The organism is Thioalkalivibrio sp. ALE30 (assembly GCF_000377465.1).
GTDB lineage: Bacteria > Pseudomonadota > Gammaproteobacteria > Ectothiorhodospirales > Ectothiorhodospiraceae > Thioalkalivibrio.
The window spans coordinates 1-56,023 of the sequence record NZ_KB898177.1 but is presented as its reverse complement, the minus strand read 5'-3'; the positions used below and the strand labels follow the sequence as shown (position 1 = coordinate 56,023).

Sequence of the window (56,023 nt, the reverse complement as noted above, 5' to 3'; positions counted from 1 at the left end):
GCCTGCGCGAGGACCTGTTCGCCCGCCGGCGTCACGGTGACCTCGCCCCGGCCGCGCTCGAACAGCGTGACCCCCAGCTCCTCCTCGAACTTGCGCACCGCGACCGACAGCGACGGCTGGCTGACATGACAGGCCTCGGCCGCATGCCCGAAGTGACGGGCATCGGCGACGGCCACCACATAACGCAGTTCGTTGAGCGTCACCCTGCGCCACCCGCGCTCGGGTCGTCGCGCTCCGGCCCCTGGAACTCCCGCCCGCCATCCGGCCAGTCGAGGGTCACACGCTTCAGTTGCCGGCCTTCCAGCGAGATCTCGCCGGGGTGGCGACCCGCCCCGTCGGCGGAGAATTCGAAGCGATAGCGCCGCTCCAGGGCCAGGCCGCGGTCGCCCCATGTGAGGCGCTGACCGATGCGCACGACGGTCGCATCCAGCAGCTGAACCCCCGCCCGCTCGCATGCCTGGCGCCCCACCCGACGGGCCCGTTCGTTGGCCCGCCAGGTGTCATTCACGTAGAACGCGACCAGTGCCAGGGCGAGGATTATGATCAAGCCGGTCATGGACCGGTATGATAAGCACATTCGTAGCCGAGTTCGCCCGGGCCGACCGGGCCGCATCCGGCTCACTCACTCCGCAATCGGCGTTGCCAGGGCTGCATGACTGCCACCTCCATCCCCTTTTCCGATCTCGCCCGGGGTCTGCGCGTGATCGGACAGCAAGAACTCCTGCCGCGCTTCGAAGCCGGCATCGACGTGGACTACAAGGCCGACGGCAGTGTAATCACCGAGGCCGACCACGCGGTGGACGCCCGGGTGCGCGAGCTGCTGCGCCAGCACGGGCAGCGCGAACCGGTGTTGAGCGAGGAGCAGGCGCGCGCGGAACAGGCACAGGTCCTGGAGACCGCCCCGGCCTTCTGGCTGGTGGACCCGCTCGACGGCACCTCCAATTTCGCCGGCGGCATGCCCTTCTTCGCCATCTCCATCGCCCGCATTGCAGGCGACCGGGTCACCCACGGGGCGACCTACGACCCGGTTCGCGACGAACTGTTCACCGCGACCGAGGACACCGCGCTGGAGCTCAACGCCGCCACCCCGCCGGCGGCCCGGCGACCACCGGTCCCGGAGCTGAAACGCGCCATCGCCCTGGTCGACTACAAGCGGCTGGACGCCCCACTGGCGCGCGAACTGGCCAGCCATGCCCCGTTCCGGTCGCAACGCAACCTCGGGGCCTGCGCCCTGGAGTGGGCCTGGCTGGCGGCCGGGCGCGCCGATCTGTACCTGCATGGCGGACAGGCCCCCTGGGACAGCGCGGCCGGCGGACTGATGCTCGCCCGCGCGGGCGGGGCCATGTGCGACCTCGGGGGCCGCCCGGTGTTCGGTCGCTCCCTGGCCAAGCGTTCCGCGGTAGCGGCCCGCTCCTCCGCCCTGCTCGCCGACTGGCGGGCCTGGCTGGCCCCCTGGCTCGCACCACGCGAGGATGCCTCGTGATCGGGCGGCGCAAGCGCGGTGTCAGCGCCCGCCTGAATGTCGGCGGGGCCGACTTCACGCCCCGCTATCTGCCGATCGCATGGAAGATCGTGGCGGCCATCGCCGGGCTTACGCTGGCCGGGATCGTGACCCTGTCGGCCGTGGTGCTGAACCAGGTCAGCAATGTGCTGGACAACCAGATTCGCGCCCAGGCCGAGATCACGGTGGCGCCGGTCGCGCGCACTTCGGCCGAGTTGATGCTGGCGGAGGACTACCTGACCCTGGAGACCCTGCTGAACTCGCTGGTGGAGGAGGGGCGGGTCGAATCCATCGCCGCCTACGCGATCGATCGCGGCCAGGTCGCGCGTGCCGGAACCCCGCCGGAGCAGTCTCTCACCGACGGCGTGTGGCCCCTGGCGCCCACGGTGGAACCGTACCGCCGCGAGGTCCTCTTCCAGGATGTGCAGGTGGGCTACATCGAGGCCTATATCGACACCTCGCCCATGCAGGAACTCATCCGCAACACCCTGAATGCCGGGATTGCCACGGCCATCGGGGTCTTCCTGCTGAGCCTGCTGCTGGCGATCGACATCAGCAAGCGCCTGGTGCGGCCGCTGGAACGCCTGGCCGAGAGCATGCGCTCGCGCTTCCGGCCGATGGACGCCGAGGGCAACCCCCTGCCCATGGTGCGCCAGGACGAGATCGCCCAGCTGACCGATGCCTTCAACGACATGGCGCGCGACCTGCTGCGCAAGGACCAGGTCGAGGCCGCCCTGCGCCGCTACGTATCGGACGCCATCGCCCAGGACATCCTGGAGAACCTGGACCGGGTCGAGCTGGGCGGGCGCGCGGTGGAGGGCTCGGTCCTGTTTGCCGACATCCAGGGCTATACGGCGCTGTCAGAGCGCTGCAGCCCGGAGGCCCTGGGCCGGATGCTCAACGAATTCTTCGGCCCGATGTCGGAATGCATTGCCCGTCACGGAGGCACGGTGGACAAGTACATGGGCGACTGTACCATGGCGGTCTTCGGCCTCGGGACGGACGCCGGCAACCACCGGTTGACCGCTGTGCAAACCGGCCTGGCCCTGCTGGAAACCGTCGCCTCGATCAATGCCGAGCGCGAACGTCGGGGCGAGCCCCGGGTGGAATTCCGTATCGGCCTGAACGCCGGCGAGATGCTGGCCGGCAACATGGGGGCCGAGGACCGCATGCAGTTCACCGTAGTCGGCGACACCGTCAACCTGGCCGCCCGCCTGGTCACGGTCGCGCCCCCCGGCGGGCTGGTCACGACCGCCGCATTCATGGAGCACGAGCAGGTGAAGGGACACTTCCGCACCGAAGACTGGGGCACCCACGAGCTGCACGGCGTCAGCGAGGCCGTTCCGGTCACCCGGGTCCTGGACCGCGCATGACCACACGCGGCGGCCTCCTCCCGCTCGCGGGCATCCTGCTGGCGGTCCTGCTGGTCCAGGGCTGCGCGGCCCTGGACCCCTTCGCCCCGCCGGAGCAGCGCATCGAGCGCGCGCTGGAGGCCGGCGACTACCAGCGCGCCCTGGAGCTGATCGAGCAGCACGAGCCGGAACCGCAAGCGGAATGGACCGAGCGCCGTGAGGAAATCGAGCGCGCGGCCGAGACCGCCGCGGCCGCGGCCATGGACGAGGCGCGCGCCGCCTCGGCCGAGGGCGCCGTGGCCCGCGCCCTGGAGATCCTCGAGGACGCCGAGCAGAAGCTGCCGCCCGCCAGCGAACGGCGCCAGTACATCGAGCAACTCGAGCGCCAGCGGCAAGTCGGCCTGCAGACCCTGGAACAACGCCACGACATCCTCGAGGCCCGCGCCCTGGTCCAGCAGCTGCGCCTGCTGGAGGTGATGCGTCCGCTGGTGCGGCGCAGCGAACAGCTGCCGGACGATCCCGACCGCCTGGCCCAGCGCCGCGACCCCCTGGCCCGGTCGCTGGACGGCTACGCCGCGGATACCGAGGGCGAGGAACGCCTGGAGCTGCTGCGCCTGGCCCAGAACCTGGCACCCGCCTCGGAACGCGCGCGGCGCATCGCGGAACTGGAGCAGGAACTGCGCGAGGCCGAGGCCCCCGCGGTCGAGGACGAGGTCCCGCGCTCCACCATCAACGCACGCCTGCGCCAGGCCCTGGAGGCCGACGACCTGGCCACGGCCGCGCGCTGGTGCCGCAGCGAGATCACCCCCGATGCCGACGCCTCCGGCCCGGACCAGGCCGCGCAGCGGGCGCACCGCGTGCTGTGCGAGGAATGGCGCGAACGCCGCGACGCACGCGCCGAGGAACTGCTGGAAGCGGGGCGCGGGCACTACTCCGCCGGGCGCATCGAAGAGGCCCTGGAGCACTGGCAGGAAGGGCTCGACCTGGCCCCCGACCACGCCGGACTGATCACCGCCCACGAGCGCGCCCTGCGGGTAATCGAGCGCCTGGAGAGCCTGCGCGTGCCGGAACCCCTGCCCGCGACCGACGAGGCGACCCCGCCCGCCGACGTGCCGCAAGCCGAACCCGAGGCCCCCTGACCACCTCCCCGCAACGCCCCCTTCCGGCGCTGCGGGCCGCACGCATTCGCCGTAGAATACGCCCGCCCACCGGAGCAAGAGCCCGCCACGCATGAATCCCGCCGTCCAGGAACTGATCGCCGACGAACCCCACCGCGTCCTGCAGCTGGGCGACACCGAGGTCGTGGTGCTGGGGACCGCGCACGTCTCGCGCGCCAGCGCCGACAAGGTGCGCGCGCTGGTGGACACCGGCGCCTTCGACAGCGTCGCCATCGAGCTGTGCGAGAGCCGCCAGCGAGCCATGCTGGATCCAGATGCCATCGGCCGCATGGACCTGTTCAGCGTGATGCGCAAGGGCCAGGCCCCGATGATCGCCGCCAGCCTGGCGCTGGGCGCCTACCAGCAACGCCTGGCCGACCAGTACGGCATCGAGCCGGGCGCCGAGATGCGCGCGGCGATGGACGGCGCCCTGGACCGCGGCCTGCCGCTGGCCCTGATCGACCGCGACATCGGCCTGACCCTGCGCCGCACCTACCGCGCCGTACGCTGGTGGGAGCGCATGGGGCTGATCGGCGGCCTGTTCGGCTCGGTGCTGTCGCGCGAGAAGATCGACGAATCGGAGATCGAGCGGCTCAAGGAAGGCGACATGCTGGAGTCCACGTTCAGCGAGTTTGCCGAGCAGTCCGAGGATCTCTACCGCACGCTGATCGAGGAGCGCGACCACTACATGGCCGCCCACCTGCGCCGGCTCGCGGCCAACCCGGACACCCGCCGCATCCTCGCGGTGGTCGGGGCCGGGCACCTGCCCGGGATTGCCGAACAGGCCGAGGATCACCTGACCCCGCCGGACGCGATCCTCGAGGCGCTCGACCAGGCCCCGCCCAAGGCGCGCTGGCCGAAGGTCATCCCGTGGGTGGTGATCGGGGTCATCCTGGCCGGCTTCGCCATCGGCTTCTCGCGCAACCCGGACATCGGGGTGCAGATGGTCACCGACTGGGTCCTGATCAATGGCGGCCTGGCGGCGATCGGCGCGATCGTAGCGCTGGCCCACCCACTGACCGTGCTCACCGCCGCCCTGGCCGCCCCGCTGACCTCGCTGAACCCCACCATCGGGGTGGGCTTTGTCGCGGCGGCGGCCGAGCTGTTCCTGCGCAAGCCCCGGGTCTCCGACTTCGCCAGCCTGCGCCAGGACACCACCACCCCGCGCGGCTGGTGGCGCAACCGCGTCTCGCGCGTGCTGCTGGTCTTCCTGCTGACCACCCTGGGCTCCGCCGCCGGCACCTACATCGGCGGCGCCCGCGTCTTCAGCCACCTCTTCGGCAGCTAACCCCCGGCCCCATGCGCTTCAGGAGTCCGCTACGAAGACACGAAGCAGGGCAAGGGCAAGAGCGATTTACAGGAAGAAGGGAAGACGGGAAGGGTTTTTGGGGTAGGGGATTGGCTGGAGACCGCGATTCCCAAACCGCCCGCCATGCTTCCTGCGTTTCAACCCAATCCCTCTTCCAATCTTCGCGTCTTCCTGTAGACCGCCCTTGCCCTTCTTGATGGTTGCAAGACCCGCTTATTCGGGGATGCGCAGGACGAGTTTGCCGCGGCGGCCGCCGGCCTCGATGCGGCGGTGGGCCTCGGCCGCCTCGGCCAGGGGCAGGGTGTCCTCGACGTTGACCTGCAACCGCCCGCTGGCCAGCCGGGCCAGGCCCTCGGCCACGAGGGTCCCCTGTTGCTTCAGGCGCCGGCGATCGTTCTCCAGCATCGGGGTCAGCATCAGCTCCAGGCTGATACTCGGGTTGCGCAGCCGCGCCGGGTTCCAGTCGACATCCGCCGGGGGTGCCAGCAGGGTCACCAGGTCGCCGCCATAGGCCACCTGGGCCAGGCCCTCGCGGAAGGTCTCGCCCCCCACGGTATCCAGCACGACATCGAAGCCCTGGCCATCGGTGTACCGGCGAATGGCCTCCCCGGCGTCCGGCTTGCGCAGATCGGCGACATCCACGCCCAGGGCCGTGACAATGGCGGCGGCCTCGTCGCGCCGCACCAGCCCCAGCACCCGAGCGCCAGCCGCACGCGCGATCTGCACCGCCATCTGGCCCACGCCACCGGCCGCCGCATGCACCAGCACACTCTGTCCGCGCTGCAGATCGGCTCGCTCGAACAGGGCCTCCCACGCGGTCAGCCAGGTCAGCGGCAGGGCCGCGGCCTGGATATCGGACACCGCCGAGGGTACCGGGACCACCGCGGCCTCCGGCACCACCACCTGCTCGGCGTAGGTACCCGGATCGGCGCCGACCCCGCCAAAACAGAAGGCCACACGTTGCCCCGGCCGCGTGTGGTGTACCGCGCTGCCGCATTCCTCGACGATGCCGACGCCATCGCAACCGGGGGTGTTGCGGGGGGCGCCGGGGACGATCATGCCGCCGCCGCGCACCTTGGTATCCACCGGATTGACGCCGGCGGCCAGCATCCGGACACGGACCTGGTCGGGGGCCGTCAACGCCGGTTCCGCCACCTCGTCCAGGCGCAGGACCTCGGCGGTGCCGGGTTCGTCAAACACCACTGCTCGCATGGAACCTCCCAGACAAATTCGAATGGTTGTGCCCGCGCGCCGGGACGACCCGGTCCCGCGCTACAGGCCGATACCGATCCCGATGCCGAAGCGCACACCGCCGGATGAGCGCGGCGGCTCGGGCTCCGGCCACAGATGCACCGAGTGGGCATCCAGCACCGGGAAGACGTAGTCCAGTTCACCGATCCGCCCTTCCTCGACGCCGGTAACCGTGCCTACGCCCGTGATGCGGCGACCGGCGCGATAGTCCACCGGGTCGGCAAAGCCGTCCACCCGCAGGCGGAAGCGTCCGGTGGTGGACTGCCGGGTCTGCGGCTCCTGGCGGCTCAGTGGGTAGCCAACCACCTCGACGAAGGTGGCCTCGGCGCGATTGTCCACCCGAGCGATGACGCCGCCCCAGACCTGCTCGTCGGCGGGCAGGCTGTCCGCCGTGACGGCCCGCGGTTCGACCTGCACGGACGGGTCGTCAGGCGCCTCCAGCGGCCCGGAGGCACAGGCGATCAGGAACAGGGGCAGCAGAAGGGCTGCCAGGGGAAATCGGAATCGGGACATACTCACCAGTACCACGGATGCGGGTGATAACGCCCGTAGACCCCGTAACGCGGGCCCCAGGGGCTGTAGAACGGATCGTAGAAGGGGTCGTAGAACGGGTCGCGATAATACCGCTCGGACGGCGGCGGCCGGCGTGGCCACAGGTACACCGCATCCGCCTGCAGGGTCACGAAGGTATAGGCGTAGTCACCGATACTGCCTTCCTCGATGCCCTGGATTACGCCGCGTACGGTGACCTCGCGGCCCTCGGCGTAGACCTGGGGGTCCAGGAACCCGCTGCTGACCGCGCGAAAGCGCCCCGGAGAGCGGTCAGCCTCCCGCGGGCGGCCCTGGCGATCCAGTTCGCGGGCGACCACCTCCAGCCGGGTGCCGCCGTCGGTGTTCTCGATGGCCGCGATCACTCCGCCCCAGACCACGACCTCGCCCTTCACCGCCTCGGGGTCGGCGAGCACCTGCTCGCGATCCGGTGCCGCGGCCGGCAACGGGGCCAGCGTCGCCGGCACCCCGGCGCAGCCCGCCAGCAGGAACAGCAAGCCGGCCGCGAACCACACGCGCAGACCCGGGTTGATACAGGCGGACATCGACATAGTGCTTCCGACCCCGGAGGCCGGCGCGGGTTCACACCACGCTCTCACGCGCGCGGCTCCGCGTCGTGCGCCGGATCGCAGAGGTCCTGCACCGCCAGCACCTCGTGCTGGGCCTCCTCCACGGCGGAGAGCAGGACCTCGGGGGCCAGGTGCAGGGCCTCCCAGACCGCCGGGTCCACCGGTGGGGCGTCGGCCCAGTCGCGCGAGTCGATCTCGGCCAGATGGGCGCCGGTATTGGCCAGGTGCACCAGCATCACGGCGGTGCGGTGGCGCTCCGGCGCCTGCATGGGCTGATGATGACCGGCCAGGCAATCGACCAGCAGCTCCGGCAGTCCCCAGTGCTCGGCCAGGGCCCCGCCCAGCTCCGCGTGATCAAACCCCAGCTGGGCACGTTCCGCACCCTGCGGGCTGAGCCCGTCGCCGACATCCAGGCTGGAGAGGAAGGCCCGATGGGCCGATTCCGGCGACTGCGAGAACAGCAGCAGCTTGCCCAGGTCATGCAGCAGACCGGCCAGGAAGATCCCGCTGGCCTGGCGTGGCAGCACCCGCATCGCCAGCTGACGCGCGATCACCGCGCAGTAGGCGGAATGCCGCCAGAAGACCTCCAGCGGCAGGCGCTCCTGATCGGGGATGCTGGCCGTCGCGCGGGTGATCGCACTGGCCACCACCAGGCGCTGCAGGGCATCGCGCCCCAGCATCGCGATCGCGCGGTCCACCGAGTCGATGGTGCGCGCGGGGGCGTAGGCGGGGCTATTGGCGATGCGCAGGACCAGGGCCACCAGGCCGGGGTCGCGGCTCAGGCTGTTCGCGATCTGGACCGCGGTCGCGTTGTCGTCCTCCAGAAGACGCGCGACCTCGAATACCACCTGCGGCATCGCCAGCAGCTTGTCGGCCGACTGGACCCGGGCCTCCAGGGAATCGTTGGCGGAACGCTCGGACATGGATGGATCCTCTTGCCGGAGCGAAGCGCCGATCGCTTCGCCCCACTCGTCCTGTTCCCGGGCCGGCGCGCTGACACGGCCCGGACGTCTCTACTGTAGCCGCTGTCCCGATCGTTGTAACCCGGCGGGGCAACGAACCATACTCGAGGGTCCGGGTCTATCGAGAGTCGATTCGACGATCAAGGAGGTGTTCGATGTTCGCCAAACCCGCTTTCGCGCCGCTCGCCGTCCTGCTGGCCGGACTCCTGCCCGGCCTCGCCTTCGCCGGCATCCAGACCGAAGAGGTCGCTTACGACCACGACGGTGACGAGATGACCGGCTACCTCGCCTACCCCGAAGGCGACGGCCCGCATCCGGCGGTCCTGGTCATCCACGAGTGGTGGGGCCACAACGACTACGCCCGCGACCGCGCCGAGCAACTCGCCCGCGAGGGCTACACAGCCTTCGCCCTGGACATGTACGGCAGCGGCAAGCTGGCCGACCACCCCTCCACCGCCGGCGAATTCGCCGGCGAGATCCGCGAGAACCGCGATCTGATGCTGGGCCGTTTCCAGGCCGCCTACGACTGGCTGCGCGCGCATGATGCGGCGGCCGATGCCGCACCCTCCGCGGTCGGCTACTGCTTCGGTGGCACTGTGGCCCTGGAGGCTGCACGCGCCGGGATGGACCTGAACATTGCGGCCAGCTTCCACGGCGGCCTGGGGACCGAGCACCCGGCCGAGGCCGGCAAGGTCACGGCGGAACTGCTCAGCTTCACCGGCACCGCGGATCCGATGATCCCGCCGGAACAGATCGCCGGCTTCCAGGACGAGATGCAGAATGCCGAGGCGCGCTACACCGTGGTGGAATTCTCCGGGGTGAAGCACAGCTTCACCAACCCCGGGGCCGACGCCATTGCCGAGGAATTCGGCATGCCGGTGGGCTATGACGCCCGCGCGGACCACGACTCCTGGAACCATCTGCTGGGCGTACTCCGCGACCGCCACCAGTAGGAAATGCTCCCGGCGGGCCCCGGGTCACCCGGGCCCGCCACCTCCCAACAACTCATCGAATCGCCGGGCCCTCCGGCGACGTCAGTATCCACGCAGGTAGATCGCCACACCCAGGGCGACCACAACCGCCAGCACTCCCACGAAGGCCACCCGGAACCAGCGCCGGCGCCCCAGGCGCTCGGAACGCCTGTGCGACGGGTCTGACGCTGGCGCGCGCAGGCGGTCCTCCGGCTCCGCCTTGACCGACCCCTCGGGATCGGCCGGGCGCTCGGGCTCTGCGGCCGCCGTGGTGCTGTGTCCGGTCAGGGCGTGTTCCAGATCGCGGATACGGCCACGCAGCTCCTGATTGCGCTGCTGAGACTCGGCCAGTTCCTGTTCGCGCGCTACCAGGCGCTCGCCCAGATCCGCCGCCGAGTCCCCGGTGTCCGCGCAGCGCTGCTCCGCCTCCGCCTGGGCCTTCTCCGCGGCGGCCGCCCGCTCGCACTGCTGATTGCGCTCGCGGCGCAGGCGATCGGCCTCGGCTCGCGCGTCCTGCAGCTCTTTCTGCACCGCGTCGCGCTGGCGCTCCAGCTCGACCAGGTCATGATCCAGGCGAACGTTCTCGCCCTCCAGTTCGCGCACCCGGCTGCGCAGTTGCTCGGTCGCCTCGCTGGCCGCCGCGGGTGCCCCGGCCTCCTCGGCCTCCAGCTCCTCGACCCGCGCGCGCAGCGTGGCCAGTTCGGCCTCGCGGGCCTCGGCCTGCTCGCCGGCGGCCGCGGCCTCCTCGTCGCGCGCCCGCGCCTCGGCCAGCGCCGTCTCGGTCTCCTCCAGCCGGGCCTGCAGGGTCTCGATCTCGCGCTCGCGTTCCTCGGCGCGCTGGAAGGCCGCCGTGGACTCATCGCGGGCCTCGCCCAGGGCATTGCGCAGGCGCTCCAGTTCCTTCTGCGCCTCGCGCTCGTTGGCGGACTGCTGGCGCAGCATCAGCTCGCGACGCAGGCGTTCGACCTCTTCGCGCAGCGCCGCGGCCTCGGCGGTATCGACTTCCGCGCCGGCGCTCGCGGGCTCCGGGGGCGGCGGCAGCAGTTCGGCCACCACCTCGCGCACACGGGTCGGCACGAACGGCTTCATCAGGACGGCGCTGGCGCCCAGCGAACGCCATTCGTCGCTGGCGGCCTCGTCGCTCTCCTGGCCGGTCACGATCGCCACCGGGAGATCGGCAGGGACATTCTCGATGCCATCGCGCACACGGAGCAGCAAATCCTGGCCGTCGATCCCCGGCATCGAGAGATCGGTCAGCACCAGGCCGATATCCGGATACTGCTGCAGCAGCTCCAGGGCCTGCTCGCCATCGGCGGCCTCGTAGACCGTGTGCTGGTCCTGCAGGATGCGCTGCAACGCGACCCGGATGACCTTGGAGTCATCCACCACGAGAATCGCGGTGCGTTTCGGATCCGGAATCTGCTCGCTCATGCTGTCCCCTGACTATCTGGCGCCCGCCTGGCGACGGCGCGAACCCCGGTCACCCGCCGCATTCTGGCCGTGTCCGGTCCTCCCTGTACGCACAAGACTAAGTTGCCGGGCGCGCCGATGCCAGTGGCCGCCAACGGGCAACCGGAACGCGTTCACGTTTTATCCGCGCGGGCTATACCGGCTTGGACTTCCACTTGACCGAGTAGAGATCCCGTCGGCGGTCGCGCAGGTTGCGCACCGAGCCGTGGTTGCGCAGCTCCTTCAGGTTGTCCAGGTCAAGATCGACGATCAGGGTCATCTCGGTGTTCGGGGTCGCCTCCGCCGCCACCGCATCATGCGGGAAGGCGAAGTCGGACGGGGTGAAGACCGCCGCCTGGGAATACTGCATGTCCATGTTCTCGACCTTGGGCAGGTTGCCCACCGAGCCGGACATCACCACGTAGCACTCGTTCTCGATGGCGCGTGCCTGGGCACAGCGCCGCACCCGAAGGTAGGCGTTCTTGGTGTCGGTCCAGTAGGGGACGAACAGGATCTGCAGGCCATGATCGGCCATCACCCGGGGCAGTTCGGGGAATTCCACGTCGTAGCAGATCAGGATGCCGATCTTGCCGAAGTCGGTATCGAAGACGTGTACCTCGTCGCCCCCCTGCAGGCCCCAGTAGGAGACCTCGTCGGGGGTCACGTGGACCTTGTACTGGCGGTCCCAGGTGCCGTCGCGGCGGCACAGGTAGGAGACATTGCGCAGCACATCCTCGGTGTATTCGGGCATCGACCCGGCCACGATATTGATGTTGTAGGCCAGCGCCAGGCGCACCATCTCCTCGCGCACCGCCTCGGTGTATTCGGCCAGACGGCGCACGGCCTCGGCCGGGTAGTCCTGATTGAACGCCCCCATCAGCGGGCCGTTGAAGAATTCCGGGAACAGCACGCAATCCGCGCGGTAGCCGGAGACCGCATCCACGAAGTACTCCACCTGCTGGAACAGGGCATCGAGATCCACCGTCGGGCGCATCTGCCACTGGACTACGCCGATGCGCACGTCCGAGCGGCTACCGCCGATCAGCTTCTCCTTCTCCTCGTAGTAGATGTTGAGCCACTCGATCAGGGTGGCGTAGGCCCCGGACTTCTCGTCGTCCGGCAGGTAGTTGGTGATGATCTTGCGGACGTGAAAGTCGTTCGCCAGCTGGAAGGTCAGGATCGGATCGGTGATCTCGTGGTTCTTCACCCGGCGCACGTACTGCTGCGGGGTCAGCTCGTCGCGGTACTGCTCGTAGCCGGGGATGCGCCCGCCGGCGACGATCGCCCGCAGGTTCAGCTTCTCGCACAGCTCCTTGCGCGCGTCGTACAGCCGCCGCCCCAGGCGCAGCCCGCGATAGTCCGGATGCACGAAGATATCCACGCCGTAGAGCGTGTCGCCGTCCGGGTCATGGGTGGTCAGGAAGCCGTTGCCGGTGATCTGCCAGTAGTTGTGGTGATCGCCGAAGCGCTTGTATTCGACGATCAGGCTGATCGCCGCGGCCACCACCTTGCCGTTGTCCTCGATGCAGATCTGGCCCTCGGGAAAACGCATCACCTGGGAGCGGAACTGTGCCTCGCTCCAGGCGCCGTCCAGGTCGTGGTAGACCCGCTCCATGATCTCGCGGATGTCCTCGTAGTCCTCGATCCGGGTCGGCCGCAGGGTGAGGTGGTGCTGGGGATTGGATTCGTTGTCCGCGTCGGTCGTCACGCTCGGGGCTCCGGGGGTTGAGAAGGAAACGCAGGATGCACGGTGCACCGGCCGGGATCAAAAGATCCAGGCCAGCATCAGCCAGAAGAAGACGAAGAACAGGAAAAAGCCGGGGATCATGAACTGCAGCTCCCCGATCAGGCCCTCGCCGGCGGCCAGGGCAAACACGATCGAGATCAGGACCGACACGATGGCCGCGACCAGCGCGGCGTTCTTCAGGCCCATACCGTCGTCGAAGGTCAGCGCCACCCAGTCCGACAGCCCCGGCAGGGAGACCGCCGCCGCCAGCACCAGCAGGGCCACCAGCAGGGCGACCAGCGCCGAGGTGCCCAGCAGGATGCGCAGCGCCAGGCGGCTGTCGGAGCGATCGCTCCGGCTCATGCCAGGGCCTCGCGGCGACCGCGCACGTACTCGCGCACGCGGTTGGGGTCGGGGATGCCGGTGACCCGGAACTCCGGGTTGTCGCCAGTGGTGTACACCGCGATTCGGCCCACCCGGAAGATGCGGTCGAAAAAGCTCTGGTCCACCTTCACCGTGCGGATCTGGCCGATATCCAGATCCACATGCGACTTCGACAATAGACCGCGCTCGAGATGCACCTGGTCGGCATCGATGCGCAGCCGAACCGAGCGGGTCTGCAGATACCACCACAGCAGGATCAGCAGGCCGAGTCCGAAAGCCGGGATCAGTACGAGGCTGAGGATGAAACCGAACGGGTGATTGCGGAACATCGCCGGTCGGGCGTCGATCGCGGGTTCACGGGCGGACATGCACGAACTCCGGTTGCGGGCGGACCCGAACAGTTTGGCGCGGCCACCCAGACAAAGCGAGCCCCGCACCGGGGATTCCCTGATGCGGGGCTCGCAGTTTGCCGGACCCGCCCGCTCGCACGGGTCGGCCCGGAGACGGGACCGGGGTGTTACGCGGTCCGGGCCTCGCGCTCGGCCTTGGCTTCCGCCTTGGCCTCGTCGCTGTCGTCATAGCCAATGTTCGGCGCGAGCCAGCGCTCGGCCTCCTCGAACGACATGCCCTTGCGCTTCGCGTAATCCTCGACCTGGTCGCGGTTGACCTTGCCGAGACCGAAGTAACGCGACTCCGGATGTGCGAAGTACCAGCCGGACACGGCCGAGACCGGCAGCATGGCGTAGCTCTCGGTGAGCGTCATGCCAGCGTTCTCTTCCGGCTGCAGGAGCTCCCACAGGGTGGACTTCTCGGTGTGCTCCGGGCACGCCGGGTAACCCGGGGCCGGGCGGATACCCTGGTACTTCTCCTCGATCAGGTCCTCGTTTTCGAGCGACTCGTCCGGGACATAGCCCCAGAATTCGCGGCGCACATGCTGATGCATGCACTCGGCGAAGGCCTCGGCCAGGCGGTCCGCCAGGCTCTTCACGAGGATCGAGTGGTAGTCGTCGTTGGCCTTCTCGAATTCCGCGGCCTTGGCGTCGACATCGCCACCGGCACTGACCGCGAAGGCCCCGATGTAGTCGGGACCGCCAGCCTCCTTCGGCATCACGAAATCGGCCAGCGAGTGGCTCGGCTGACCCCGGCGCTTCTCGGTCTGCTGACGCAGGTGATGCAGCTTCTTCAGCACCTTGGAGCGATTCTCGTCGGTATAGACCTCGATATCGTCATCATTGACGGTGTTCGCCGGGAAGAAGCCCACCACGCCCCGCAGGGTGACCCACTTCTCATCGATCATCCGCTGCAGCATCTCCTGGGCGTCCTTGAACAGCTTGCGCGCCTCTTCACCCACCTTCTCGTCATCCAGGATGCGCGGGTAGGCGGCGTGCAGCTGCCAGGAGTGGAAGAACGGCGTCCAGTCGATGTACTCGGCGACCTCGTTCAGATCGTAGTCGTCGAAGCGCAGCAGCACGGAGCCGTCGCCATGCGGGTGCAGCACGGTCGGCTCGCCCGGCAGCTTGTCGGTTTCCAGCGCCTTCGGCTTGGTCGGGGTATAGCTCGACCAGTCGATCTGCGGCTTGTTGGCGCGCGCCTTCTCCAGGGTGACCCACTGGGTCTTCTTCTTGCGCCCGGCGTTCTGCACGCGCAGCTTTTCGTACTCCTCGCGGATCTCGGCGGCGTACTTCTCGCGCAGTTCGGGGCTGATCAGGCTCTGGGCCACACCCACCGCACGCGAGGCGTCCTTCACCCAGACCACCGGGCCGGAGTAGTTCGGCTCGATCTTGACTGCGGTGTGGGCGCGCGAGGTGGTCGCGCCCCCGATCATCAGCGGCGTGGTCATGCCTTCGCGCTCGAGATCGGCGGCGAAGTTGGCCATCTCCTCCAGCGAGGGGGTAATCAGGCCGGACAGGCCGATGACGTCGACATCGTGCTCCTTGGCGGCCTTCAGGATCTCGGCGCCCGGCTGCATCACGCCGATGTCGATGACCTCGAAGTTGTTGCACTGCAGCACGACGCCGACGATGTTCTTGCCGATGTCGTGGACGTCGCCCTTCACCGTGGCCATCAGGATCTTGCCGTTGTTCTCGGTGCCGGTCTTCTCGGCCTCGATGTACGGGATCAGATGGGCCACGGCCTTCTTCATCACGCGGGCGGACTTGACCACCTGCGGCAGGAACATCTTGCCCTCGCCGAACAGGTCGCCGACCACGTTCATGCCGTCCATCAGCGGGCCTTCGATCACCTGGATCGGGCGGTCATAGGCCTGGCGCGCCTCTTCGGTATCCTCGACCACGTAGGTGTCGATGCCCTTGACCAGGGAGTGCTCGAGGCGCTTGGTGACTTCCCATTCGCGCCACTCGAGGTTCTCCTCCTTCTTGCCGCCGCCCTGGCCCTTGTACTCCTCGGACAGGTCAAGCAGTCGCTCGGTCGCGTCATCGCGACGGTTCAGGACCACATCCTCGACCGCTTCCTTCAGCTTCTCGTCGATGTCGTCGTAGACCGCGAGCTGGCCGGCGTTGACGATGCCCATGTCCATGCCCGCCTTGATGGCGTGGTACAGGAACACCGCGTGGATCGCCTCGCGCACCGGTTCGTTGCCGCGGAAGGAGAACGACACGTTGGACACGCCGCCGGAGACCAGCGCGTGCGGCAGGTCGTTCTTGATGCGGCGGGTGGCCTCGATGAAGTCCACGCCGTAGTTGTTGTGCTCTTCGATACCGGTCGCGACCGCGAAGATGTTCGGGTCGAAGATGATGTCTTCGGCCGGAAAACCGACCTTCTCGGTCAGCAGCTTGTAGGCGCGGGTGCAGATCTCGACACGGCGGTCCTCGTTGTCGGCCTGGCCGTCCTCGTCGAAGGCCATGACCACGATCGCGGCGCCGTAGCGGCGGCACAGCTGGGCCTGCTTGATGAAATTCTCCTCGCCCTCCTTCATGGAGATCGAGTTGACCACCGGCTTGCCCTGCACGCACTTCAGGCCGGCCTCGATGATCTCGAACTTGGAGGAGTCGATCATCACCGGCACGCGGGCGATATCCGGCTCGCCGGCGAGCAGATTCAGGAATCGGACCATCGCGTCCTGCGACTCCAGCATCCCCTCGTCCATGTTGATATCGATGATCTGGGCGCCGCCCTCGACCTGGTTCAGCGCGACTTCCAGCGCGACGTCGTATTCCTCGTTCTGGATCAGGCGCAGGAACTTGCGCGAGCCGGTCACGTTGGTGCGCTCGCCGACGTTCACGAACAGCGAGTCGTCAGTAATGTTGCAGGGCTCGAGGCCCGACAGGCGGCAGGCCGGGGCGATCTCCGGCACCTTGCGCGGCGGATGCTTCTCGACCGCCTCGCGCATCGCGCGGATGTGCTCCGGCAGCGTGCCGCAGCAGCCGCCGATGATGTTCAGCATGCCCTGTTCGGCCCACGGACCGACGTCCGCGGCCATCTGCTCCGGGGACTCGTCGTAGTCGCCAAACTCGTTCGGCAGACCGGCGTTGGGGTGCGCGGAGACGTGGGTGTCGGCGATACGCGACAGCTCTTCCACGTACTGGCGCATTTCCTTCGCGCCCAGCGCGCAGTTCAGGCCGATGGAGACCGGGTTCGCGTGACGCACCGAGTTCCAGAAGGCCTCGGTGGTCTGGCCGGACAGGGTGCGGCCGGAGGCATCGGTGATCGTCCCGGAGATCATGATCGGGAGGTCCTTGCCGAGCTCGTCTTCCAGCGTCTTCACCGCGAAGATCGCGGCCTTGGCGTTCAGGGTGTCGAACACCGTCTCGATCAGCAGCAGGTCCACGCCGCCCTCGACCAGGGCCTCGGCGGCCTCCTTGTAGGCCTCGACCAGGGTGTCGAAATCGACGTTGCGCGCGCCCGGGTCGTTCACGTCCGGCGAGATCGACGCGGTGCGGTTGGTCGGGCCGAGGATACCGGCGACAAAGCGCGGCTTGTCCGGGGTCTTCTCGGTCCAGGCATCGGCGGCCTTGCGCGCGAGCTTCGCGGATTCGCGGTTCAGCTCGGGGACCAGATCCTCCATGTGGTAGTCCGCCATCGCGATGCGGGTACCGTTGAAGGTGTTGGCCTCGATGATGTCGGCACCGGCCTCGAGGTAGTCGTTGTGGATCTGCTCGATGATGTCCGGACGGGTCAGGGACAGCAGGTCGTTGTTGCCCTTCAGGTCGGACTCCCAGTCCTTGAAGCGCTCGCCGCGGTAGTCGGCCTCCTCCAGCTTGTACAACTGGATGGTCGTGCCCATACCGCCGTCCAGGATCAGGATGCGCTCTTTCAGCGCGTTCTCGATATCTTTGCGTGTTGCCGTCATGTGCCGTACACCATTGGTTTCGAATGGGATAAGTGTACACGCCGGGGTTCCATCCCGGACGTGGAGCCCACCCTTCCGGCAGGCTCTTTCGTATCTCGTGGCGGTCTGGGATGCCCCTGTTTGCGCCCGTGCACGGAGATGTCACGATAGCGCCATGCAGGAACATCCGATCCGCTGGTTCATCACTGCCCCGCAGGCCTGCCCCTATCTGGACGACCGCGAGATGCAGAGCCTCCTGGTCGACCCCGCGGTCAGCCTGGGCGGCGCGCGTTTCGGCCAGCTACTGGCCGAGGGCTTTCGCCGCAGCGGTCAGTTTGTTTATCGGCATCACTGCCCCGAGTGCGCCGCCTGCGTACCGGTGCGCATCCCGGTGGCGAGTTTCCGCCCGAACCGGAGCCAGCGTCGCTGCCTGAACCGCAACCACGATCTCGCGGTTGCGATCCGGCGCCCGCCGGAGCAGCCGGGCACCGGGCCCGCCGCCGATCTCGACGAGCACATGCCGTTGTTCTCGCGCTACCAGACCGCCCGCCACGCGGGCGGGGGCATGGAGCAGATGGGGCGCGAGGAATACACGGGCATGCTGGCCCACCATAACGGCCCGGTGGATCTGATCGAATTCCGCCAGGCCGGCACGCTGGTCGCGGTAGCCGTCACCGACCGCACCCCGCAGGGGCTGTCGGCGATGTACAGCTTCTTCGATCCGGATCAGCCGCGCCGCGGCCTGGGCACCCTCGCGATCCTGACCCAGGTGGCGCATGCGCACCGCCTCGGTCTGCCCCATGTCTACCTCGGCTACTGGATCGACCAGGCGCCGAAGATGGAATACAAGACCCGCTTCCAGCCGCTCGAAGGCCGCATGGACGGGGTCTGGAGGCGACTGCCCGCCTGACGGCGGCCAGCCCCTCGGTCCCTGCTTCGCAAGCGCGACCTAGCGGGCCGGCTTGCGGAAGCGGAAGATGCCCCAGGTCAGGTAGCCCGAGTTGCCGCCATCGACCCAGTGCTGCAGGCCCTGCTTCATGCGGTCGATGTAGTCCTGCGAGATGTAGTGCTTCAGCTCGTCCTCGCGGGACTCGAGCTCCTGCTTCACGCGGCCGTAGTGGGTCGCGATCTGGCTGGAATGCTCCTCGAAACCGACCTCTTCCAGACCCGCTGCCTTGGCCGCCTCACGGTAAAACTCGGGGCTAGCCAGCGAATCCAGATGGATGCGGGCGAGGATCGGGTCCAGCACGCCGTCCGGGCAATCGTCGGTCTGCATCGGATCGGTGAAGATCAGCCAGCCACCCGGCTTCAGCACTCGAGCGGCCTCCTGAATCACCTTCTTCTTGTTTTCGTTCTCGCTATGCAGGAACGAGTCTTCGGACCAAACCACGTCATAGGACGCGTCCGGCTCGTCGACCTTCTCGAAGCTGCCGTCGACCACGGTGATCTTGTGGTCCAGGTGGCGCGCCTTGTTGATCTCGCGGTCGCGCTCGTTTTCCTTCTCGGACAGGTTCAGCGCGGTGACTTCGCAGCCGTAGTTCTCGACCAGGTAGCGCGCGACACCGCCGTAACCGGCGCCCATGTCGAGCACGCGCCATTCCGGCTGCGGCTCGCCGAGCAGGTCGGACATATGGGCGACCGTGCGCCGGCTGGCGTCGCCGATCGGCTCGTCCTTGTACTCGTACAGCCCGATATGGAGGTCTTCACCGCCCCACACCATCTTGTAGAAGGTGTCGGCGTCCTCGCTGTTGTAATAGTCGCGAGCCGTCTCGACGACGTCGGAGTAGTTCTCGCTCATCGTTCCTCGCCCTCGATATAACGCTTGTCGGCAACGTGGATGAAGAAGTCGGGATCGGTCTCGCGATAGGTCTCCTGGAAGTCCCCGTAGGTCTCGATCTTCTGGAAACCGACCTCGCGCATCAGGCGGCGCACATAGGCCTTGCGCAGCGGGAACATGTTCAGGAAGTACTCGGAGCCATCCGGGAAGCGATACTGGAAGCGGGCCAGGCCTTCGTCGACATGGGCCGGCTGCACCTGCACGTCGTCGCCGCAGTAGTAGTAGGTGTGCTTGGACGAGTAGCCGTGGTCCATGATGGTGTCGTAGTTGCGCTGGTCGAGGATCAGCACGCCATCATGGTTCAGGGCGGAGTAGAACTCGGCCAGGGCCTTGCGGCGGTCATGTTCGTTGAACAGGTGGGTGAACGAGTTGCCCAGACAGACCACGGCGTCGTAACGGCCGTAGATATCGCGGTTGAGCATGCGCCAGTCGGCCTGCACGGTGCGCAGGATGTGCCCGCGCTTGCGGCCGTTCTCGAAGGCCTTGACGAGCATCTCCGGGGCGCCGTCGGCGGTCACCACGTCAAAGCCCGCTTCGCGCAGCTGTACGGAGTGAAAACCGGTACCGGCGGCCACGTCCAGCACGCGCTTGGCGCCACGCTTCTTCAGTTCCTCGATAAAGAAGGTGCCTTCGCTCTTGGCGCGGTTGTCCCAGTCGATCAGGTCGTCCCACTTGTCGACGAAACCGGTGGTGTACTCGTTGAGGTAGTTCTCGGTATCGCGACGTTCGGTCGGCTTGTCACCGAAATCCTGATCATTCTTGATGTTCGCTGCCATGCTGGTTCCTCTTGGCTTTTGCTGCTGTCGTAAGCGTGAACGGACGGCCCGCGGCCGATCCGTCGGCACAACACCCCGCAAACGCAGAGAACCGCGACCCCCGCATGTCCCGGCGGTCTCGCCATTCGCCCGATCCGCCCAGGCCAGGCCTGGTGTTCGGGTAGCAATGCAACGGGCGCGTTGTTCGCAGCGCCCGCTACCGGCCTGGCCGGTTCATCCTGCACATCCGGAGGGCTCTTCATTACCCGGATGCCGAGCCGTGGTCTGGCGGGCCCATCCCGCCTGGCTCGGGGATCGTTTACGGCGCCTCGCGCTGCGTCTGAACGCGGGCGTTGTGTCCGAAATCGTTTTTATACCCTGAAGGTTTTGCGCAAAAATTACAAGTTGAGCCCCAGCCCTCCCGCTGTGCCGCGGCCGGGTCGAAGCCGCCTCCACGGGCGTCACGCGTTCGATATAATGGCGGTTTTTGCAGCGATCCCGAGGCCCCGCATGACCCCCAGCCGCCCCATCCAGCGCGCCCTTTTGTCGGTCTCCGAGAAGACCGGCGTCGTGGAGCTTGCCCGCGCCCTGCACGAGCGCGGCGTGGAGCTTCTGTCCACCGGCGGCACGGCCCGCCTGCTGGCCGAAAACAACCTTCCGGTGACCGAGGTTTCCGCGCACACGGGCTTCCCCGAGATCATGGATGGCCGGGTCAAGACCCTGCACCCGCGCATCCACGGGGGCCTGCTGGGGCGGCGCGACATCGACTCCGCGGTGATGGCCGAGCAGGACATCCCCCCGATCGACCTGCTGGTGGTGAACCTCTATCCCTTCGAGGCGACCGTGGCCCGACCCGGGTGCAGCCTGGAGGATGCCATCGAGAACATCGACATCGGCGGGCCCGCGATGCTGCGTGCGGCGGCCAAGAACTACCGTGACGTGGCGGTGGCCACCAGCCCCGACCAGTACGGCGAGATCGTCGCGGCCATCGGCGATCACGGGGAGGTCCCGCAGTCCCTGCGCTTCCGCCTGGCGGTGGCGGCCTTCGACCACGTCGCGCGCTACGACGCCGCGATCAGCAATTACCTGTCGGCCCTGGACGAGGACGGCGAGGCCGCGCCCTTCCCCGGGCAGCTGAACGCCACCTTCGAGCGCGTCGAGACCCTGCGCTACGGCGAGAACCCGCACCAGCGCGCCGCGTTCTACCGCGATCCGCAGCCCACACCCGGCACCCTGGCCAGTTACCGCCAGCACCAGGGCAAGTCGCTGTCCTACAACAACCTGGCGGACGCCGATGCCGCCTGGGAATGCGTGCGCCAGTTCGAGGCCGGAGCCTGCGTGATCGTCAAGCACGCCAACCCCTGCGGCGTGGCGGTCGCGCCGAGTCAGCTGATGGCCTACGAGCGCGCCTTCCAGACCGACCCGACATCGGCCTTCGGCGGCATCATCGCCTTCAACCGCCCGCTGGACGGCGACACAGCGCATGCGATTGTCAGCCGCCAGTTCGTCGAGGTCGTGATCGCCCCCGAGATCACGCCGGGCGCGCTGCGCGCGCTGGCCACCAAGAAGAACGTCCGGGTACTGGAGATCCCGCCGGCGGGCGTTGGCCCGGGCCTGGACTACAAGCGCATCGGCGGCGGGCTGCTGGTCCAGGATGCGGACCGCGGCAGCCTGGCCGATGTGGAACTGAAGACCGTGACCGCGCGCGCGCCGTCGGAACAGGAGATGAAGGACCTGTGCTTCGCCTGGCAGGTCGCCAAGTACGTCAAGTCCAACGCCATCGTCTACACCCGCGACCAGCAGACCATCGGGGTCGGGGCGGGCCAGATGAGCCGCGTATACTCCGCGCGCATCGCCGGCATCAAGGCCGCGGACGAAGGCCTGCAGGTCGCCGGCTCGGTGATGGCCTCGGATGCCTTCTTCCCGTTCCGCGACGGCATCGACGCCGCGGCCGAGGCCGGTATCACCGCGGTGATCCAGCCCGGCGGCTCGATGCGCGATCAGGAGGTGATCGACGCCGCCAACGAGCACGACATCGCCATGCTGTTCACCGGCATGCGCCACTTCCGCCACTGAGGTCCTGATGAACGTACTGGTAATCGGCAACGGCGGGCGCGAGCATGCGCTGGCCTGGAAGCTGGCGCAGTCGCCGCGCGTCGAGCGCGTCCTGGTGGCCCCCGGCAACGCGGGCACCGCGCGCGAGGCCAAGTGCGAGAACGTCGACGTCGGCGTCACCGACATCGACGCGCTGCTGGCCCTGGCCGAACGCGAGGCCATCGCGTTTACCGTGGTCGGCCCCGAGGCACCCCTGGTCGCCGGCGTGGTGGATGCCTTCCGCACCGCCGGCCGGCGCTGCTTCGGCCCCACGGCAAAGGCCGCGCAGCTCGAGGGCTCCAAGAGCTTCGCCAAGGACTTCATGCACCGCCACCACATCCCGACAGCCGCCTACGGCAGCTTCGAGGACGAACAGGCCGCGCTGGAGTTCATCGCCACCCACGGCGCGCCCATTGTGGTCAAGGCCGACGGCCTGGCCGCCGGCAAGGGCGTGATTCTCGCGCAGACCGAGGACGAGGCCCGCGCGGCGGTGCACGACATGCTGGCCGGCAACGCCTTCGGGGAAGCCGGCAACCGCGTGGTCATCGAGGAATTCCTGACCGGCGAGGAGGCCAGCTTCATCTGCATGGTGGACGGCGAGCACGTGCTGCCGCTGGCCTCCTCGCAGGACCACAAGGCGCGCGACAACGGCGACCAGGGCCCGAACACGGGCGGCATGGGGGCCTATTCACCCGCCCCGGTGGTGACCGATGCGCTGCATGCGCGCATCCTGCACGACGTCATCGAACCGACCGTGCAGGGCATGGCCGCCGACGGCGAACGCTACACCGGCTTTCTGTATGCCGGCGTGATGATCGACGCTGCGGGCAACCCGAAGGTCCTGGAGTTCAACTGCCGCTTCGGCGACCCCGAGACCCAGCCGATCCTCAGCCGCCTGGAATCGGACCTCAGCGAACTGGTCGAGGCGGCGCTGGACGGGCGTCTGGACGCGGTCGAGGCCCGCTGGGATGCGCGCGTAGCGCTGGGCGTGGTCCTGGCCGCCGGGGGCTATCCGGGGGACTACCGCAAGGGCGACGTCATCAGCGGCCTGGAGACCGTGGAGGCCGATCCCGACGCCCACGTGTTTCATGCCGGAACCGCCCGCGATGTCGAGGGTCGCATCGTGACCGCCGGCGGTCGCGTACTCTGCGTGGTCGGCCTCGGAGCCGACGTGAAGAGCGCGCAGAAAAAGGCCTACGCGGCCGTACACCAGATTCATTTCGACGATATATACTGCCGAACAGATATCGGCTATCGCGCCGTCGCCCGGGAAGGATAATTCCGGGCATCGGCGCTTCTACCCCCTTTCTGGAGATCCGCCCGATGGCCGCCCCCGAAGTGACCCACCTGCCCAACCTCCCCAACGATGTGGAGGGTCTGCGGCAGTCGATCCGCGATGCTGTGGTCCGCGTGGTCGGCGAGGACCCGCGCCAGGCCACCGAACGCGACTGGATGGAGGCCCTGGCCTTCGCCATCCGCGAACGCATGGTGGAGCGCCGCCTGCTGACTCGCCGGCAGTTCGCCGACGAGGACGTCAAGCGCGTCTACTACCTGTCGCTGGAATACCTGATCGGGCGCATGCTCGAGGCCAACCTGCGCAACATGGGCATCCTCGAGCCGGCCCGCCAGGCCATGGCCGATCTCGGCGTCGACCTCGACACCATTCTGGACCTCGAAGACGACGCGGCCCTCGGCAATGGCGGGCTGGGGCGCCTGGCCGCCTGCATCCTGGAGTCCCTGGCGACCCAGGGCTACCCCGGCTACGGCTACGGCATCCGCTACGAGTTCGGCATGTTCCGCCAGGAATTCGAGCCCTACCATCAGGTGGAACACCCGGACAACTGGCTGCGCTACGGCAACCCCTGGGAGTTCCCGCGCTCGGACCGCAAGTATCCGATCCACTTCTACGGCTACGTGGTCGAGCACCATCACCCCGATGGCTCCACCCGCTACACCTGGGAGGACGGCGAGGAAGTCCTGGCCATGGCCTACGACTACCCCACCGCGGGCTATGGCCGGCGCAACGTGAACAACCTGCGTCTTTGGGCGGCCAAGGCCACCCGCGACTTCGACCTGCGCTATTTCAATGAAGGCGACTACATCCGCGCGGTCGCGGACAAGGCGGAGTCGGAGACCATCTCGATGGTCCTGTACCCCAACGACGCCACCGCGATCGGCAAGGAACTGCGCCTGAAGCAGGAGTATTTCTTCGTCTCGGCCTCGCTGCAGGACATCATGGAGCGCCATCTGGCTCTGGACTACAGCCTCGACGCCCTGCCCGACAAGGTCGCGATCCAGCTGAACGACACCCACCCGGCGATCGCCGTCGCAGAGCTGATGCGCCTGCTGATGGACGAGCACGAGCTGCCCTGGGAACGCGCCTGGGAGCTGACCCGGCGCACCTTCGCCTACACCAATCACACCCTGATGCCCGAGGCCCTGGAGACCTGGCCGGTGGAGCTGATGGAACGCGTACTGCCACGCCATATGGGGATCATCTACCAGATCAACCATGGCTTCCTGGAGGAGGTACGCCACCGCTACCCGGGCGACAACGACCGCCTGGCGCGGCTGTCCATCATCGACGAGGAACACGGCCGTCGGGTCCGCATGGCCCACCTCGCGGTGGTGGGTTCGCACCGCGTCAACGGCGTGGCGGCGCTGCACACCCAGTTGCTGCAGGAGACCCTGTTCGAGGACTTCTACAACCTGTGGCCGGAGCGCTTCGTGAATGTCACCAACGGGGTGACCCCGCGCCTGTGGATGATCCAGTCCAACCCCGCGCTCACCGAACTGCTGGGCCAGCGCATCGGCGACGACTGGCAGTACGATCTGGATCGCCTGCGCGCGCTGGAACCCTACGCCCACGATGCCGACCTGCAGAAGGCCTTCATGGACGTGAAGCGCGCGAACAAGCAGCGCCTGGCGGACCTGGTGCGCGAGCGCACCGGCGTGGAGCTGAACCCGGACGTCATGTTCGACGTGCAGATCAAGCGCATCCACGAGTACAAGCGCCAGCTGCTGAAACTCCTGCACGTGGTGGACCTGTACCGCCGCATCCGCGCCGGCGAGGACATCCCGCCGCGCGTGGTGCTGTTCGGCGGCAAGGCCGCGCCGGGTTATGCCCGGGCCAAGGGCATCATCCAGGTGATCAACGAGGTCGCCGACATCGTCAACCATGACCCGGCCATCGGCGACCGCCTGAAGTGCGTGTTCTTCCCCAACTACGAGGTCAGTTCGGCGAGCATCATCATCCCGGCGGCGGATGTCTCCGAGCAGATCTCCACCGCCGGCTTCGAGGCTTCCGGGACCGGCAACATGAAGCTGGCGCTCAACGGCGCCCTGACCATCGGCACCCTGGACGGTGCCAACATCGAGATCCGGGACGCGGTGGGCGAGGACTCCATCTTCATCTTCGGCATGACCGCCGACGAGGTCGTCGAGCACCGCCGCCACGGCCCGTCCCCGGAGGCCATACTGGCCGGCCAGCCGGGCCTCGCCGCCGCAGTCGAGATGATCGAGTCCGGGTTCTTCACCTGCAACGACCCGGGCACCCACGCCGACCTCGGTCGCTACCTGCGCCAGGAAGATCCCTTCTTCGTGATCGCCGACTATGCGGCCTACGCCGAGGCCTGCGCGCGGGCGGACACCCTGTACGCCGACCGCGCCGCCTGGGCCGAGGCCGCCATCCTGAATGTCGCACGCATGGGGTATTTCTCGATCGACCGCACGGTGCGCGACTACGCCCGCGAGATCTGGGACATCACGCCGGAGCCGGTCGCCCCGTCGCGCACCAACGGCGCCGCCTGACGCGGCGGCGCGCGCTTAGAGTTTCCCTCAGGCCTCCGGCAATCCCAGGCGGCGCAGCCAGCCGTCGGGGTTGCCGGCGCACACCAGAAACTCGGGGTTCAACAGGCTCTCGCGCGTGTTGTAGCGAAGCTCCTGGCCCTGGAGGTCGGTCACCCGGCCGCCGGCCGCCCGCACCACCGCATGGGCCGCCGCGGTATCCCATTCGCTGGTGGGCCCCAGGCGCGGATAGATATCGGCGGCGCCCTCGGCCACCAGGCACAGCTTCATCGAGCTGCCCATGCTGACCAGCTCGTGCGGGCCCAGCCGGTCCAGCGCGAGCTTCAGGCGTTCCGCCCCGTGTGAACGGCTGCCCGCCACCACGGGATGATCCGTGCCGATGCGCTCGCTGGCGACCGCAATCGTGCGCGGGGCCTGGTCTTCGTCCCGCCGGATCGCCACCCCGTCGCGGTGCCCGGCATACAGCCGCTTGAGCACCGGACACCAGACCACGCCCAGGACCGGCTCGTGGTTGTGAATCAGCGCCACGTTCACGGTGAACTCGCCATTGCGCTTCACGAACTCGCGGGTCCCGTCGAGGGGATCGATCAACCAGTAGGTCGGCCACTGCCGACGCCGCGCGAAGGGCACGTCCTGCCCCTCCTCGGACAACACCGGCCAGTCCGGGTCGATATCCGACAGCCCGCCGACCAGGATACGGTGGGCGGCCAGATCCGCCTCGGTCAGCGGCGAGTGGTCGGCCTTCTCGGTGACCGCGAAACGGGTCTCGTAGAGCTCGAGAATGGCGTGGCCGGCCGCGTCGGCCAGGCTCGAAACCTCGTGCATCAGGGCAGTCAGGGCCGCATCCTTCGGCGGAGCATGCATGGGGAACTCCCGTTTTCCCGGAACATTCCCCCTAGCTTGGCAGGGTTGCGGCCCCGGGGGAACACCGGCACGCGCCAGGAGGCCTCTATCCGTCGAGGTAATCGCGCACCATGTACAGGGCGGCAATGGAACGCGCCTCGGTCAGGTCCTCGCGTGCAACCAGCTCCGTCAGGCGGTCCAGCGACCAGGGCACCACCTCGATCGCCTCCGGTTCGTCGCCCTCTGCGGTCTCGGGATAGAGATCCTCGGCCAGCACCAGATGCGTCTGGTGGGCCATGTAGCCGGGCGCCACGGTCAGCGCACCCAGGTGGGTCAGGCGGTGTCCGGCGTGCCCCACCTCCTCCATGATCTCCCGGTTGGCGGCGGCCAGGACATCCTCGCCCGCCTCGATGCGGCCCTTGGGCAGGCCCAGCTCGTAGCGGTGGGTGCCCGCGGCGTATTCGCGGATCAGGAGGATTGTCCGGTCGGCCTGCACCGGGGCGATGATCACCGCACCATGGCCGCGGCTGACCAGGCGCTCAAAGCAGGTGCGCGCGCCATTGCTGAACTCGAGGTCCAGCTCTTCCACCTCGAACAGGCGACTGCTGGCGACCGTGCGTCGCCCCTGGACATCCGGCTTGTCTCGGCTCATGCGCCCTCCCGGGCGGTCAGTGGCTGTTGCGCAGACGCACCAGGGTCCGCAGTTCGCCCTCGAACAGGGTGTCGAACATGAACCCGTGATCGGAGGTCACCACCTCGAACCCGTCCTGCTCGGCCGGCTCGGTCTCCGCCAGGCGCAGATCCAGATCACCCCAGCTCACGGCCATGGTGACGCGCATCGGGAAATAGCCGTCGAGGAAGCGGCGAACGAACGGGCCGTTCTCCAGGCGATAGACGCCGTCCCCCTCGTGCTCGACGATCTTCATGCGCGCGGTCACACAGACCTCGGCGTCCTTCTCCACCCCGCGCAGGTCCACACGATCGCCCTCGGCGCGCGCGGATTCGATGTTGCGGGTGGACTCGACCTGGAGTTCGTCGATGGTCGCCTCATTGTACACAATGACCATACGCCGAATGGCCGCCACATCGTTGTGACACTGGCGCAGATCGGCCCATCCGTCCTCCAGGGAGGAGGCCGTGATGCGGATCTGATTCTGGTGGTGATGCGGCGTCCGGTCCGGCTCCTCCAGCAGGAACGTCAGCTCCGGACTGGTCGTCTGGGTCTGGTCCGGGGAGACCGTCTCGCCCCACAGGGCATCATCCTCCAGCGGATCGTAGTCCGGATCATCCGGGTCCATCGCCAGGGTGGGGCCCGGCAGGGCCAGAAGCGCGACAAGAAGGGGCGCGGGCAGAAACCGAACCTGGGGTACCATGAGAGCCATAACCAATCCCCTCGATCATGTGGCCGTCTGCTGTGGACCCGCAAAACCCCGAAAAAAATCCGCACGCCCCCGCGCTCGCCGTGGACTGGAGTCGCATCGACACCGTGCTGTTCGACATGGACGGCACGCTGCTCGACCTGCACTTCGACAACCGCTTCTGGCGCGAGCTGATCCCGCGGGAGTACATCCGCTGCCAGCCGGACGACCCGGAATGCGCACGCCGCCGCCTAGAGGACGAGATGCAGCGGGTGCGCGGCAAGCTGGAATGGTACTGCGTGGATCACTGGACGCGCTTCACCGGGCTGGACATCCTGGGCCTGAAACGCGAACTGGCCCATCATATCGCCCTGAAACCGCATGCCAATGCGTTGCTGGCCGCCCTTGAACGTGCCGGCCGGCGGCGGGTGCTGGTGACCAATGCCCATCCGCAGGTCTACGCCTTCAAGCACCAGCTCACCCGCATCGGCGACCATCTGGACACCATCGTCTCCGCCCACGATCTGGATTGCGCGAAGGAAGAGGCCGCGTTCTGGGAGCGCCTGCAGCGGGTCGCCCCCCATGACCCGGAGCGCACCCTGCTGGTGGACGACAACCTGCTGGCGCTGGCGAGCGCCGCCGGGGCGGGCATCGCGGAGCTGCGCGGCATGCGCTACCCGGACGAGCGCGGCGACCCCATGCACTCGGAAGACTTCGTGCTGCTGGAGTCACTGGCCGATCTGATGTCCGGCCTGCCCGCCGCGAGAGACCGGGCCGGCGATCCGGCAGCTACTTGACCGGGGTCGGCAGGTTGCGGATCAGGTCCAGACGGATCTGCACCGACCGGCCTTCGCACTCGCCATCCAGCCAGTGAAAACCCTCCGCCTCGCGCACTTCGCGGGGCGTTACCTTGCCCCACCAGGCTTGACTGGAACCGGGCTCGGCCCAGTTCAGTTGCAGGGTTTCGCCGGTGAGGATGGCGATCTCCAGACGCTCGGAGACATGGCGGGGAATGGCGGCATCGGTCATCGGGGTGCTTCGCGGTAGTCGGTCGGGTCGGGGATGCCGGCCGCGGCGAACGCGGCGCGCCGGGCCTGGCACTGCGGGCAGCGCCCGCAGTGGCGCGATTGTGCCAGAAGGCAGCTCCAGGTGCGGCGCCAGTCGATCCCCAGCGGATCCGTCGTGGCGATGATTTCCGCCTTCGACTGCTCGATCAGCGGCGCCTCGACCTGCAGATGCGGGACCAGGGTCCCGGCCAGCGCCGAGACCTGCTGCACGAACCCGGGCTGCGAACCCGGCCCATGCCCCTGATCCTCGCGGTTCAGGGCCAAAAGGATACGCCCGGCACCGTGGTGTTCGGCCAGGTTGACCGCCAGCGCCAGCACCAGCAGATTGCGCTGGGGCAACGGCACATGCCCGACCCAGTCGTTGCGCCGGGTGAAGGCCGCGCGCAGGGACTGCAGGTCCAGCGCGACGGGCGTCGCGCCGTAGACCCCGGCCAGATGCTCCACCGCCGCCCATTCGCGGGCCGCATTGCGCTGGCCATAGTCGACCCAGACGGCGCGCAGCACCTGGCCGGCTGCATGGCACTGCGCCAGCAGGGCGCTGCTCTCGATGCCGCCGGAGAGCAGGAGGAGATCGGGGGATTCGGGCCGAACGGATTCCATTCGGGCACCATACCGCACAGCGCGAGTAGACGGAGACCACGCGGTGATTGAACAACTACGCAGCCACTGGCAGCGCCTGCTGGGCGCCGAACGCAGCGATCGCGCCGAGGGCGATCCCGAACAGCGCCTGCAGCGCGCCGCCGCGGCCCTGATCATGGAAGTCTGCCGCGCCGACTTCGAACTGCGCGCGGAGGAGCTCGAATCGGTACGTGGCAGCCTGATCGAGTTGTTCCGCCTGGACAACGATACCGCCGATGCGCTGCTGGAGATCGCGCAGGAGGAGAGCGACGCGCTGATCTCCATCCACCCGATGGTGCGCGAGGTCAATGCGGCCTTCGATGCCGAGCAGAAGGCCGACATCCTGCGCGCCCTGTGGCGCGCCGCCTGGGCCAACCGCGACCTGCACAAACGCCAGGAGGCGGTCATCCGGCACCTCGCGGACCTGCTCTATGTGCCCCACGCCACCTTCATCCGAACCAAGCACGAGGTGCTGGGCGATGCGGCCGATCCGGACTGACCGGGGCACGCACTGATGGGTGACCCGGGTACCCTGCTGGCCGCGCTGGCGGTGGGCATCCTCGGCGGCGTGCACTGCCTGGGGATGTGCGGCGGCATCGTCGGCGCGATCTCCATGGGCCACGGTCGCCGCGGGCCGGGGCTGGACCTGCTGCTCGCCTACAACCTCGGGCGCATGGCGAGCTATGTCGTTGCCGGGGCCCTGGCCGGGTGGCTGGGAGCCAGTCTGCTGGGCGGCCTGCCGGCCGGTCAGGCGATCCTGCAGGGCTTCGCCGCAGTCTTCCTGATCCTGCTCGGGTGCTATCTCGCCGGCTGGTGGCCGATCCTCGCGCGCCTGGAACAGGCCGGCGGGGTGCTGTGGCGGCGCATCGAACCGCTGGGGCGGCGCTTCCTGCCAGTGCGCCACGCCGGGCAGGCCCTGGTGGTCGGCGGACTGTGGGGCTGGCTGCCCTGCGGGCTGGTGTACAGCGTGCTGGCCTGGTCACTGGGTGCCGGCGGGGCCCTGGAGGGCGCCGCGCTGATGGGTGCCTTTGCCCTGGGCACGCTGCCCAATCTGCTGCTGATGGGGGTGTTCGCCGCACGCCTGGCGGCCTTCGTGCGCCGCCCCTGGGTCCGCCGGATCGCCGGCGGCGGGGTCGCGCTGTACGGGGTCTGGATGCTGCTGAGTGTGGCGATGTGATCCCCCGCCCGGGCGGGCGGGGGATCATTCGGAAGGCCCCGGGCGGGGCTCAGTCCACGAAAAAGTCGCGCGAGAAGCGCACCGGCAGCACGCGTTCGCTGCCCGCCGGGGCGACATCGATCGCGAAGTCGAGGGTCTCGCCGCTGCGAACCGTCACCTCCGACAGGAAGTAGATGGCATCACCATCCTGGATCTCGCGGAAACGCAGGTTGCGCATCTGGTCGTTCATGTTGGTGGCCGACCCGGTGACCTCGGCGGAGACCGCCTGCAGACCGTTATCGCCCCGCTCCATCACGCTGACGTTGACCATCGCCCGGTTGGAACTGCGCCGCACGTCATAGGCCCGCGCGACCTCCGGCGACAGGAAGGTGGTGTTGATCACGTTGTAGTGGACGACGTAATTGTCGAACTCCGCCTCGTTGGCGGATGCGATCGAGCTGCCGAGAGCGACCGCCGCCAAAGCGACGAGAAAGCCGGTAAAGACCCGATGCACTCTTGCCATGGCTGACTCCTTTGCCTGATGGGGAAAGCGGGGCCCTGCGGAGACAGGCTCTCAGGTACCCCTGTCTTCGAGTCTAGCCGCTTTTGCTGCGATTGAAACCGGGGGTGGCGGCGCGCGTGCCGACCCCCGCTCGGCGGATTCAGAAAGAGCGGACGATAATCAGCAGGATATAGAGCCCGACCAGGGCAATCATCGGCGAAAAATCGATCGCACCGGTGTTCGGCAGGGCCCGGCGCAGCGGGCCGAGGATGGGACGGTTCACCGCGCCGGCCAGGCGCATGATGGGGTTGTTGGCGGCGCCGCCGCCCCCGACCTGGATCCAGCTCATCACCACCTCGACGATCAGCGCGATGATGAAGACCCAGATCACGGTGGTCAGCAGCTCGCGGATCGCCACGGCCAGGATGAGCCCGAGCCCCACGTCCACGCCAACGATGAGCACGCGCAACCAGATCTCGATGAACTTGAGCACGATCATCAGCACGATCGCGGCGAGATCGACCCGTCCCACGGACGGAATCACCGGCCGCAGCACCCGCAGCGGCGGATCGGTCAGCATCACGATGGTCTGCGAGATCGGGTTGTAGTAGTCGGCCCGCACCAGGCCGAAGATCGTCCGCAGGATCAGCAGGATGATGTAGATCCCGAAGACAACGCTGACGAGGAAGATGGCGATCTCTTGTCCGGTTCCGGCGGCGGGCATGCGGGCTCCTTGCGGTGCAGCGAGTTGACCGCGCCCATTCTCCGGCAAGCCCGGCGGGATGCCAAGCTGTGACGCGTCCGGTGCGGCTTGCCGGCGCGGCTCAGCCGCCGCGGCGGGCATCCATGCAGTCGCGCACCCGGGTAGCGATCTCCTCGATCGACAGCTCGGTCACGTCCAGGTGCGGGATCCGCCAGGTATCGAAGAATTCCTGGATCGCCACGCATTCCGCCCGGCACTGCGCCAGACTCGCGTAGCGGCTGTCGGGACGGCGCCCCTCGCGAATCTGCGCCAGGCGCTGTGGCGTGATGGTCAGGCCCACCAGTCGACCGCCGAGCCCCCGCAGCCCTTCGGGCATGTGCGGGATATCGCCCTGGTGCAGGTCCTCCGGGACCAGCGGGTAGTTGGCGGCAAACAGGGCGTAGTTCATCGCCAGATAGAGACTGGTGGGTGTCTTGCCGGAACGCGAGGCCCCCAGCAGCACGACGTCGGCGACCGACAGATCCTGAGTGGCCAGGCCATCATCATGGGCCAGGGTGTAGTTCAGCGCCTCGATGCGGCGGTCGTAGCGGCTGACGTCGCCCATGCCATGGGCCCGTCCGGACACAGACTGCGACGCGACCCCCAGCAGGCCCTCCAGTCGCTCCACCTGCTCGCCGAAGACATCGATCACCGGCACCGGGCAATGGCGCAGGTCGGCCCGCAGGTCGGCATTCGCCAGGGTAGCGACCACCAGGGCCGGCTGCGGACCGGCCTCGGCCCGGGCGAACACGCCGGCCAGGCGGCCGGGGGTCTGCACGAATGGCAGTCGGTGCCAGGCCGGGTCGACATCCGGAAACTGGGTGAACAGCGAGCGCGCCAGCGTCTCCGCGGTGATCCCGGTCCCGTCCGAAACCAGGTAGACCTGCGGGCACTGGGCGGCGGCATCAGCCATTACCGGGCTCCCGCCCCTGTGCGAGCTGTTCCCAGGTGGACAACAGCGAATCGGGGTTCAGCGACAGCGACTCGATGCCCTCGTTCATCAGCCAGGCCGCCAGCTCCGGATAGTCGGACGGGGCCTGGCCGCAGATACCGACGTACTTGTCGGCGCGCCGGGCGGCCCGGATGGCCATACTCAGAAGCGCCTTCACCGCATCGTCGCGCTCGTCGAACGACTCCGCCACCAGTCCGGAGTCGCGGTCCACTCCCAGGGTCAGCTGGGTCAGATCGTTGGAGCCGATGGAGAAGCCGTCGAAATGCTCGAGAAAACGCGCCGCCAGCAGCGCGTTGGAGGGGATCTCGCACATCATCACGACCTTCAGGCCGTTCTCGCCGCGGCGCAGCCCCTCCTCGTCCAGCACCCGGATCACGTCCTCGGCCTCGGTCAGGGTGCGCACGAACGGGACCATGATCTGCACGTTGTCCAGTCCCATGTCGTCGCGCACCCGCCGCAGGGCCTCGCACTCCATCGCGAAGGCCGGGCGGAAGGTCTCCGAGCGGTAGCGCGAGGCCCCGCGAAAGCCGAGCATGGGGTTTTCTTCCTGCGGCTCGTAGCCGCGCCCCCCGATCAGGTGGGCGTACTCGTTGGACTTGAAGTCGGACAACCGCACGATCACCGGCTCCGGCGCGAAGGCCGCCGCCAGCGTCGCGATGCCCTCGGACAGCTTGCGCACAAAGAACTCGCGCGGGCCGTCATCGAACCCGCGCAGACGCTCGGCAATGCGCTCCTGGACCTCGGCATCCAGGCGGCCCGGGTCCTCGGCGTAGTCCAGCAGCGCCAGCGGGTGCACCCCGATGGTGCCGTTGATGATGAACTCCAGCCGCGCCAGGCCGATCCCGGCATGCGGAAGCTGCGAGAAGGCATAGGCACGACCCGGGTTGGCCACGTTCAGCATCAGTTTGACCGGCAGCTTCGGCAGTTCGCCGATGTCGGTCTTCTTCACCGTGTACTCGAGTGTGCCCGGATACACGTGACCATCATCCCCCTCGGCGCAGGAGACGGTCGCCTGCATCCCGTCGGAGAGCACCTCGGTCGCATTGCCGCAGCCCACTACCGCCGGGATGCCCATCTCGCGGGCGATGATCGCCGCGTGGCAGGTACGCCCGCCGCGGTTGGTGACGATCGCGGCGGAGCGCTTCATGATCGGTTCCCAGTCGGGATCGGTCATGTCCGCGACCAGGATGTCGCCCTCCTCCATGGTGTGCATGGCATCCGGGGAATCCAGCACGCGCACGACACCGGCCCCGATCTTCGCGCCGATCGCCCGGCCCGTAACCAGCGGCTCCGCCTCGTGCGGCGCCAGTTCGTAGCGCTCGCCCGCGCCCAGCTCGACGCGACTCTCCACGGTCTCCGGGCGCGCCTGCACGATAAACAGCTCGCCGGTCTCTCCGTCCTGCGCCCACTCGATGTCCATCGGCCGGCCGTAGTGCTGCTCGATCGCCACCGCAAAGCGCCCGAGCTGCTCGGCGTCGGCATCCGACAGGCAGAAGCGCTGGCGCAGGTCCTCCGGGGTGTCCTCGGTGCGCGTGCCATCCCCGGTCAGCACCATGCGCACCGCCTTGGTGCCGAGGGTGCGGCCGATGATGGCGCGCTTGCCGGCCGCCAGCGCCGGCTTGTAGACCTGATACTCGTCGGGATTCACCGCGCCCTGCACCACCGTCTCGCCGAGGCCCCAGGCCCCGGTAATGAACACCGCATCACGAAAGCCGCTCTCGGTATCCAGCGTGAAGATCACACCGCTGGCGCCGACGTCGGAGCGCACCATGCGCTGGATACCGGCCGACAGCGCGACCTCGTCATGGGCGAAACCGTTGTGCACGCGATAGGCAATGGCGCGGTCGTTGTACAGGCTGGCGAAGCACTCGCGCAGCCGCTGCAGCAGGGCATCGATGCCGCGCACATTGAGAAAGGTCTCCTGCTGTCCGGCGAACGAGGCCTCGGGCAGGTCCTCGGCGGTCGCCGAGGAGCGCACCGCTACCGGGACCTCGTCCCCCAGTTGCGCGTAGTGTTCGCGCACCGCCTGTTCCAGCTCGGCCGGCAGTTCGGCCTGCTCGATCCAGCCGCGCACCTCGCGCCCGGCGGCGCGCAGCGCCTCGATGTCGTCGATATCCAGATCCGCCAGGCGCGCCTTGATCCGTTCATCCAGGCTGTCCTTCGCCAGCAGGGCGCGATAGGCATCCGCGGTGGTGGCGAACCCGCCCGGCACGCGCACCCCGGCCGCGCCCAGCTGTCCGAGCAGCTCCCCCAGGGACGCATTCTTGCCGCCCACCTTCGCGACATCGTTCATGGTCAGGTCGGCGAGATCGACTACCCAGTGCATGGCGACTCCTGGACTGCGGTGACCGGCCGGCACGAAGACGGCCGCGGGTTTGTGAACCCTTTAACAGGGGTGAACCACTATGATCAGCTAGACTTCGATGTTTTGTAACCTTCAGGAGACTGCGTGACTGCCCCAGCCGCCCGTCGTTCCAGCTTAACCCACTCCATCCTGCCGACCATGCTGCTCGGCTTGGCGTTCCTCGCGCAATCCGCCGTGGCCCACGAATCGGGCCCGTCCATGGCCATCCTGGGCACGGTGGAGGACGTACAGATCGTCGAGGAAGACGTCGTACTGGAGGCACGCATGGACACGGGTGCGACCTCCTCCTCGCTGAACGCACTGAACAAGGAGCGCTTCGAAAAGGACGGCGAGGACTGGATCCGCTTCGAGATCATCGATCCGGAAGACGAGGACGCCCGCATCACCCTCGAGCGCCCGATCGAACGGATCGTCCGTATCCGGCGCCACAGCGGCGAGTCGCAGGAGCGCCCGGTCGTGCGCATGGAGTTCTGCATTGGCAACCAGCTCCTGACCGCCGACACCAGCCTGATCGACCGCACGGCACTGACCTATCAGGCCCTGATCGGTCGCAGCCACATGGCCGGCCATATCCTGGTCGATTCCGGCGAGAAACACCTGCGCGCGCCCGACTGCGCGGCGGATGACCAGTGAAGCGCTTTCACCTGCCGATCCTGATCGTGCTGCTGAGCGCGGTCGGGCTCGGGGTCTTCGCCTACAAGGTCAGCGCGCTGGGCATGCCCCTGCAGCCGGACGCCACCGCCGAGACCTGGCAGGTGGAGGCACGGGTGCGCTATCAGCCCACCGGCGGCGCAGCCACGGTGGAGCTGCGCATCCCGCATCGCCTGCCCAATTTCTCCATTCTGGACGAAGGCTTCGTCTCGCGCGGCTACGGCCTGAACTCCATTACCCAGGCCGAGGATCGCCTGGCCCAGTGGACCACCCGCCAGCCACGCGGTGAACAGGTTCTCTACTACCGCGCCACGCTCTATCGCGACGGCAACGACCGCTCCGAGTCGGAGTACCCCGGGCCGGTGGCCGTACCCGACTGGACCGAGCCCTTCCGTTCCGCCGCCGATGCCCTGATCGACGACGTACGCGGCCGTTCCTCGGATATCCAGAGCTTTGCCTCGGTGCTGGTCAATGACCTCGCCAACGCCGCCCCCGCATCCAACGCGGCGGTGTTCATCGAGAGCGACGACAACCGCACGCGCCGCACCGAGACCCTGATCGAACTGCTGGCCACCGCGCGGATCCCCGCGCGCCAGGTGACGGCCCTCCGGCTGGTCGATGGCCGCCGCGACATCGAGCCGCAGACCTGGCTGGAGGTCCACAACACCCGGCGCTGGGTCCCCATCGACCCGGAGACCGGCGAGATCGAGTATCCCGCGGACGTAGTCGTCTGGTCGCACGGCAGCGCCCCGCTGCTCGAGGTATCCAATGGCGAGGCCGCCGAGGTCCGGTTCGCGGTCTCGCGCGGGGTGCAGGATGCCCTGGCGACCATCCAGCGCTTCGGCGACACCCTGGACACCCGCATCCTCGACTTCTCCACCCTGAACCTGCCGCTGGGCACGCAGAACACCTACCGCGTGCTGCTGATGGTGCCTCTGGGTGCGATGATCATCGTGTTCCTGCGCAACGTGATCGGCATCCAGACCTTCGGCACCTTCATGCCGGTGCTGATCGCGCTGTCCTTCCGCGAAACCCAGCTGCTGGCGGGGATCATCCTGTTCACCCTGATCGTCGCACTGGGCCTGGCCGTGCGCTTCTACCTGGAGCACCTGCGGCTGCTCCTGGTGCCCCGTCTGGCCGCGGTCGTCAGCGTGGTCATCATGCTGATGCTCGGGATCAGCGTGCTGTCGCATCAACTGGGCTTCGAGCGGGCCCTGGCGCTGTCACTGTTCCCCATGGTCATCCTCGCCATGACCATCGAGCGCATGTCGGTCGTATGGGAGGAGCACGGGCCGGCCGACGCCATTACCCAGGGCATCGGCAGCCTGGTCGTGGCGGCCGCCGCCTACGGCCTGATGGCCAACCGGCAGCTGGAGCACCTGCTGTTCGTGTTCCCGGAACTGCTGCTGGTGCTGCTGGCCGTGACCCTGCTGCTCGGGCGTTACACCGGCTACCGCCTGACGGAACTGTTCCGCTTCGGCCGTATCCAGGACGCGATGCGGAGGCCCGACTGATGCCGGCCTGGTTCCCGCGCTTCGTGCGCCCGAAGCTGCTGAAGGAACAGGGCATCGTGGGCATGAACGCCCGCAATGCCCGCTACATCGCGGCCTGGAACTCCCGGCGCTTCTACCCGCGGGTGGACGACAAGCTGCAGACCAAAAAACTGGCGCTGGATGCCGGCCTGTCGGTGCCCGATCTCTACGGGGTCGTGCGCACCCACCGCCAGATCCGCGACGTACGCCGCCAGCTGCGGGACTACGAAGACGGCTTCGTGATCAAGCCAGCGCATGGCGCCGCGGGCGACGGCATCCTGGTGATCGAGGGCTGGCGCGGCGACCGGCCGCGCCGGGCGGGCGGCCGCGCCATAGAGCTGAGCGAGCTGGACGACCACATCTCCAACATCCTGTCAGGGATGTACAGCCTGGGCGGGCGCCCGGACGTCGCCATGATCGAACAGCGGGTGCGTTTTTCCTCGGTGTTCGACGCGGTCTCGCACCGGGGCGTGCCGGACATCCGCACGGTCGTCTATCGCGGCTACCCGGTCATGGCGATGATGCGCCTGCCGACCCAGGACTCCGACGGCAAGGCCAACCTGCACCAGGGCGCGGTCGGCACGGGCATCGACCTGGGCTCCGGCCGGACCATCGGCGGGGTGCGCTACAACAAGCCCTGCCGCGAACACCCTGACAGCGAGCAGAGCATCGTCGGTCTGCAGATTCCTGACTGGGGCCAGCTGATGGAGCTCGCCGCGGGCTGCTTCGAGCTGAGCCAGCTCGGCTACCTGGGAGTGGACGTGGTCATCGACGCCGACCGCGGACCGCTGATCCTGGAGCTCAATGCTCGCCCGGGGCTCGCCATCCAGATCGCCAATGGCGAGGGCCTGGACCACCGCATCACGGCCGTGGACGCGCACATGGTGGCGCGCGAGACCGAACCGGCGGCCGACCGCGCCCGCTGGTCCGCCGAGATCTTCGCCCGTCCCGACGCCACGCGCCCCGAACAGCCCGACCCGGAGCCCGCGGCCGATGCCGAACCCGCCTGATGCCCGGGGCGGTTACGGACGCGATGAGTGTTTGGGCTATGCTAGGCGCATGACTGCCGCCGCCGAGACCCAGACGCCGGACATCGAACAGGCCCTTGCCGACGCCGAACGCGTCTGTGCCCGCCAGGGTGCGCGCCTGACCGAGCAGCGCCGGCGCATCCTCGAACAGATCCTGCGCACCGAGGGCGTGATCAAGGCCTACGACCTGATCCACGCCCTGTCCTCCGACGATCACAGCATCAAGCCGCCGACGGTCTACCGCACCCTGGCCTTCCTGCTGGAGCAGGGGCTGATCCACCGCATCGAGAGCCTCAATGGATTCGTCGCCTGCTCGCATCCCGGGGAGCGCCACGAATCCGCGTTGATGATCTGCGACGGCTGCGGCCAGATCACCGAGTTCCACACCCCGGAACCGGCCAGCCGCGCACTGGAAGAGGAAGCCGAGGGACAGGACTTCGCCATCGAGTCGCGCATGGTGGAACTGCACGGCCAGTGCGGCGACTGCCGTCGGAGTCAGCAGGACCGCGCCTGACACCGCCCCACCCTCTCAGCCCGCTTGCCCCACCTTCCTGTGACCGCTGGCTCAGCCACCCTTGAAGCGTTCCCGCCGATCCTGCGAGCGGATACCCGACTGGTCGTGCTGGGTAGCTTTCCCGGCGTGGCGTCGCTGGAGGCCCGGGCCTACTACGCCCACCCGCGCAACCAGTTCTGGCCCATTGCCGGGCAGATCCTCGGCGAACCCTTCCCGGAGCTGGACTACCCGGAGCGCATCCAGCGCCTGCTCGACCACGGCGTGGGCCTCTGGGACGTCTACGGGGCCTGCTCGCGCGAGGGGAGCCTGGACAGCGCCATCCGCGAACCGGTCCCCAACGATCTGGCCCGCCTGACCCGCGAGGCCCCGGGCCTGCGCGTGATCATCCACAACGGCGCCGAGAGCGCGCGGCGCATCCGCGAGACCCGCGCCCTGGGCGTCGAGGCCCTGCGCCTGCCCTCCACCAGCCCCGCCAATGCCCGCCTGAGCCTGACCGAAAAGCTGGAGCCCTGGCGCGCGGCGTTCGCCCGCGCGGGCCTCCCCCGAGACCGATCCGCCACAAGCTGACTGGCTGGAACGGGGTTGAATCCAGGGTTGTTATTGTATAACGTTCATGCCTTGACGTTACGCTATAACAACTCACCTTCATCGGCGGACCCACTGATCCTGGCTGCAGTCTGCCGTGCAACAAGGAGCTCGACATGTCCCGCGCCCCATACGCCCGCCCCGTCCTTGCCGGACTCACCGCCCTGGCCCTCGCCGCCCCCGGGGCCGCTGCCGCGCAATGGAGCGCCCAGTCCGAAGACCGTTCCTGGGGGCTGGACGTCTCGCTGATACTGGAAGGCATCTACTACAACGAAATGACCCGAGGGAACCAAGACCCGGCGGGCTTCGACGACGGCCACGACCATGGCCATAGCCATGGCCACGATCATGGTCATGACCACGGCTTCGACGACGGATTCAACCTGGGCCATAGCGAATTGGTCTTCGAGGCCAACCTGGGCGACCTCTTCGACGGCGTACTGATGGTCGGCTTCGACGAGGATCATGTAGAGGTCGAAGAGGCCTATCTGACCACCCGTGCCCTGCCTGGCGGCTTCCAGATCAAGGCCGGTAAGTTCCTGTCCGACATCGGGTACATTAACAGCCGCCACGGCCACGACTGGGACTTCGTCGACCGTCCGCTGGTAAACGAGTACATCTTCGGCGACCACGGCCTCCAGGAAACCGGCGTCCAGGCCACCTGGGTCGCACCGACCGAGGCCTACACCCAACTCGGGGTGGAACTGCTGCAGGGCGAAACCAGCGGAATCGCCAACTACGAGGGTAGTCAGTCGGCGCTCAACGGTCAGGAACGCATTCTTCGGGACCGCTCCGGCCCGCGCCTGGTCACCGCCTTCGCCAAGTTCGGCCCGGATCTTGGCCCTGACCACGCCGCGCAGTTCGGCGTCTCCGGTGGCTACGCCCGCAGCTATCAGGTGACGGACGAGCACTCCACCCGCTTCGAGGACTGGGACGGCAGCGCCTGGTTCGCCGGCCTCGACGCCGTCTACAAGTACAGCGCCGGCCGCGCCTACGGCCATGGCGACTGGCGGCTGCAGGGCGAGTACTTCTACCGCGAAATCGACGTCGACCGCCGTGACGTGAACTTCGAGGCAGACGGCAATGGCCCCGTGGGTTTCGTGCGCAACGAGCAAAGCTTCAAGAACAAGCAGGACGGTATCTACGTCCAGGGCGTCTACGGCTTTGCCCCGCGCTGGGAGGCCGGTCTTCGCGCCGAGGCCCTTGGCCTGACCAACGACGTCGGCCGCGGCGACGGCGACTCCTTCGGTACCTCCTATCGCCACTCCGCCCAGGTCACTTTCCGCCCGGTGGAGCCGGTGTTCCTGCGCGCCCAGCTGTCGCAGAATGACTTCATCGATGACGACGGCCACCGCGACCGCGGGCTGGAGTTCATGCTGCAGCTGAACGTGGCCCTCGGCGCCCACGGCGCCCATCGCTTCTGATGCCCACTCGCGCGGGCCCGCCCGGGCCCGCTCGCTTCCGCCCGTGTCGGCCAATCCGGCCGGCATCGGTACCGTGCTAGCACACCATATCCCCCAAGGAGTCCCGCATGTTCTTTCGCAAGACTCGCACCCGCAGCACCCGGTGGCTGATTTCCATCGCCGCCCTTACCCTGACCGCGCTGGTCCTGGCGCCCGCCCAGGCCGCGGCCGGTCTTAACGTCGTCGCCACCACCTCCAGCCTCGGCGCCCTGGCCCGCGAAATTGGCGGCGACCAGGCCGAAGTCCGCGTACTCGCGCCACCGGACCGTGATGCACACTATCTCGATGCCCGCCCCAGCTTCATGGCGGCCCTGCGCCGAGCCGACATGCTGCTGGAGCTGGGCGCCGGCCTGGAAGAGGGCTGGCTGCCGGCCGCGCAGCGGGGTGCCAGCAACCGTGCCATCAATTCCGGGCAGCCGGGGCACTTCCGAGCTGCGGACATGATCGAGCTGCGCCGCTCCATCACCATGGATGGCCCGAACATGGGGCACGTGCATGAAGAGGGGAACCCGCACTTCAACGCCGACCCGCTGCGCATGGCCGAACTCGCCCTCGCGCTGGGCCAGCGCATGGGCGAACTGCGTCCGGACCATGCCGACAGCTTCATGGAGCGAGCGGAACGCACCGCCGACCGCCTGCGCGCGCACGCCGAGGCACTGGCCGAGCAGGTCATGCCGGAGCAGCGCATCGTGGTCTACCACGAGGACCTCGACTATCTGGAAGAGTGGCTGCCGGTCGAGATCGTCGGCTACCTGGAGCCGGCCCCGGGCATCCCGCCCACCGCGCGCCACCTGCGCAGCCTGGTCAGTGATCTCGAAGGCACCGAGGGCACCGTCCTGTACGCCGAATTCCAGCCGCCGCGCGGCGCCGAGTTCCTCGAACGCAACCTGGGCTGGCCGAGCCATGCGGTCCCTCTGGATCCGCCGGCCGACTCCAGCCTGGATGGGTACCTGGACCTGATGACCACCTGGGCGCGAACGCTGCCCCAACGCTAACCCGGGGCGAAACATCTTCCTCACGATCGGGCCCGGAAAATGCTTTCCGGGCCCGATATCATTCAGGCCCCTCCAACGATTTCGAGTCCGCATGCCCCCTCAAACCGCGCTGCACGCAGAGGCCGCGCACCTCGGCTTTGATCGTCCGGTGCTGGGCCCGCTGTCCCTCGACGTACCCACGGGGGCCCAATGGGCCCTGACCGGCCCCAATGGCATCGGCAAGTCGCTGCTGCTGAAGGCCGTAACCGGCCAGGCTCGGGTCCACTCAGGCACCCTGCGGCTTGGCCCCGCGACGCGTGTCAGCCTGCTGGCGCAGGACCACCCCCGGCGGGACCCCTGGCCCTTGTGCGGTCACGACTGGTTCAGGGCGATGGGCGCCACCCCGCCCGATCAACCCCGGGTGCAGGCCTTGCTGGATCGTCGCCTCGACCGCCTGAGTGGCGGCCAGTGGCAGTTGCTGCGCCTGGCCGCGGCCCTGCACAGCAGCGCCCACCGGCCACCGGGGGAACGCCTGGTCCTTCTGGACGAGCCCGCCAACCACCTCGACGCCGAGGTGCGCGGCGATGCGGTCGACCTGATTACCTCCCTCCCGGCTGCTACGACACTGGTGATGACCAGCCACGACGACGAGTTCCTGCAGGCCGTCGGGGTCGAGAACCATCCATTGACGGACTACCTCGATGCTCGGTGACCTGTTGTTCGAACCGTTTGTCTCCGGGCTGCTGATCACGGGCGTGCTGGCCCTGGCCGGGGCCGGCCTGTTCCTGCGCGGGTCGGTCTGGCAGGCGCTGGCACTCGGACAGTGGGCCGCCGTCGGGGGCGTCCTGGCGTCGGTCGTCCACTGGCCGGTGCTGCCTGTAGCCCTGGCACTCGGGGCCGGAGTCATGGCCCTGCTGCAACGCAGCTCTGACCGCGAGCGCCTGCCGCTGGCCGTTTTTCTGGCCGGACTGGCGGCAGTGACATTGCTGGCCGCCAATTTCGCGCAGGCCAGCCTCGCCGCGGCCGCCTGGGCCGAGGGCCAGCTGTACTTCGCCGGACCGCGCGAACTATGGGCAGTGGTCGCGCTCGGGCTCGCCAGCCTCGTGCTCGCGCCCGGGCTGTACCACGTCTGGCGATACGCACAGCTTGCCCCCGACGTCCCCGCCACGCTCAGCCCGCGCACGTGGCTACGCCTCACGGAGATCGCCTGGCTGGTGGCCGCAGTGGTGCTGGGCAGCATGGTGCTGGGCCTGCCCGCTGCCCTCGCCACGCTGCTCCTGCCCGCCTGGGGCGCCGCCTATCTCGCACGCAATCTGCGCGGATTGTTCCTGTGGGCCCAGGCCCTGGCCCTCGCGGGCTTCCTGATCGCCTGGAGCGTCAGCCTGCCGCTGGATCAGCCGTTTGCGCCAGTACTCGTCCTGGTCAATGTCGGCCTCGCCCTGGCGGCCCGACTGCTCGCAATGTCACGTCCCTGAACCGATCGAGAAGTCACCGCGGAGCAGAATCATGCCCCCGAAGCCAACCCCCCATGGTGCAACCCCATCCGGCGGGCCGAAGCGCCAGGGCACCCACTCGCCGATCTTCCAGGCGATCGAGAAGCTGCAGGGCGCCCGACCCTGGGGAAGTGTGCTCGATGCCGGAACCGGACGCGCATCCATCGAGTGGATCTGTGCGCTGGAGACCGAGCGCTGGACCGCCGTCACGGCCTCGCAAGAGATGGCGAACACGGTGAAGAAGGCGGCAGGAAAAGACCGACGACGCGAAGATCGCATCCTCGTCGGCAACTGGGTGTCGGACCAGCTGCTGTTCGGCGAGCGCTTCGACACCGTCCTGCTCGACTACTTCATCGGAGCAATCGAGGGCTTCTCGCCCTACTGGCAGGACCGCGCGCTGCATCGACTGCGGCCTCATGTGGGCGAGCGGCTGTATCTCGTCGGCGTGGAACCCTATGTACTGACCGAACCCAAGACCGAGTCTGACCGCATCGTGCGCGAAATCGGTCGCCTGCGGGATGCCTGCCTGCTGCTCGCGGGGAACCGCCCCTATCGCGAATACCCTTCGTCCTGGGTCATGCGCCATCTCGGAATCGCCGGCTTCCGGGTTCTGGATGTCCGCTATTTCCCGATTCACTACCGCGAGCGCTTCGTCAACGGCCAGCTCGACCTGTGCCTGCGCCAGCTGTCGCACTTCAATGACGATGGCCTGGCAAAGGCCATGCACCAGAAGATCGAGGCGCTGCGGGAAACCGCCCTGCCGCTGGCCCGAAGCAAGGAGGGCCTGCGGCACGGGGCGGATTACCTGATCACGGCCGAGCCGATGGCCGACCGGCATCGCAGCCTGCCCGACGCGGCAGGCACCTCTCAGTCAGTGCCGTCCGGGCCGTAGCACGGGCTACGCCATCGCCCCCCTGGGCCCGAGCAGGCCTCAGTCCGCTTGACAATGCACCGCAAGTGCGTATGATTCTCATTTAGATGCGCAGCCCGGACAGCTGTGTGTCGCCAGGACGAAAGGTGACTTCCTGCCTTTGGTCTCTCCAACCTCCGTAAGCATTGCCGCCGGATTGCGTATCCGGCGGCTTTTTTACGTGTCCACACGCTTGCCGAAGAGCGACCTGGCAGATGCCTGACCAACCCCACCGCCTTGTGGCGGTCCACGCTCCAACTGGCTGCTTCAGCGTTCCGCTGACGGCAGACGCACGACCCGCGCGACGGCGTCGTGTGCATGCAGGCTCTCGCGGTGGCGAACCTGGATGCGATAGCCGCGGGCGTAGTACTCCGGGCGCAGGGTGCTGTCCAGGCGCCGTACGGCATCTTCGCAGAACATCAGATTGCGGCCGTTGGCGAGCGCGAAGGCCTTCTCGTCGACGCGCTTTACCGCCGTTTGCAGGGCGGTGCCCAGCGCCTGTTCCACGCGATCAATCAGATCGGGCAGGGGCAGCGTCGATCCCAGCGGGTCCAGACCGACCGTGACGGTTGCCTCGCTTCGCTGGCTGTGGGGCGTCGCGACAATCCCCTCGGCCCGGCCCAGCCACTCGCGCACGGTTGCCGCATCCACGGCCGAGCGCGTGAAGTCGCGGTCGAACTGTTCCTGAATCGCCTGCCGCGCCAGGGCGGCGGAGCAGGGACAGGTGGAGGAATACCCCACCTGAACCTCCAGCTCCAGGGACACCGCCCCGGACTCGCTGCGTGCAGCGATCCGGAACGGGTAGCGCTTCCAGCCCGCAGCCGCACTGACCAGGGCCGGCCTTTCCAGCGGCAACTCCCCGGCCAGACGAACCTCGGCCACGCTGGACAGGCCATCGTGCGAAGCCAGAAACGCCTCGAGCACGCCCCACAGCCGCGCAACGTCCAGCTCGCGGGACTCCAGCTGTCGCAGGGCCCCGTAGAGCCGTGACATATGGATACCGCGCGCGCCCGCGTCGTCGAGGCTCACCCCCGCGCTTGCCCGGGCGATCACTGGCTGGCCGGTCAGATACAGCGGAAGGGTGATGTCTTCCATACCCACCCAGTCGAGCGCGGAGGCGTGCGTAGCAGCCGACGCGGCAATATCCGGTAGCGGATCGGTCGCGGAGGTTTCCGTATCCGGCGAGGCCGGAGACACACAGGTAGAGGACATAAGACACCTTTTTGCAGGCGGGTCGACCCCATCACAGGACGGTGGCCGATCCGTGTTGTCGGGGCGCAATCGAAACGTTATGGTATAACATCCTGATTGCAACCGACGGAACCCCATGACCCGCGACGAACTGCTGGCCATGCCTGCCGCGGCCTACATGAACGAGGCCCAGCTCGCGTACTTCCGCGAGCGCCTGCTCGAAATGCGCGACGAGATCCTGGCTGACATGGAGGGCGCCCGGGACGGATTGCGCGACAACGAACGCACCCCGGACGAGCTCGACCGGGCAGCAATGGAGGAGTCGCGCCTCCTGTCGATGCGGGTGCAGGAGCGCGAAGGCCGCCTGCTGCGAAAGATCGATGCGGCCCTGCATCGCATCGAAACCGGCGATTACGGCTACTGCGAGGTGAGCGGCGAACCGATCGGTCTGCCCCGCCTGCTGGCCCGCCCGACGGCGACCCTCTGCATCGAGGTCAAGGAACGCCAGGAAAAGGCCGAACACGTGTTCGTGCGCTGAGCCTGCCCAACCCTTCCATCCGGGCACATTCCGACGCCCGGGCATCCCGATTCCCTGGAGGTACCATGAAACGCCTGCCCGTCACCGTCCTCTCCGGCTTTCTCGGCGCCGGCAAGACCACACTGCTGAACAACATCCTGCACAACCAGTCGGGGCTGCGCGTCGCGGTCATCGTCAACGACATGAGCGAGGTCAACATCGACAGCGCCCTGGTGCGCGGCGGCCAGGATGCCGTCACACGTACCGATGCCCGCATGGTCGAGATGACCAACGGCTGCATCTGCTGCACGCTGCGGGACGACCTGCTGGTGGAGGTGCGCCGCCTCGCCGAATCCGGGCAGTACGACTACCTGGTCATCGAATCCACCGGCATTTCCGAGCCCATGCCGGTCGCGGCCACCTTCGCCTTCCGCGACGAAGACGGCCAGTCCCTGGACGATGTCGCCCGCCTCGACACGATGGTCACGGTGGTGGATGCAGGTGCCCTGCTGCAGGACTACGCGTCCAGCGATTTTCTGGGCGACCGCGGCGAATCCCTGGGGGAGGAAGACGACCGTACCGTCGTTGACCTGCTGGTGGATCAGATCGAGTTCGCGGACGTCATTGTCCTGAACAAGGTGGATCGCCCGTCGCCGGAACAACTGGATACCGTCCGCAGCGTCGTGCGCGCCCTTAACCGGGACGCCAGAATCATCGAAACCACACACGGCCAGGTCGCGCCGGAGTCCCTGCTGGGCACCGGACGCTTCGACTTCGACCGCGCGTCCCAGGCCGCCGGCTGGGCCCAGGAGATGATGGGTGGCCACACCCCGGAGACCGAGGAATACGGCATCTCCAGCATCGTATACCGCGTCAATCGGCCATTTCATCCGGAACGCTTTTTTGCCCTGCTGCACGAGGAATGGCCTGGCATCATCCGCAGCAAGGGCTGGTTCTGGCTGGCCTCGCGCCCCGACTGGGCCGGCACATTGTCTCAGGCCGGCGGGGCGCTGACCCACCACGCTGCCGGGTTCTGGTGGGCTGCCGTATCCCCGGAGCAGCGCCCCACCCACGAAGACTGGTGGGAGACGGCGATCGCGCCGGTCTGGGATGACCGATTCGGGGACCGACGCCAGGAGATTGTACTGATCGGCATCCACATGGACGCGGATGCGATGCGCAAACGTCTCGACGCCTGCCTGCTCACCGACGACGAGATGCTGGAAGGCCCGGAACGCTGGCTGAGCTACGCGGATCCCTTCCCGGTCTGGCGCCTGGGGTCCGAGACCGCCGAACCCGAGGTGGATGCCCCGGAAACCCGAGAGTCCCGCCCGGACGTAACCGCATGAACACTGCGCGAACGTCGCACCCGGTCGAGCGCGCGCCGTCAAGGCACCGCTTCGTCGACCGCGCCGCCGAGCTCAAGGGCATTCACCGCCACGATGTGAACGCGCTGATCTGGCGCCGAAGCCTGGATCCGCAACTCCGGGACCAGGCCCGGGCGCTGCTCTCCCGCGGCCCCGGGATGATTCTGGACATCCACTGCCGACCGGACCAGGTGCGCGAACGGTTGCACGGCGCCATCGACCGGGCACCGTTCAGGATTCATCGTCTGGCATACGATCTGGAGCGCCTGGCGCACAACTTTGCCGTCGTCGCGCATGCGATCAGTGTCCGCCTCCAGCTCGAAGTGCTGGCCCACCAGCCATGCCCGCTGTTTCACGTGGACAACAACGTGCTGCGGATGGTCTGCAGCTACACCGGCCCCGGAACCGAATATGCAGACGACCGTTTCCTGAACCGCGACCGGCTCCGTTGCGGCGACAACGAGGGCGTTCTTGCAGGCCATCCGCCCTTGGCACTTGAGAGCGGATCCGTGATCCTCATGAAAGGCGAACGTTCACCTACGTGCGGGGGGCTTGGAGCCGTCCATCGCTCGCCGCCGGTTGCGGGAGATCAACAGCGCCTGCTCGTACGACTCGACCACCCCTGACCCGCAAGCCCGTCGGACCCGGGACGGATCTGCTGCGCGTCTGGCAGAGTCAGTCCGTCAGGCTCCCCCGAGGAGACACTGACGGCCCTCGGTCCTCGGCCCCGGGCAGGGCCGGAGAAAGCGGACCGGCCCACAAAATCCACCGATCTTCATGATCGCTCGCATTCAATGCTTGACTCGCGCCTCTCCCTCGACGACTATGAATGCGAATGGTTCTCATTTCTTAGGAGGCACAATGTTCACGCTCGACGCATGGCTGGAAAACCCCGACCCCTCGCTCCGGATCATCGACGAGCCGTCTTGCCGAATCGTGGCCGAATGGCGCGGCCAGGAACTCCGCGATCTGCTGGATACCGGGATCATCGCCCCCACCGATTGCTGCGGACCGCAGGCCCGCGACCAGGCCCACGAAACGATCCGCGAGCTCATCCTGGAGGCCTGCCTCGAAGGTATCACCGTCCAGCGCAGACCACCGGCGCCTCGGCCGGACATGCCCGCGTCCATGAAACGGCCTGCGGACGGCGACGACCGTCCCAACCGCAATCCCCATCCGGAAGGGGCATCTTGCGAGCCCGCCACCGCTCGCAGCCGCTCTCGACGAATGACCTGTGCTCAGGGCCCCGGAGCGGCGCAGCCGACGAAAAAAACCCGTGACATTGCCAAGGGGCAGGTTCTCCACGTAGCGTTCCGGAAATGTCCACCCCTGCATTGACTTCGTGAACCGCGCCGAGCGGATCTTCCATCTGCACCGCCTGCTCCAGGCGCGCCAGCCGCCGTCGCTGGCGCACCTGATGGAGGCGCTCGAGGTCTCGCGCGCGACCATCAAGCGCGACCTCGAGTACATGCGCGACTTCATGCAGGCACCGATCGAGTACGACGCGGAGGCCAACGGCTACCGCTACGCACAGGATGTCCCGGCCTTCGAGCTGCCGGGGCTATGGTTCAACGAATCCGAATTGCTCGCGCTCCTGACCATGGAGCAGCTCCTGGAGGACGTGCAGCCGGGTCTGCTGGCGCCCACACTGGGGCCATTGAAGGAGCGTATCCGGGAGCTGCTCGCCAGCGGCGGGCACCAGCCGGACGCCGTGCGCCGCCGTATCCGCATCCAGCCCCTGGCCCAGCGCGGCAACCGCAGCGACGGCTTTCAGGCCGTAGCCGCCGCGACCCTGGACGAACAGCCGATCGCGATCGAGTACCACGGCCGTGCCCGCGACTCCGCCACCCAACGCGTCGTGCATCCCCAGCGACTGCTGTACTACCGCGACAACTGGTACCTGATCGCCTGGTGCGAAAAGGCCCGGGCCCTGCGCACCTTCGCGCTGGAACGCATCCGGTCCACCCGGGCGACCGATGGCCCCTACCACGACATCGACGAAGCGACCCTGGATGCCCACACCGGCGCGGCCTTCGGCATCTTCACCGGCCCCGCACAGGAATGGGCGGTGCTGCGCTTCACCCCGGAACACGCCCGCTGGGTCGCGGACGAGACCTGGCACCCGGACCAGACCGGCCACTTCGAGGGCGACCACTACCACCTGCGGGTGCCCTTCGGGGATCCCACCGAGCTGATCCAGGAGATCCTGCGCCACGGTCCCGGGGTCGAGGTCCTGGCCCCCGAAAGCCTGCGCACCCGTGTCGCCACCACGCTGCGCGAGGCCGCTGCGCAATACGCGGCTTCATCCTGATGCTGCGCCGCTGGCTGGCCCGCCGCAAGGCCGCCACCGTCTCCGGCCGGCTGGAAGCGATCTGGATCGCCGACCGGGCCGGCGCACCCATGCACGATTGCGCCGCCGTGGAGGTTACCGAAGCGGGCCTGACCGGTGACCGCTACGCCACCGGGCAGGGCCACTGGCACACGGTGGAGTCCTGCCCCGTCACCCTGATCTGCAGCGCCGAGCTGGACCGCGCCACACGGCGGGCGCGGCGCCTGCGCCAGCCCGCGACCCCGACGCCCGGCGACCACCGCCGCAACCTCGTGGTCAGCGGCCTCCGGCGCAGCCCGCGCGCGGGAACCTTGCGCATCGGTGTTGTGCGTTTTGCCATCACACGGCCGCGCCCGCCCTGCGGCTGGCTCAACCAGGTGGTCGGCTACAACCTCGCCGGCGCCCTGCGCCAGGACAGCGGCATCTGCCTGCGGCCACTGGAGCCGGGCACCATCCGGCGGGGCGACCCCGTGCACTGGGAGGCCGCCCCGGGGCCCGCAAGACACGATTAGCCGGGGTGGCTCATTCTGTGAGCCACCCCCGGTGCTACAAAGGTCGCAACCCCCCAGATGGAGCGCGACCATGCAATCGAACACCCCCAACCGCCAGGCTCGCCGCACCCCCGTACTGCGCGGCTACTACGCCCAGCGCGGCCGCTACAACGCCACCGCCACCACCGAGGAACTGCTGCAGACCATCCCGCTGGCCGGCTACCGCCACCACGACGCCCCGAAGCTGTGGAATGCGTTGAAGCGCGGCCAGGCCCTGACCCTGCGCCGCGAGCGGCTGAACCCGCACGATGACAAGGCCGTTGCCATCGACTGGATCGACCACCAGCTCGGCTACCTGCCGCGCGAACAGAACCAGCTCGCCGCCGACCTCCTCGACCGCGACGAGCCCCTGGTCGCCCGCATCATCGCCAAGCGTGATCAGGCCGACCCCCACAACCGGCTCGAACTGGGCCTCTACCGCGCGCGGCCGAGGACCGCGCCGGCCCACTAGGGAGACGCGGATCCTCCCCCGGGCGGGGCAAATCAAGCGACCCAGATGGTCTTGGCGTTCTGGAACTCGCGGATGCCGAGTTCGGAGAGTTCGCGGCCGTAGCCGGAGTCCTTCACGCCGCCGAAGGGCAGGCGCGGGTCGCTCTTGACGATGCCGTTGACGAAGGCGCAACCGCATTCCAGCCGCCGGGCCAGCGCCTCGCCGCGGGCCGGGTCGGCGGTCCAGACGCTCCCGCCCAGACCAAAGCGCGAGCGGTTGGCGAGCTCGATGGCATGGTCCGCGTCGCGCGCCCGGGTGACCGCTGCAACCGGGCCGAAGGTCTCCTCGTCGAAGGCCGGCATGCCGGGTTCCACGCCATCCAGCAGGGTCGGCGGGTAGAAGTAGCCGGCGCCGGCACGCGGCGCGCCGCCGGTGACCAGGCGGGCCCCGGCGGCCACGCTGCGGGTGACCTGATCGTGCAGCTCACTGCGCAGGTCGTCGCGCGCCAGCGGGCCGATGTTCGTGCCCTCGTCCATCGGGTCACCGATGACCAGGGCCTCGATAGCGGCCCGGAAGCGCTCCACGAAGGCCTCCGCGATGGCCTCCTCTACGATGAAGCGCTTGGCGGCGATGCAGGTCTCGCCGTTGTTCTGGAAGCGCCCGCGCACCGCCTGCTCGACTGTATGGTCAAGGTCGGCGTCGGCCAGCACCACAAAGGCATCCGACCCGCCCAGCTCCAACACCGAGGATTTCAGCGCCTTGCCTGCAGCCGCCCCAACCGCGCGACCGGCCCCCTCGGATCCGGTCAGGCTGACGCCCTGCACGCGGGTGTCGGTGATGATGCCTTCCACCGCGTCGGAGCCCACCGGCAGATTGCGGAACACGCCCTCGGGGAACCCGGCCGCCAGGAACACCCGCTCCAGGTGTTCGGCGCAGCCAGGCACGTTGGAGGCATGTTTGAGCAGTACGGTATTGCCGGCCAGCGTGGCCGGGATCGCCTGGCGAAAGGCCTGCCAGTAGGGAAAATTCCAGGGCATCACCAGCAGCACGGTCCCCAGCGGCTGCCAGGCAATGAACGAGCGGCTCGCGTCCGAGGCGATCATGGTGTCCTGCAGGTAATCCGGGCCGTGTTCGGCGTAGTACTCGCAGGCGGCGGCACACTTGTCGACCTCGGCCCGCGCCTCGGCCAGGCGCTTGCCCATCTCCTGTGTGGCAGTGGTCGCCAGGGTCTCGCGTTCCTCGCGCAGCACGCCGGCCAGATCGCGCAGGCGAGCGGCGCGCTCCGTCACGGGGCGCGCCGCCCAGTCCGGCGCCGCGCTCGCGGCACGAGACAATGCGGCCTCCAGCGCTTCCTCGTTCATGCGCGGGTAGCGCGCGAGGGTCTCGCCGGTGGCAGGATTGATCGCAGTCAGTTCGGGCATATCGGTGCCTCGGCGTCAGGGCCCGAAATACGGGCTTGTTTGAACAATGCAGGTCACCCGAGTATAAGACGTCCCGCATTCGCTTTCGGAAGGACCTTGCCACCATGTCGATCGATTCGATTCGCAATGTCTGCCTGCTGGGCGGCACGGGCTTCGTCGGCCACCACATCATTCGCCGACTGATTGATCGCGGCCTGAAGGTCCGCGTGCTGTCCCGCCGTCCGCATCGCCACCGCGATCTCCTGGTCAACCCCGAGGTGGATCTGGTCGAAGGCAGCGCCCATGACCCCGCCACCCTGGAGCGCGTGTTCGCGGGGCAGGACGCGGTGATCAACCTGGTCGGCATCCTCAACGAGCGCGGGCACAGCGGCGCCGGTTTCCGCACCGCCCATACCGAGCTGACCGAGAAGGCCCTGGCGGCCGCCGAGGCCCAGGGCGTGCGCCGCTTCCTGCAGATGAGCGCGCTCAAGGCGGACATGGACGACGCCCCCAGCCACTACCTGCGCAGCAAAGGCGCGGCGGAACAGGCGGTATTCGCCAGCGAATCCCTGGCGGTCACGGTTTTTCGCCCGTCGGTGATCTTCGGCCCCGAGGATTCCTTCCTGAACCGCTTCGCGACTTTGCTGAAGTTCTCGCCGATGATGCCCCTGGCCCGCGCCCGGGCGCGTTTCGCCCCGGTGTATGTCGGCGATGTGGCCGAGCACTTCGTCGAGGCCCTCGACGACCCGGATACCTTCGGGCAGGGCTTTGAACTGTGCGGCCCGAAGACCTATACCCTGGCCGAGCTGGTGCGCTACGTCGGACGCGTCTCCGGTCACCGGCGCCCGGTGATCGGCCTGCCCGACTGGGCCGGCAAGCTGCAGGCCAGCGTGCTCGAATTCGTGCCCGGCAAACCGTTGTCGCGCGACAACTTCGCCTCGCTGACCATCGACTCGGTCTGCGACGGCGAGCAGCAACTGCCCTGCCCGACCCGGCTCGAATCCATTGCCCCCAGCTATCTGGGTGGCGGCGGCGCCGGGCGTGAGGCCCGCATGCAGCAACTGCGTACTCTCAACCGCGGATCGGGCCGCGGCTGACCCGGATCGCGAACCCGGGGCCGCCATGCAGACCTATCTCGTCGGCGGTGCGGTTCGCGACCGCCTGCTGGGACGCCCGTTCACGGAACGCGACTACGTCGTCGTCGGTGCCACGCCGGAGGCGATGGAGGCCGCGGGCTTTCGCGCGGTCGGACGCGACTTCCCGGTCTTCCTGCACCCCGAGACCCACGAGGAATACGCGCTGGCGCGCACCGAGCGCAAGACCGCGCGCGGCTACCACGGCTTCCAGTTCAATGCCTCGCCCGAGGTGACCCTGGAGGACGACCTCGAACGCCGCGATCTCACCATCAACGCGATGGCCGAGGACACCGACGGCCGCCTGATCGACCCCTATGGCGGACGGGAAGATCTGGAAGCCCGATGGCTGCGCCACGTTTCCCCGGCCTTTGCCGAAGATCCGGTACGTCTGCTGCGGGTGGCCCGGTTCGCCGCCCAGCTCGCGCCCTGGGGCTTCCAGGTGGCCCCCGACACGCTGACCCTGATGCGCGAGCTCGTCACCTCCGGCGAGGTCGACGCGCTGGTCCCCGAGCGCGTCTGGGCAGAATGCGAGAAGGCCCTGAAGAGCCCCGCACCGCGGCGCTTCCTCGAGGTACTGCGCGAGGCCGGGGCACTCGCCATCCTGTTCCCGGAGATCGAGCGGCTGTTCGGCGTACCCCAGCCCGAGCGCTACCATCCGGAGATCGACACCGGCGTGCATACGCTGATGGTCCTGGACCAGGCGACCCGCCTGTCCGACGCCCCGGAGGTGCGCTTCGCCGCACTGGTGCACGACCTCGGGAAGGGCACGACCGACCCCGACATCCTGCCCAGTCACCACGGGCACGAGGAACGCGGGGTGGACCTGATCCGCGCCCTGGCCGAACGCCTGCGCATCCCCAATCGCTACCGCGACCTCGCGGTGCGCGTGGCGCGCTACCACGGCCTGGTCCATCGCGTGTTCGAACTGCGCCCGAAGACCGTAATGAAGCTGGTGGACGGACTGGACGCCCTGCGCCGCCCGGAGAACGTCGAGCCCTTCCTGCTCGCAGTGGAGGCGGATTTCCGCGGGCGCACCGGCTGGGAAGACAAGCCCTACCCGCAGGCCGAAGCCGTACGCCGCGCGGTGGCCGCCGCGCAGGCCGTGCAACCGCAGGCCCTGATGGCCGAGGGCTACAAGGGCAAGGCCCTGGGCGAGGCATTGCAGCGCGAACGCATCCGCGCGATTGCGGAGGTCCTCGACGAGCACCCCGACGCGTAGGAGATTCTATGTCTCTCCACAAGGGGTCTTAGGTTGATAGTCGGTCTGATGGTTCATCAGGGCGAAGGCGACGCGGGCCAGTTTGCGAGCCAAGGCATTCAGCGCCTGAGTCGTCGCCAGGCCACGGTCCAGGCAGCGCTGGTAGTAGTCGCTCCAGGCGGGTTTGGACTTGGCCTGCATCGCGGCCAGGTAGAGCAGCCGTCGCAACTCTGGATCGCCCTGCTTGGTGAGTTTGCGCTGCCCCCGTTTTGTGCCGGAGTCGCGGATGCGGACATCCAGCCCCAGGAAGGCGACGAACGCATCACTGCTGCGGAACGCGCCGCGATGGAACGCCATCGCCAAGCCGGTGGCGGTGAGCGGGCCCACACCCTCGATCTGCTGGCAGCGCCGAGTGTGATCCGACCAGCCGGCGCGACTGACCGTCTCGCGCAGCACACGCTGGAGGACGGTATCCAGCCGAACGATCTCCCGAAGCAGGTGCTTCAGGTGGGCCTGCAGTTCGGGTACGCCTCGCAGACTCTGCTCCAGCATGACCCGTGCCCGTACCAGCGTGGCACGCCGGCGCAGCAGCTTTTGCAGGGTCCGGTAGCCCTCGGGCGGCGGTGTCCAGGGGCGCAGTTCGTCCTGCTCGCGTTGCAGATAACGCACCAGCAGCCGGGCATCCCCGGCATCGGTCTTGGCCCGGCCACCGATGCTCTCGCGGTAGCGATTGAGGCGATAGCCATTGATCAGATACACCCGGTGGCCCTGATGATGGGCCTCCAGCGCCAGGGCCAGGTGATAGTCGTTGGTGGCTTCCAGGGCGAAGTCGGCCGGACCCTGCAAACCACGGACCCACCGGCGGATCGCCGGGAGCTCGTTGGGACACAGCTGTGCGGTTTCACCGTCGATGCTGATCCACAACTCGGCCTTGCCGACATCGACCCCGATCCGATGCGTTGCCATCATCACACCTCCCGAGCTAGCTTGGAGTGGTCTGTCGGGGCCTCACCGAACGCTGGCTTGCCATCTATCGTCGGTCCCGAGCCGATCGATTCCTTATCGGCGTTTAAGGTGAGGGGTGGGACGAACTCTCCTACCGTCTGTGCCACAGGCCAGATGCCAGCTTCGTCCCTCCACCCCGACAGACCCTTTCTAGGCCTGCCACGGGTAAACATACAAGGCCAGCC

At 68.1% G+C, this 56,023-nt stretch carries 56 protein-coding genes (1 of these 56 cut by a window edge); 31 read left to right on the top strand and 25 right to left on the bottom strand.

The window, feature by feature from the left end; genetic code table 11:
- Both D107_RS0112380 and D107_RS0112375 read right to left on the bottom strand, forming a co-directional pair.
- A protein-coding gene (locus D107_RS0112380) for a hydrogen peroxide-inducible genes activator (protein WP_018879710.1) crosses the window boundary here: on the bottom strand, positions 1-203 show its 5' portion. 751 nt of this gene lie to the left of the window's left edge; only the first 203 of its 954 coding nucleotides appear in the window; the start codon lies at positions 201-203; its stop codon lies off the left edge, out of view.
- Complete coding sequence (locus D107_RS0112375; protein WP_018881597.1) at positions 200-556, bottom strand: DUF3301 domain-containing protein; 357 nt, start codon at positions 554-556, stop codon at positions 200-202. Before D107_RS0112375 ends, D107_RS0112380 begins: the two co-directional genes overlap by 4 nt.
- Positions 557-652: 96 nt before the next feature.
- Here D107_RS0112375 and D107_RS0112370 point away from each other — a divergent pair, with 96 nt between their 5' ends.
- The 4 genes from D107_RS0112370 (at position 653) to D107_RS0112355 (ending at position 5,298) form a co-directional block, all read left to right on the top strand.
- Positions 653-1,483 (top strand): inositol monophosphatase family protein, encoded by an 831-nt coding sequence (locus tag D107_RS0112370; RefSeq protein ID WP_018881596.1) that lies wholly within the window; start codon positions 653-655, stop codon positions 1,481-1,483.
- Positions 1,480-2,874, top strand: a complete 1,395-nt coding sequence (locus D107_RS0112365) for an adenylate/guanylate cyclase domain-containing protein (protein ID WP_018881595.1) — start codon at positions 1,480-1,482, stop codon at positions 2,872-2,874. The genes D107_RS0112370 and D107_RS0112365 overlap by 4 nt, the downstream gene beginning before the upstream one ends.
- Entirely contained in the window at positions 2,871-3,992 is a 1,122-nt protein-coding gene (locus D107_RS0112360) for a hypothetical protein (protein WP_018866729.1), read from the top strand. The genes D107_RS0112365 and D107_RS0112360 overlap by 4 nt, the downstream gene beginning before the upstream one ends.
- 91 nt (positions 3,993-4,083) lie before the next feature.
- Complete coding sequence (locus D107_RS0112355; RefSeq protein WP_018881594.1) at positions 4,084-5,298, top strand: TraB/GumN family protein; 1,215 nt, start codon at positions 4,084-4,086, stop codon at positions 5,296-5,298.
- 234 nt (positions 5,299-5,532) lie between these two features.
- On the opposite strand, the gene D107_RS0112350 is transcribed toward D107_RS0112355, so the two are convergent.
- Genes D107_RS0112350 through D107_RS0112335 form a run of 4 tightly spaced genes read right to left on the bottom strand, consistent with a single transcriptional unit; the run spans position 5,533 to position 8,611 of the window.
- On the bottom strand, positions 5,533-6,531 hold the full coding sequence (locus D107_RS0112350; RefSeq protein ID WP_026280810.1) for a zinc-binding dehydrogenase: 999 nt from the start codon (positions 6,529-6,531) through the stop codon (positions 5,533-5,535).
- Positions 6,532-6,591: 60 nt separating this feature from the next.
- A complete protein-coding gene (locus D107_RS0112345) occupies positions 6,592-7,083 on the bottom strand; it encodes a Slp family lipoprotein (protein WP_018881592.1) in 492 nt (163 codons plus the stop codon).
- 2 nt (positions 7,084-7,085) lie between these two features.
- The gene (locus D107_RS0112340) at positions 7,086-7,670 is read right to left on the bottom strand and encodes a Slp family lipoprotein (protein ID WP_018879715.1); all 585 of its coding nucleotides are present in this window, start codon (positions 7,668-7,670) and stop codon (positions 7,086-7,088) included.
- A 44-nt stretch (positions 7,671-7,714) separates the two neighbouring features.
- Entirely contained in the window at positions 7,715-8,611 is an 897-nt protein-coding gene (locus D107_RS0112335) for an HDOD domain-containing protein (RefSeq protein ID WP_018866724.1), read from the bottom strand.
- A gap of 194 nt (positions 8,612-8,805) precedes the next feature.
- Between D107_RS0112335 and D107_RS0112330 the strand changes: the two genes are divergently transcribed.
- The gene (locus tag D107_RS0112330; protein ID WP_018866723.1) at positions 8,806-9,603 is read left to right on the top strand and encodes a dienelactone hydrolase family protein; all 798 of its coding nucleotides are present in this window, start codon (positions 8,806-8,808) and stop codon (positions 9,601-9,603) included.
- An 81-nt stretch (positions 9,604-9,684) separates the two neighbouring features.
- Here the strand turns inward: D107_RS0112330 and D107_RS0112325 are convergent, their stop codons facing one another.
- The 5 genes from D107_RS0112325 to metH all read right to left on the bottom strand — a co-directional run bounded on the left by D107_RS0112325 (position 9,685) and on the right by metH (position 17,489).
- A complete protein-coding gene (locus tag D107_RS0112325) occupies positions 9,685-11,052 on the bottom strand; it encodes a response regulator (protein WP_018881591.1) in 1,368 nt (455 codons plus the stop codon).
- A gap of 172 nt (positions 11,053-11,224) precedes the next feature.
- Positions 11,225-12,778 carry a bifunctional GNAT family N-acetyltransferase/carbon-nitrogen hydrolase family protein gene (locus D107_RS0112320; protein WP_018879717.1) on the bottom strand — a complete coding sequence of 518 codons (1,554 nt, stop codon included), beginning with the start codon at positions 12,776-12,778 and terminating at the stop codon, positions 11,225-11,227.
- Between the two features lie 57 nt (positions 12,779-12,835).
- Positions 12,836-13,159 (bottom strand): hypothetical protein, encoded by a 324-nt coding sequence (locus tag D107_RS0112315; RefSeq protein WP_018878480.1) that lies wholly within the window; start codon positions 13,157-13,159, stop codon positions 12,836-12,838.
- Positions 13,156-13,548, bottom strand: a complete 393-nt coding sequence (locus D107_RS0112310; RefSeq protein ID WP_018876895.1) for a PH domain-containing protein — start codon at positions 13,546-13,548, stop codon at positions 13,156-13,158. Before D107_RS0112310 ends, D107_RS0112315 begins: the two co-directional genes overlap by 4 nt.
- A 149-nt stretch (positions 13,549-13,697) precedes the next feature.
- On the bottom strand, positions 13,698-17,489 hold the full coding sequence (gene metH, locus D107_RS0112305; protein WP_018881590.1) for a methionine synthase: 3,792 nt from the start codon (positions 17,487-17,489) through the stop codon (positions 13,698-13,700).
- A 154-nt stretch (positions 17,490-17,643) separates the two neighbouring features.
- Here metH and D107_RS0112300 point away from each other — a divergent pair, with 154 nt between their 5' ends.
- Positions 17,644-18,378, top strand: a complete 735-nt coding sequence (locus D107_RS0112300; RefSeq protein ID WP_018881589.1) for an arginyltransferase — start codon at positions 17,644-17,646, stop codon at positions 18,376-18,378.
- A gap of 39 nt (positions 18,379-18,417) precedes the next feature.
- On the opposite strand, the gene D107_RS0112295 is transcribed toward D107_RS0112300, so the two are convergent.
- Entirely contained in the window at positions 18,418-19,266 is an 849-nt protein-coding gene (locus D107_RS0112295; RefSeq protein WP_018876893.1) for a methyltransferase domain-containing protein, read from the bottom strand.
- Complete coding sequence (locus tag D107_RS0112290; RefSeq protein ID WP_018866715.1) at positions 19,263-20,081, bottom strand: class I SAM-dependent methyltransferase; 819 nt, start codon at positions 20,079-20,081, stop codon at positions 19,263-19,265. The genes D107_RS0112295 and D107_RS0112290 overlap by 4 nt, the downstream gene beginning before the upstream one ends.
- Before the next feature lie 489 nt (positions 20,082-20,570).
- Between D107_RS0112290 and purH the strand changes: the two genes are divergently transcribed.
- The 3 genes from purH to D107_RS0112275 are packed head-to-tail and all read left to right on the top strand — an operon-like array spanning position 20,571 to position 25,964.
- A complete protein-coding gene (purH, locus tag D107_RS0112285; RefSeq protein ID WP_018878484.1) occupies positions 20,571-22,136 on the top strand; it encodes a bifunctional phosphoribosylaminoimidazolecarboxamide formyltransferase/IMP cyclohydrolase in 1,566 nt (521 codons plus the stop codon).
- Between the two features lie 7 nt (positions 22,137-22,143).
- On the top strand, positions 22,144-23,433 hold the full coding sequence (gene purD, locus D107_RS0112280) for a phosphoribosylamine--glycine ligase (protein WP_018876891.1): 1,290 nt from the start codon (positions 22,144-22,146) through the stop codon (positions 23,431-23,433).
- 44 nt (positions 23,434-23,477) lie between these two features.
- The gene (locus tag D107_RS0112275) at positions 23,478-25,964 is read left to right on the top strand and encodes a glycogen/starch/alpha-glucan phosphorylase (RefSeq protein WP_018866712.1); all 2,487 of its coding nucleotides are present in this window, start codon (positions 23,478-23,480) and stop codon (positions 25,962-25,964) included.
- A gap of 27 nt (positions 25,965-25,991) precedes the next feature.
- On the opposite strand, the gene cysQ is transcribed toward D107_RS0112275, so the two are convergent.
- The 3 genes from cysQ to D107_RS0112260 form a co-directional block, all read right to left on the bottom strand.
- Positions 25,992-26,825 (bottom strand): 3'(2'),5'-bisphosphate nucleotidase CysQ, encoded by an 834-nt coding sequence (gene cysQ, locus D107_RS0112270; RefSeq protein ID WP_018878486.1) that lies wholly within the window; start codon positions 26,823-26,825, stop codon positions 25,992-25,994.
- An 85-nt stretch (positions 26,826-26,910) separates the two neighbouring features.
- On the bottom strand, positions 26,911-27,456 hold the full coding sequence (nudE, locus tag D107_RS0112265; protein WP_018866710.1) for an ADP compounds hydrolase NudE: 546 nt from the start codon (positions 27,454-27,456) through the stop codon (positions 26,911-26,913).
- A 16-nt stretch (positions 27,457-27,472) separates the two neighbouring features.
- A complete protein-coding gene (locus D107_RS0112260; protein WP_081619389.1) occupies positions 27,473-28,186 on the bottom strand; it encodes an alpha/beta hydrolase in 714 nt (237 codons plus the stop codon).
- Positions 28,187-28,218: 32 nt separating this feature from the next.
- Here D107_RS0112260 and D107_RS0112255 point away from each other — a divergent pair, with 32 nt between their 5' ends.
- Positions 28,219-28,959, top strand: coding sequence for an HAD family hydrolase (locus D107_RS0112255; protein WP_051074888.1), 741 nt, complete (start codon positions 28,219-28,221; stop codon positions 28,957-28,959).
- On the opposite strand, the gene D107_RS0112250 is transcribed toward D107_RS0112255, so the two are convergent.
- The gene (locus D107_RS0112250; RefSeq protein WP_018866708.1) at positions 28,952-29,191 is read right to left on the bottom strand and encodes a hypothetical protein; all 240 of its coding nucleotides are present in this window, start codon (positions 29,189-29,191) and stop codon (positions 28,952-28,954) included. The two genes, D107_RS0112255 and D107_RS0112250, sit on opposite strands and share 8 nt — an antisense overlap.
- The gene (locus tag D107_RS0112245) at positions 29,188-29,829 is read right to left on the bottom strand and encodes a 7-cyano-7-deazaguanine synthase (protein WP_018881586.1); all 642 of its coding nucleotides are present in this window, start codon (positions 29,827-29,829) and stop codon (positions 29,188-29,190) included. The genes D107_RS0112250 and D107_RS0112245 overlap by 4 nt, the downstream gene beginning before the upstream one ends.
- Positions 29,830-29,872: 43 nt before the next feature.
- Between D107_RS0112245 and D107_RS0112240 the strand changes: the two genes are divergently transcribed.
- Both D107_RS0112240 and D107_RS0112235 read left to right on the top strand, forming a co-directional pair.
- A complete protein-coding gene (locus tag D107_RS0112240; RefSeq protein ID WP_018881585.1) occupies positions 29,873-30,346 on the top strand; it encodes a TerB family tellurite resistance protein in 474 nt (157 codons plus the stop codon).
- Between the two features lie 15 nt (positions 30,347-30,361).
- Positions 30,362-31,024, top strand: a complete 663-nt coding sequence (locus tag D107_RS0112235) for a sulfite exporter TauE/SafE family protein (protein ID WP_018881584.1) — start codon at positions 30,362-30,364, stop codon at positions 31,022-31,024.
- Positions 31,025-31,073: 49 nt separating this feature from the next.
- Here the strand turns inward: D107_RS0112235 and D107_RS0112230 are convergent, their stop codons facing one another.
- The 4 genes from D107_RS0112230 to ppsA all read right to left on the bottom strand — a co-directional run bounded on the left by D107_RS0112230 (position 31,074) and on the right by ppsA (position 35,525).
- Positions 31,074-31,526 (bottom strand): DUF4426 domain-containing protein, encoded by a 453-nt coding sequence (locus D107_RS0112230; RefSeq protein ID WP_018866704.1) that lies wholly within the window; start codon positions 31,524-31,526, stop codon positions 31,074-31,076.
- A 139-nt stretch (positions 31,527-31,665) separates the two neighbouring features.
- Positions 31,666-32,229 carry a YggT family protein gene (locus D107_RS0112225; protein ID WP_018881583.1) on the bottom strand — a complete coding sequence of 188 codons (564 nt, stop codon included), beginning with the start codon at positions 32,227-32,229 and terminating at the stop codon, positions 31,666-31,668.
- Positions 32,230-32,329: 100 nt separating this feature from the next.
- Positions 32,330-33,160: a pyruvate, water dikinase regulatory protein gene (locus tag D107_RS0112220; protein WP_018866702.1), complete on the bottom strand. Its 831-nt coding sequence runs from the start codon at positions 33,158-33,160 to the stop codon at positions 32,330-32,332.
- The gene (gene ppsA / locus D107_RS0112215) at positions 33,153-35,525 is read right to left on the bottom strand and encodes a phosphoenolpyruvate synthase (protein WP_018881582.1); all 2,373 of its coding nucleotides are present in this window, start codon (positions 35,523-35,525) and stop codon (positions 33,153-33,155) included. Before ppsA ends, D107_RS0112220 begins: the two co-directional genes overlap by 8 nt.
- 177 nt (positions 35,526-35,702) lie before the next feature.
- Between ppsA and D107_RS13365 the strand changes: the two genes are divergently transcribed.
- The 10 genes from D107_RS13365 to D107_RS0112165 all read left to right on the top strand — a co-directional run bounded on the left by D107_RS13365 (position 35,703) and on the right by D107_RS0112165 (position 44,696).
- Complete coding sequence (locus D107_RS13365) at positions 35,703-36,197, top strand: ATP-dependent zinc protease (protein WP_051074887.1); 495 nt, start codon at positions 35,703-35,705, stop codon at positions 36,195-36,197.
- Complete coding sequence (locus D107_RS0112205) at positions 36,194-37,729, top strand: inactive transglutaminase family protein (protein ID WP_018866699.1); 1,536 nt, start codon at positions 36,194-36,196, stop codon at positions 37,727-37,729. The genes D107_RS13365 and D107_RS0112205 overlap by 4 nt, the downstream gene beginning before the upstream one ends.
- Positions 37,729-38,757 carry an alpha-L-glutamate ligase-like protein gene (locus D107_RS0112200; RefSeq protein WP_018881581.1) on the top strand — a complete coding sequence of 343 codons (1,029 nt, stop codon included), beginning with the start codon at positions 37,729-37,731 and terminating at the stop codon, positions 38,755-38,757. Before D107_RS0112205 ends, D107_RS0112200 begins: the two co-directional genes overlap by 1 nt.
- 49 nt (positions 38,758-38,806) lie before the next feature.
- Complete coding sequence (locus tag D107_RS0112195) at positions 38,807-39,289, top strand: Fur family transcriptional regulator (RefSeq protein WP_018881580.1); 483 nt, start codon at positions 38,807-38,809, stop codon at positions 39,287-39,289.
- A 39-nt stretch (positions 39,290-39,328) separates the two neighbouring features.
- Entirely contained in the window at positions 39,329-39,856 is a 528-nt protein-coding gene (locus D107_RS0112190) for a DNA-deoxyinosine glycosylase (protein ID WP_038028834.1), read from the top strand.
- A gap of 134 nt (positions 39,857-39,990) precedes the next feature.
- Positions 39,991-41,298, top strand: coding sequence for a TonB-dependent receptor (locus D107_RS0112185; RefSeq protein WP_018881579.1), 1,308 nt, complete (start codon positions 39,991-39,993; stop codon positions 41,296-41,298).
- Positions 41,299-41,405: 107 nt separating this feature from the next.
- Positions 41,406-42,332, top strand: a complete 927-nt coding sequence (locus D107_RS0112180; protein ID WP_018881578.1) for a metal ABC transporter substrate-binding protein — start codon at positions 41,406-41,408, stop codon at positions 42,330-42,332.
- A 91-nt stretch (positions 42,333-42,423) separates the two neighbouring features.
- Positions 42,424-43,023, top strand: coding sequence for an ATP-binding cassette domain-containing protein (locus tag D107_RS0112175; protein ID WP_018881577.1), 600 nt, complete (start codon positions 42,424-42,426; stop codon positions 43,021-43,023).
- Positions 43,013-43,786, top strand: coding sequence for a metal ABC transporter permease (locus D107_RS0112170; RefSeq protein ID WP_018881576.1), 774 nt, complete (start codon positions 43,013-43,015; stop codon positions 43,784-43,786). Before D107_RS0112175 ends, D107_RS0112170 begins: the two co-directional genes overlap by 11 nt.
- Positions 43,787-43,817: 31 nt before the next feature.
- Positions 43,818-44,696: a class I SAM-dependent methyltransferase gene (locus D107_RS0112165; RefSeq protein WP_018881575.1), complete on the top strand. Its 879-nt coding sequence runs from the start codon at positions 43,818-43,820 to the stop codon at positions 44,694-44,696.
- Between the two features lie 285 nt (positions 44,697-44,981).
- Here the strand turns inward: D107_RS0112165 and folE2 are convergent, their stop codons facing one another.
- Complete coding sequence (folE2, locus tag D107_RS0112160) at positions 44,982-45,926, bottom strand: GTP cyclohydrolase FolE2 (RefSeq protein ID WP_081619387.1); 945 nt, start codon at positions 45,924-45,926, stop codon at positions 44,982-44,984.
- A 115-nt stretch (positions 45,927-46,041) separates the two neighbouring features.
- On the opposite strand from folE2, the gene dksA reads away from it, so the two are divergent.
- The 7 genes from dksA (at position 46,042) to D107_RS0112125 (ending at position 51,120) form a co-directional block, all read left to right on the top strand.
- Positions 46,042-46,443, top strand: coding sequence for an RNA polymerase-binding protein DksA (dksA, locus tag D107_RS0112155; protein WP_017940914.1), 402 nt, complete (start codon positions 46,042-46,044; stop codon positions 46,441-46,443).
- 65 nt (positions 46,444-46,508) lie between these two features.
- On the top strand, positions 46,509-47,771 hold the full coding sequence (gene zigA / locus D107_RS0112150; protein ID WP_018866689.1) for a zinc metallochaperone GTPase ZigA: 1,263 nt from the start codon (positions 46,509-46,511) through the stop codon (positions 47,769-47,771).
- Positions 47,768-48,415, top strand: coding sequence for a DUF1826 domain-containing protein (locus tag D107_RS13930; protein ID WP_018876873.1), 648 nt, complete (start codon positions 47,768-47,770; stop codon positions 48,413-48,415). The genes zigA and D107_RS13930 overlap by 4 nt, the downstream gene beginning before the upstream one ends.
- Before the next feature lie 235 nt (positions 48,416-48,650).
- Positions 48,651-49,127 carry a hypothetical protein gene (locus tag D107_RS13925; protein ID WP_081619386.1) on the top strand — a complete coding sequence of 159 codons (477 nt, stop codon included), beginning with the start codon at positions 48,651-48,653 and terminating at the stop codon, positions 49,125-49,127.
- Positions 49,128-49,131: 4 nt separating this feature from the next.
- The gene (locus D107_RS0112135) at positions 49,132-50,100 is read left to right on the top strand and encodes a YafY family protein (protein ID WP_018876871.1); all 969 of its coding nucleotides are present in this window, start codon (positions 49,132-49,134) and stop codon (positions 50,098-50,100) included.
- Positions 50,100-50,630 (top strand): MOSC domain-containing protein, encoded by a 531-nt coding sequence (locus D107_RS0112130; protein WP_018881573.1) that lies wholly within the window; start codon positions 50,100-50,102, stop codon positions 50,628-50,630. Before D107_RS0112135 ends, D107_RS0112130 begins: the two co-directional genes overlap by 1 nt.
- A gap of 70 nt (positions 50,631-50,700) precedes the next feature.
- Complete coding sequence (locus D107_RS0112125) at positions 50,701-51,120, top strand: HIRAN domain-containing protein (protein WP_018866684.1); 420 nt, start codon at positions 50,701-50,703, stop codon at positions 51,118-51,120.
- 32 nt (positions 51,121-51,152) lie between these two features.
- On the opposite strand, the gene D107_RS0112120 is transcribed toward D107_RS0112125, so the two are convergent.
- Entirely contained in the window at positions 51,153-52,520 is a 1,368-nt protein-coding gene (locus tag D107_RS0112120) for an NAD-dependent succinate-semialdehyde dehydrogenase (RefSeq protein WP_018881572.1), read from the bottom strand.
- 104 nt (positions 52,521-52,624) lie between these two features.
- Here D107_RS0112120 and D107_RS0112115 point away from each other — a divergent pair, with 104 nt between their 5' ends.
- Positions 52,625-53,596 (top strand): complex I NDUFA9 subunit family protein, encoded by a 972-nt coding sequence (locus D107_RS0112115; protein WP_018866682.1) that lies wholly within the window; start codon positions 52,625-52,627, stop codon positions 53,594-53,596.
- A gap of 25 nt (positions 53,597-53,621) precedes the next feature.
- The gene (locus D107_RS0112110; protein WP_018878511.1) at positions 53,622-54,854 is read left to right on the top strand and encodes a multifunctional CCA addition/repair protein; all 1,233 of its coding nucleotides are present in this window, start codon (positions 53,622-53,624) and stop codon (positions 54,852-54,854) included.
- Between the two features lie 6 nt (positions 54,855-54,860).
- Here the strand turns inward: D107_RS0112110 and D107_RS0112105 are convergent, their stop codons facing one another.
- Positions 54,861-55,802, bottom strand: a complete 942-nt coding sequence (locus tag D107_RS0112105; protein WP_018880901.1) for an IS110 family transposase — start codon at positions 55,800-55,802, stop codon at positions 54,861-54,863.
- Positions 55,803-56,023 lie beyond the last annotated feature (221 nt).

Bases quoted from the DNA above. Each gene is read 5' to 3' on its own strand.
- D107_RS0112375 (WP_018881597.1), bottom strand. From the start codon at position 556: ATGACCGGCTTGATCATAATCCTCGCCCTGGCACTGGTCGCGTTCTAC.
- D107_RS0112370 (WP_018881596.1), top strand. From the start codon at position 653: ATGACTGCCACCTCCATCCCCTTTTCCGATCTCGCCCGGGGTCTGCGC.
- D107_RS0112360 (WP_018866729.1), top strand. From the start codon at position 2,871: ATGACCACACGCGGCGGCCTCCTCCCGCTCGCGGGCATCCTGCTGGCG.
- D107_RS0112355 (WP_018881594.1), top strand. From the start codon at position 4,084: ATGAATCCCGCCGTCCAGGAACTGATCGCCGACGAACCCCACCGCGTC.
- D107_RS0112350 (WP_026280810.1), bottom strand. From the start codon at position 6,531: ATGCGAGCAGTGGTGTTTGACGAACCCGGCACCGCCGAGGTCCTGCGC.
- D107_RS0112345 (WP_018881592.1), bottom strand. From the start codon at position 7,083: ATGTCCCGATTCCGATTTCCCCTGGCAGCCCTTCTGCTGCCCCTGTTC.
- D107_RS0112340 (WP_018879715.1), bottom strand. From the start codon at position 7,670: ATGTCGATGTCCGCCTGTATCAACCCGGGTCTGCGCGTGTGGTTCGCG.
- D107_RS0112335 (WP_018866724.1), bottom strand. From the start codon at position 8,611: ATGTCCGAGCGTTCCGCCAACGATTCCCTGGAGGCCCGGGTCCAGTCG.
- D107_RS0112330 (WP_018866723.1), top strand. From the start codon at position 8,806: ATGTTCGCCAAACCCGCTTTCGCGCCGCTCGCCGTCCTGCTGGCCGGA.
- D107_RS0112325 (WP_018881591.1), bottom strand. From the start codon at position 11,052: ATGAGCGAGCAGATTCCGGATCCGAAACGCACCGCGATTCTCGTGGTG.
- D107_RS0112315 (WP_018878480.1), bottom strand. From the start codon at position 13,159: ATGAGCCGGAGCGATCGCTCCGACAGCCGCCTGGCGCTGCGCATCCTG.
- D107_RS0112310 (WP_018876895.1), bottom strand. From the start codon at position 13,548: ATGTCCGCCCGTGAACCCGCGATCGACGCCCGACCGGCGATGTTCCGC.
- metH (WP_018881590.1), bottom strand. From the start codon at position 17,489: ATGACGGCAACACGCAAAGATATCGAGAACGCGCTGAAAGAGCGCATC.
- D107_RS0112300 (WP_018881589.1), top strand. From the start codon at position 17,644: ATGCAGGAACATCCGATCCGCTGGTTCATCACTGCCCCGCAGGCCTGC.
- D107_RS0112295 (WP_018876893.1), bottom strand. From the start codon at position 19,266: ATGAGCGAGAACTACTCCGACGTCGTCGAGACGGCTCGCGACTATTAC.
- D107_RS0112290 (WP_018866715.1), bottom strand. From the start codon at position 20,081: ATGGCAGCGAACATCAAGAATGATCAGGATTTCGGTGACAAGCCGACC.
- purH (WP_018878484.1), top strand. From the start codon at position 20,571: ATGACCCCCAGCCGCCCCATCCAGCGCGCCCTTTTGTCGGTCTCCGAG.
- purD (WP_018876891.1), top strand. From the start codon at position 22,144: ATGAACGTACTGGTAATCGGCAACGGCGGGCGCGAGCATGCGCTGGCC.
- D107_RS0112275 (WP_018866712.1), top strand. From the start codon at position 23,478: ATGGCCGCCCCCGAAGTGACCCACCTGCCCAACCTCCCCAACGATGTG.
- cysQ (WP_018878486.1), bottom strand. From the start codon at position 26,825: ATGCATGCTCCGCCGAAGGATGCGGCCCTGACTGCCCTGATGCACGAG.
- nudE (WP_018866710.1), bottom strand. From the start codon at position 27,456: ATGAGCCGAGACAAGCCGGATGTCCAGGGGCGACGCACGGTCGCCAGC.
- D107_RS0112260 (WP_081619389.1), bottom strand. From the start codon at position 28,186: ATGGCTCTCATGGTACCCCAGGTTCGGTTTCTGCCCGCGCCCCTTCTT.
- D107_RS0112250 (WP_018866708.1), bottom strand. From the start codon at position 29,191: ATGACCGATGCCGCCATTCCCCGCCATGTCTCCGAGCGTCTGGAGATC.
- D107_RS0112245 (WP_018881586.1), bottom strand. From the start codon at position 29,829: ATGGAATCCGTTCGGCCCGAATCCCCCGATCTCCTCCTGCTCTCCGGC.
- D107_RS0112235 (WP_018881584.1), top strand. From the start codon at position 30,362: ATGGGTGACCCGGGTACCCTGCTGGCCGCGCTGGCGGTGGGCATCCTC.
- D107_RS0112230 (WP_018866704.1), bottom strand. From the start codon at position 31,526: ATGGCAAGAGTGCATCGGGTCTTTACCGGCTTTCTCGTCGCTTTGGCG.
- D107_RS0112225 (WP_018881583.1), bottom strand. From the start codon at position 32,229: ATGCCCGCCGCCGGAACCGGACAAGAGATCGCCATCTTCCTCGTCAGC.
- D107_RS0112220 (WP_018866702.1), bottom strand. From the start codon at position 33,160: ATGGCTGATGCCGCCGCCCAGTGCCCGCAGGTCTACCTGGTTTCGGAC.
- ppsA (WP_018881582.1), bottom strand. From the start codon at position 35,525: ATGCACTGGGTAGTCGATCTCGCCGACCTGACCATGAACGATGTCGCG.
- D107_RS13365 (WP_051074887.1), top strand. From the start codon at position 35,703: ATGCTGCTCGGCTTGGCGTTCCTCGCGCAATCCGCCGTGGCCCACGAA.
- D107_RS0112200 (WP_018881581.1), top strand. From the start codon at position 37,729: ATGCCGGCCTGGTTCCCGCGCTTCGTGCGCCCGAAGCTGCTGAAGGAA.
- D107_RS0112195 (WP_018881580.1), top strand. From the start codon at position 38,807: ATGACTGCCGCCGCCGAGACCCAGACGCCGGACATCGAACAGGCCCTT.
- D107_RS0112185 (WP_018881579.1), top strand. From the start codon at position 39,991: ATGTCCCGCGCCCCATACGCCCGCCCCGTCCTTGCCGGACTCACCGCC.
- D107_RS0112180 (WP_018881578.1), top strand. From the start codon at position 41,406: ATGTTCTTTCGCAAGACTCGCACCCGCAGCACCCGGTGGCTGATTTCC.
- D107_RS0112175 (WP_018881577.1), top strand. From the start codon at position 42,424: ATGCCCCCTCAAACCGCGCTGCACGCAGAGGCCGCGCACCTCGGCTTT.
- D107_RS0112170 (WP_018881576.1), top strand. From the start codon at position 43,013: ATGCTCGGTGACCTGTTGTTCGAACCGTTTGTCTCCGGGCTGCTGATC.
- D107_RS0112165 (WP_018881575.1), top strand. From the start codon at position 43,818: ATGCCCCCGAAGCCAACCCCCCATGGTGCAACCCCATCCGGCGGGCCG.
- folE2 (WP_081619387.1), bottom strand. From the start codon at position 45,926: ATGTCCTCTACCTGTGTGTCTCCGGCCTCGCCGGATACGGAAACCTCC.
- dksA (WP_017940914.1), top strand. From the start codon at position 46,042: ATGACCCGCGACGAACTGCTGGCCATGCCTGCCGCGGCCTACATGAAC.
- zigA (WP_018866689.1), top strand. From the start codon at position 46,509: ATGAAACGCCTGCCCGTCACCGTCCTCTCCGGCTTTCTCGGCGCCGGC.
- D107_RS13930 (WP_018876873.1), top strand. From the start codon at position 47,768: ATGAACACTGCGCGAACGTCGCACCCGGTCGAGCGCGCGCCGTCAAGG.
- D107_RS13925 (WP_081619386.1), top strand. From the start codon at position 48,651: ATGTTCACGCTCGACGCATGGCTGGAAAACCCCGACCCCTCGCTCCGG.
- D107_RS0112130 (WP_018881573.1), top strand. From the start codon at position 50,100: ATGCTGCGCCGCTGGCTGGCCCGCCGCAAGGCCGCCACCGTCTCCGGC.
- D107_RS0112125 (WP_018866684.1), top strand. From the start codon at position 50,701: ATGCAATCGAACACCCCCAACCGCCAGGCTCGCCGCACCCCCGTACTG.
- D107_RS0112120 (WP_018881572.1), bottom strand. From the start codon at position 52,520: ATGCCCGAACTGACTGCGATCAATCCTGCCACCGGCGAGACCCTCGCG.
- D107_RS0112115 (WP_018866682.1), top strand. From the start codon at position 52,625: ATGTCGATCGATTCGATTCGCAATGTCTGCCTGCTGGGCGGCACGGGC.
- D107_RS0112110 (WP_018878511.1), top strand. From the start codon at position 53,622: ATGCAGACCTATCTCGTCGGCGGTGCGGTTCGCGACCGCCTGCTGGGA.
- D107_RS0112105 (WP_018880901.1), bottom strand. From the start codon at position 55,802: ATGATGGCAACGCATCGGATCGGGGTCGATGTCGGCAAGGCCGAGTTG.